The 57,671-nt window shown below is 64.8% G+C and carries 38 protein-coding genes (2 of these 38 only partly in view); 28 read left to right on the top strand and 10 right to left on the bottom strand.

The features are described from left to right. The 3 genes in view from ACCQ08_RS17215 to ACCQ08_RS17205 are tightly spaced (at most 9 nt apart) and all read right to left on the bottom strand, a layout consistent with a single transcriptional unit that may run on beyond the window. A protein-coding gene (locus tag ACCQ08_RS17215) for an acyl-CoA dehydrogenase family protein (RefSeq protein ID WP_373450490.1) crosses the window boundary here: on the bottom strand, positions 1–960 show its 5' portion. Its footprint begins 216 nt before the window's first position; 960 of the gene's 1,176 nt are visible here — the first part of the coding sequence; its start codon is at positions 958–960; its stop codon lies off the left edge, out of view. After that, positions 957–2,654 carry an AMP-binding protein gene (locus ACCQ08_RS17210; RefSeq protein ID WP_373450489.1) on the bottom strand — a complete coding sequence of 566 codons (1,698 nt, stop codon included), beginning with the start codon at positions 2,652–2,654 and terminating at the stop codon, positions 957–959. Before ACCQ08_RS17210 ends, ACCQ08_RS17215 begins: the two co-directional genes overlap by 4 nt. Before the next feature lie 9 nt (positions 2,655–2,663). Further along, a complete protein-coding gene (locus ACCQ08_RS17205) occupies positions 2,664–3,746 on the bottom strand; it encodes a cyclase family protein (RefSeq protein ID WP_373450488.1) in 1,083 nt (360 codons plus the stop codon). A gap of 136 nt (positions 3,747–3,882) precedes the next feature. Between ACCQ08_RS17205 and ACCQ08_RS17200 the strand changes: the two genes are divergently transcribed. The 6 genes from ACCQ08_RS17200 (at position 3,883) to ACCQ08_RS17175 (ending at position 22,131) form a co-directional block, all read left to right on the top strand. Further along, entirely contained in the window at positions 3,883–4,680 is a 798-nt protein-coding gene (locus ACCQ08_RS17200; RefSeq protein ID WP_373450487.1) for an IclR family transcriptional regulator, read from the top strand. A 98-nt stretch (positions 4,681–4,778) separates the two neighbouring features. Then, positions 4,779–5,864, top strand: a complete 1,086-nt coding sequence (locus tag ACCQ08_RS17195; protein WP_373450486.1) for a TerB family tellurite resistance protein — start codon at positions 4,779–4,781, stop codon at positions 5,862–5,864. A 518-nt stretch (positions 5,865–6,382) separates the two neighbouring features. After that, complete coding sequence (locus ACCQ08_RS17190; protein ID WP_373450485.1) at positions 6,383–16,114, top strand: beta strand repeat-containing protein; 9,732 nt, start codon at positions 6,383–6,385, stop codon at positions 16,112–16,114. Between the two features lie 634 nt (positions 16,115–16,748). After that, positions 16,749–20,378, top strand: coding sequence for a choice-of-anchor P family protein (locus tag ACCQ08_RS17185; protein WP_373450484.1), 3,630 nt, complete (start codon positions 16,749–16,751; stop codon positions 20,376–20,378). 485 nt (positions 20,379–20,863) lie between these two features. Further along, on the top strand, positions 20,864–21,493 hold the full coding sequence (locus ACCQ08_RS17180; protein WP_239809080.1) for a DUF6806 family protein: 630 nt from the start codon (positions 20,864–20,866) through the stop codon (positions 21,491–21,493). A gap of 89 nt (positions 21,494–21,582) precedes the next feature. Further along, positions 21,583–22,131, top strand: a complete 549-nt coding sequence (locus tag ACCQ08_RS17175; protein ID WP_373450483.1) for a YgjP-like metallopeptidase domain-containing protein — start codon at positions 21,583–21,585, stop codon at positions 22,129–22,131. Here ACCQ08_RS17175 and murI read toward each other — a convergent pair whose 3' ends face one another. Together murI and ACCQ08_RS17165 are read right to left on the bottom strand one after the other, a co-directional pair. Next, positions 22,132–22,983, bottom strand: coding sequence for a glutamate racemase (gene murI / locus ACCQ08_RS17170; protein ID WP_312835412.1), 852 nt, complete (start codon positions 22,981–22,983; stop codon positions 22,132–22,134). Between the two features lie 67 nt (positions 22,984–23,050). Next, positions 23,051–23,425: a hypothetical protein gene (locus tag ACCQ08_RS17165; RefSeq protein ID WP_373450482.1), complete on the bottom strand. Its 375-nt coding sequence runs from the start codon at positions 23,423–23,425 to the stop codon at positions 23,051–23,053. A 221-nt stretch (positions 23,426–23,646) separates the two neighbouring features. Between ACCQ08_RS17165 and ACCQ08_RS17160 the strand changes: the two genes are divergently transcribed. Both ACCQ08_RS17160 and ACCQ08_RS17155 read left to right on the top strand, forming a co-directional pair. Continuing rightward, a complete protein-coding gene (locus ACCQ08_RS17160) occupies positions 23,647–24,351 on the top strand; it encodes a YebC/PmpR family DNA-binding transcriptional regulator (RefSeq protein WP_239809076.1) in 705 nt (234 codons plus the stop codon). Between the two features lie 177 nt (positions 24,352–24,528). Continuing rightward, positions 24,529–24,807, top strand: a complete 279-nt coding sequence (locus ACCQ08_RS17155; RefSeq protein ID WP_021027750.1) for a PsiF family protein — start codon at positions 24,529–24,531, stop codon at positions 24,805–24,807. 128 nt (positions 24,808–24,935) lie between these two features. Here ACCQ08_RS17155 and ACCQ08_RS17150 read toward each other — a convergent pair whose 3' ends face one another. Then, a complete protein-coding gene (locus tag ACCQ08_RS17150) occupies positions 24,936–25,958 on the bottom strand; it encodes a porin (RefSeq protein ID WP_239809075.1) in 1,023 nt (340 codons plus the stop codon). Between the two features lie 289 nt (positions 25,959–26,247). Between ACCQ08_RS17150 and ACCQ08_RS17145 the strand changes: the two genes are divergently transcribed. From ACCQ08_RS17145 to ACCQ08_RS17100, 10 genes are all read left to right on the top strand, one after another. Next, complete coding sequence (locus tag ACCQ08_RS17145; protein WP_239809074.1) at positions 26,248–26,865, top strand: Crp/Fnr family transcriptional regulator; 618 nt, start codon at positions 26,248–26,250, stop codon at positions 26,863–26,865. Positions 26,866–27,170: 305 nt separating this feature from the next. Continuing rightward, entirely contained in the window at positions 27,171–29,237 is a 2,067-nt protein-coding gene (locus ACCQ08_RS17140) for a diguanylate cyclase domain-containing protein (RefSeq protein WP_373450481.1), read from the top strand. Between the two features lie 172 nt (positions 29,238–29,409). Next, positions 29,410–30,357, top strand: coding sequence for a LysR family transcriptional regulator (locus ACCQ08_RS17135; RefSeq protein ID WP_312413399.1), 948 nt, complete (start codon positions 29,410–29,412; stop codon positions 30,355–30,357). Positions 30,358–30,419: 62 nt separating this feature from the next. Continuing rightward, the gene (locus ACCQ08_RS17130) at positions 30,420–32,015 is read left to right on the top strand and encodes an ABC transporter ATP-binding protein (RefSeq protein WP_312461489.1); all 1,596 of its coding nucleotides are present in this window, start codon (positions 30,420–30,422) and stop codon (positions 32,013–32,015) included. Beyond that, the gene (locus tag ACCQ08_RS17125; protein ID WP_021027744.1) at positions 32,008–33,090 is read left to right on the top strand and encodes an ABC transporter permease; all 1,083 of its coding nucleotides are present in this window, start codon (positions 32,008–32,010) and stop codon (positions 33,088–33,090) included. Before ACCQ08_RS17130 ends, ACCQ08_RS17125 begins: the two co-directional genes overlap by 8 nt. Beyond that, positions 33,090–34,010 carry an ABC transporter permease gene (locus ACCQ08_RS17120; protein WP_373450480.1) on the top strand — a complete coding sequence of 307 codons (921 nt, stop codon included), beginning with the start codon at positions 33,090–33,092 and terminating at the stop codon, positions 34,008–34,010. Before ACCQ08_RS17125 ends, ACCQ08_RS17120 begins: the two co-directional genes overlap by 1 nt. 78 nt (positions 34,011–34,088) lie before the next feature. Further along, positions 34,089–35,237, top strand: a complete 1,149-nt coding sequence (locus ACCQ08_RS17115) for a BMP family ABC transporter substrate-binding protein (RefSeq protein WP_373450479.1) — start codon at positions 34,089–34,091, stop codon at positions 35,235–35,237. A 209-nt stretch (positions 35,238–35,446) separates the two neighbouring features. Beyond that, positions 35,447–36,595, top strand: coding sequence for a BMP family ABC transporter substrate-binding protein (locus ACCQ08_RS17110; protein ID WP_239809069.1), 1,149 nt, complete (start codon positions 35,447–35,449; stop codon positions 36,593–36,595). Positions 36,596–36,729: 134 nt separating this feature from the next. Then, positions 36,730–37,719 (top strand): Rieske 2Fe-2S domain-containing protein, encoded by a 990-nt coding sequence (locus ACCQ08_RS17105; protein ID WP_373450478.1) that lies wholly within the window; start codon positions 36,730–36,732, stop codon positions 37,717–37,719. 1 nt (position 37,720) lies between these two features. Then, on the top strand, positions 37,721–38,770 hold the full coding sequence (locus ACCQ08_RS17100) for an adenosine deaminase (RefSeq protein WP_312413413.1): 1,050 nt from the start codon (positions 37,721–37,723) through the stop codon (positions 38,768–38,770). A 50-nt stretch (positions 38,771–38,820) separates the two neighbouring features. On the opposite strand, the gene ACCQ08_RS17095 is transcribed toward ACCQ08_RS17100, so the two are convergent. Continuing rightward, a complete protein-coding gene (locus ACCQ08_RS17095; RefSeq protein ID WP_133857827.1) occupies positions 38,821–39,285 on the bottom strand; it encodes an HIT family protein in 465 nt (154 codons plus the stop codon). Between the two features lie 281 nt (positions 39,286–39,566). On the opposite strand from ACCQ08_RS17095, the gene guaD reads away from it, so the two are divergent. The 4 genes from guaD (at position 39,567) to ACCQ08_RS17075 (ending at position 44,274) form a co-directional block, all read left to right on the top strand. Continuing rightward, a complete protein-coding gene (gene guaD, locus ACCQ08_RS17090; RefSeq protein ID WP_373450477.1) occupies positions 39,567–40,868 on the top strand; it encodes a guanine deaminase in 1,302 nt (433 codons plus the stop codon). A 103-nt stretch (positions 40,869–40,971) separates the two neighbouring features. Then, positions 40,972–41,538: a dCTP deaminase gene (gene dcd / locus ACCQ08_RS17085; protein ID WP_239809065.1), complete on the top strand. Its 567-nt coding sequence runs from the start codon at positions 40,972–40,974 to the stop codon at positions 41,536–41,538. Positions 41,539–41,761: 223 nt separating this feature from the next. Then, positions 41,762–42,637, top strand: a complete 876-nt coding sequence (locus tag ACCQ08_RS17080; protein WP_373450476.1) for a neutral zinc metallopeptidase — start codon at positions 41,762–41,764, stop codon at positions 42,635–42,637. 185 nt (positions 42,638–42,822) lie between these two features. Then, positions 42,823–44,274 carry a DEAD/DEAH box helicase gene (locus tag ACCQ08_RS17075; RefSeq protein ID WP_373450475.1) on the top strand — a complete coding sequence of 484 codons (1,452 nt, stop codon included), beginning with the start codon at positions 42,823–42,825 and terminating at the stop codon, positions 44,272–44,274. Positions 44,275–44,439: 165 nt separating this feature from the next. Here ACCQ08_RS17075 and ACCQ08_RS17070 read toward each other — a convergent pair whose 3' ends face one another. Beyond that, a complete protein-coding gene (locus ACCQ08_RS17070; protein WP_312413426.1) occupies positions 44,440–45,282 on the bottom strand; it encodes a symmetrical bis(5'-nucleosyl)-tetraphosphatase in 843 nt (280 codons plus the stop codon). Positions 45,283–45,308: 26 nt separating this feature from the next. On the opposite strand from ACCQ08_RS17070, the gene ACCQ08_RS17065 reads away from it, so the two are divergent. The 5 genes from ACCQ08_RS17065 to ACCQ08_RS17045 all read left to right on the top strand — a co-directional run bounded on the left by ACCQ08_RS17065 (position 45,309) and on the right by ACCQ08_RS17045 (position 54,728). Then, positions 45,309–46,616: a hemolysin family protein gene (locus ACCQ08_RS17065; protein ID WP_373450474.1), complete on the top strand. Its 1,308-nt coding sequence runs from the start codon at positions 45,309–45,311 to the stop codon at positions 46,614–46,616. A 121-nt stretch (positions 46,617–46,737) separates the two neighbouring features. Then, a complete protein-coding gene (locus ACCQ08_RS17060) occupies positions 46,738–47,025 on the top strand; it encodes an H-NS histone family protein (protein WP_239809061.1) in 288 nt (95 codons plus the stop codon). Between the two features lie 465 nt (positions 47,026–47,490). Further along, a complete protein-coding gene (locus ACCQ08_RS17055) occupies positions 47,491–50,415 on the top strand; it encodes an aconitate hydratase (protein WP_373450473.1) in 2,925 nt (974 codons plus the stop codon). A gap of 118 nt (positions 50,416–50,533) precedes the next feature. Then, positions 50,534–53,431, top strand: a complete 2,898-nt coding sequence (locus ACCQ08_RS17050) for a putative bifunctional diguanylate cyclase/phosphodiesterase (protein ID WP_373450472.1) — start codon at positions 50,534–50,536, stop codon at positions 53,429–53,431. 88 nt (positions 53,432–53,519) lie between these two features. Next, positions 53,520–54,728: an FAD-dependent monooxygenase gene (locus tag ACCQ08_RS17045; RefSeq protein ID WP_373450471.1), complete on the top strand. Its 1,209-nt coding sequence runs from the start codon at positions 53,520–53,522 to the stop codon at positions 54,726–54,728. Between the two features lie 11 nt (positions 54,729–54,739). Here the strand turns inward: ACCQ08_RS17045 and ACCQ08_RS17040 are convergent, their stop codons facing one another. Next, complete coding sequence (locus tag ACCQ08_RS17040) at positions 54,740–56,011, bottom strand: MFS transporter (protein ID WP_312413440.1); 1,272 nt, start codon at positions 56,009–56,011, stop codon at positions 54,740–54,742. A 188-nt stretch (positions 56,012–56,199) separates the two neighbouring features. Next, positions 56,200–57,060: a tryptophan 2,3-dioxygenase gene (gene kynA / locus ACCQ08_RS17035; protein ID WP_239809056.1), complete on the bottom strand. Its 861-nt coding sequence runs from the start codon at positions 57,058–57,060 to the stop codon at positions 56,200–56,202. Positions 57,061–57,167: 107 nt separating this feature from the next. On the opposite strand from kynA, the gene ada reads away from it, so the two are divergent. After that, positions 57,168–57,671 carry the 5' end (the start) of a bifunctional DNA-binding transcriptional regulator/O6-methylguanine-DNA methyltransferase Ada gene (ada, locus tag ACCQ08_RS17030; RefSeq protein WP_373450470.1) on the top strand. It continues 663 nt past the right edge of the window, so the window shows 504 of its 1,167 coding nt (coding positions 1–504); the start codon lies at positions 57,168–57,170; its stop codon lies off the right edge, out of view.

Below are 57,671 nucleotides of genomic sequence, written 5' to 3'. Positions count from 1 at the left end.
GCGGCGCTGGCGCACATCGCGGCACCAGGCGGCCTTGTGCACCAGCAGGCGCGCGGCCTCCAACTGCGTGGCCATGTCGGCCAGCTTGTGCTGCACGGTCTGCATCTCGGCCATCGCCTGGCCATAGAGCTGGCGCTGGCTGACCCGTGCCAGGGTTTCATCGAGCGCACGCTGGCCCATGCCCAGCGCGGCGGCGCCGACCGAGCTGCGGAAGATATCGAGTACGCCCATCGCCACCTTGAAGCCTTCGCCGGGCTGGCCCAGCAGGCGGTTGGCGGGCACCCGGCACTGCGCGAAATGGATCTCCGCGAGCGGATGGGGCGCGATGATGTCGATGGTGCGGTGGATGCGCAGGCCCGGGGTGTCGGCATCGACGAGCAGGGCCGACAGTCCGCTGGCACCCTTGGCCTCTTCGGTGCGCGCAATGACGACGTAGAAGTCCGCGATGCCGCCGTTGGAGATATAGGACTTGGCGCCATCGAGCAGATAGTGGTCACCTTGCAGCACGGCACGGGTCTTGGTGGCCGCCACGTCCGATCCGCCATCGGGCTCGGTCAGCGCAAAGGCTGCGACTTTTTCGCCCTGGCTGCAGGCCTGCACATAGGGCTGAACCAGCCGTGCATCCCCTTTCTGCCAGAGCGCGGCGCTGCCGATGCCCTGCATGCTGAAGACAAAATCGGCCAGCGGCGCGTAGTAGCCCAGGCATTCGCGCACCAGGCAGATGGCGCGCAGGTCCACCGCCGCTGGCATGCCGTCGGCCATCGCCGGCGCGGCGTATTCCAGCAGGCCATGCTGGGCGAGGCTTTGCAGCCAGTGGCGGCATTCGGCCTGCAGGTCCTGCGGCGTTTCATCGGCCAGGCGCGCGCGGTTGTCGCTCATCCAGCGGTTGAGCCGGGCGATGACCTCTTCATGCTGCGCGTCAAAAAAGGGCGTGTCGGCCAGGGTCCATGGCTGCTTCATGCGGTGGCCTCCTGGGCGAGCAGGCGCTGGGCCAGGTCGCGCAGCTCATTGCGTTTGACCTTCTTGCCGTTGGGCCCCATCGTGTAGGGAAAGGTGTCGACCCGGAAGATGCGGATGGGTACCTTGTAGCGGGCAATCTGCTGCTGCAGCTGGGCCTTGAGCGCCTCTTCGTCCCAACGGCTGCTGGCGCTGCCGCTGGGCTCCAGCACAAAGGCCACCGGGCGCGAGCTGCCCGAGGCATTCACGGCCACCACCTGGCAGGCGCTGGCGCCGCTGAGCGCTATCACCGACTCCTCGATCTCGGCGGGGTTGACCAGAAAGCCGCCGATGCGCAGCACATCGCCCAGGCGCGAGATATGGGTAAAGCCGCCGTCGCCATTGAGGTAGCCCAGATCGCCGGAGCGCATATAGCCGTCATCGGTGAAGGCCTGCTGCGTGGCCTGTGCATCGTGCAGGTACTGTTGCATCAACGTGGGGCTGTAGAACTCCAGCTCGCCAGGCTCCTGTGCGCCGGCGAGGGCGCCGGTCTCCAGGTTGCGCACGCGCACCCGCGCCTGCGGGCAGACCGGAAAGCCGCCCGATTGCGCGCGCCGGGGCAGGGGCGCGGCCGGGTCCTGGTGGGCAAACAGCGCAAAGGTCTCGCTCATGCCAAAGCAGCCGACCATCGGGATGCCGAACTGCTGCGCAAGGGCTGGCAGCGCATCGAGCCCGGGCACAAAGTTGGCATGGCCAAAAAAGCGCAGCGCCTGCGGCTGCCAGCCTGCGGGCAGATCGGCAATGAGCTTGTCGACCATGTCATTGGTGCCAAACATGTGGGTGATGGGCTCGCTGTGCAGGCAGGCCGCAGCGCGTGCGGTATCAAACACCTCATGCAGCACCAGGCAGGCGCCTGCGGCCAGGGTGGCCATTGCGGCGGTGTAGCCAAAGGCGCCGCACAGTGGCAAGGCCAGCAGGCTGCGGCAGCTGGTGTCGATGCCAAAGCCGGGCGCCACATCCTGCGCATGCTGGGCCACGCTGGACTGGCGGTGCACGATGAGCTTGGGCTGGCTGGTGGTGCCCGACGAGGACAGGATGATGCAGGTCCGATCGCCTTGCCACGCTGTGGGGTGCCCGGGTGCGGCGCGCGCTGCCATCAGCGCCTGCCAGGGCTGGATCTGCAGCGCCGTGCCAGCCCCCGCCAGCGGGACCGCTGGTATATCGGCAGGGCCCAGGCTGGCATCGATCAGGCACTGCAGGCTACCGCCTTGCTGCGCCAGGATTTGCGCCAGGCTGTTGCCCGGCAGCAGGCTGCCCGAGCTGGCGGCAGCGCCATTCATGACCGCCAGCGCATTGGCGGTGGCGCGGTCAAAGGCCAGTGCCTTGCAACCCGAGCGGTCGATAAAGCTGCTGATTTCCTTGACGCCGAGCTTGAGGTTGAGGCTCAAGGTGGTGATGCCCAGCTCGGCGCAGGCCAGGTGCAGCAGCAGCCAGTGGGGGGTATTGGGCAGCCACAGGCCCAGCACATCGCCGGCCGCGAGGCCTTGCTGGCGCAGGCCCTGGGCACATTGCTGCACCTGGCTGCGCAGCTGCGCATAGCTGTGGGTCAGGGCGCCAAACTGCAGCGCGGGCGCGTCGCCCGCGCCCAGTGCCAACAGGCTGCGCACATCGTTGGCCCGCGCGCTGCTGGGCGCGCTGGCCATGGGTTGGGATGTCATAGGCGGCCTTCAGACGGTGGCGACCGGAGTCACGGGTGAGCCCACGGCACCGGGCAGGCGCAGTGCCGGTGCGGTGAGCATGAAGCGGTAGCGGCCATGGGCCTGCAGCCACTGCGCCAGTGGGTGCAGGTACCAGAGTTCGCCAAACGGCATGCCGAGCTTGAACAGGCACAGCTCGTGCAGCGGCAGAAAGGCGCAGCTGCCATCCACCGGCCGGCCGGGCACCGATTCGATGCCGTAGTTGTCGGCCACCAATGTGGTGATGTGGCTGTCGATGATCCACTGCTGCAGCTCGGGGTCGCGCCCATCGAGCACCGCGCCAACGGTCTCGGGCATGTCCGGCTTGGGGGGGCCATCACAGGCGAGCAGCAGTTCGCTGAAGCCGGTGTAGAGCGCCACGATGTCGCCCTGGGTCACCTCGATGCCGTCGGCCTGCAGCACCTCCTTGAGCATCTTGCCCGACACCAGGGTGTGGCCGTCGCCAAAGTGGCGGCGCAGGTTGACCAGCACGCCCCGGCCCTGGATCGCCTGCTCGGCCAGGCGCTCCACGCCCAGCGCCTTGGCGCGGGACTGGCCGCCCATGTCCGGCAGGTCGTCGGGTGCGAGGATGTCGATGCCGGCCTGGAAGCCGTTGTAGTAGACCAGCTCGTCCACGCCATCGCCATTGATGTCGAAATGGCTGCCCACATGCGACAGCGCATCCCATTGCGTTGAGTACTGCAGGTAGATCTCGGCATAGTCGTCGCTGACCACGTCGGTGTAGAGCGGGTTCGCGCGCGACAGCGCAAAGTTCAGGCCCGGGCCCAGCGGCCGGCGCGAGGGCTTGATGATCGGCGGGTGGCGGCGCGGGTTGAGCGCATTGCCGCCGGGCTTGTCCAACGGCAGGCTCAGGCAGAAGCGCTCGCCGGTCTGTATCTCCCGCGCCGCTTCCTTCACCTTGTCCGCCGTCAGGTAGTTCAGGCGGCCGAGCTGGTCGTCGGGGCCAAAATCGCCCCAGTTCGATTGCGCGGGGCGCTGGGTCCAGCGGGGCGAGCCAGCGCTGCCGACAACAGGGGCGGGGTGCGGGGCATGTACAGGGCGGTAGGCGTGCATAGGGTTTTCCAGATAACGGGGGAGACAGGCGCCGGCAGCCATCTGCATTAGCTTGTGCGGGCCTTGCGGGGTGACGACCAACTATGAAACGGGAAGCGCTGGGATGGCAAAAGCTGGCAGCACGGATGTTCACGATATGAACTCAGGTTTTCCCGGGGCGCAGAGCCCTGCGCGCCTGGTCAAGGTGCTGCGCTTGTTGACGCGCCACCATGTGCAAGGCCTGTCGATTGCCGATCTGACGGCGCTGTCGGGGCTGGACCGGTCGACCGCGCGGCGGCTGCTGATGGTGCTGGTGCAGTCCGGCTACGCGGCCAAGGATGCGGAGACGGGCCGCTACCGCCTGGGGGTGGAAGCGATGCTGACGGGGCTGGCCGCGATGGCCAAGCCGCCGATCTTCGGGGTCTGCCACCCGGTGATGGTGAGCGTGGCCAGACGCACCGGCGATACGGTGTTTCTGATCATCCGCGTCGGCGACTTTGCCCATTGCCTGCATGTGCAGCCGGGCAGCACGGTGCTGCCTGCGCACAGCCTGATGACCGGCCAGATCCGCCTGCTGGGCCAGGGAACGGCCAGCCTGGCGCTGGCCGCCAGCCTGCGCGATGCCGAGCTGGAGCAGATCTTCCAGCGCCGCCGGCTCGACTACGAGGCCGCCGGCATCAGCCATGAGCGGCTGATGGACATGGTGCGCCAGACACGCAAACGCGGCCATTCGCTCAGCGTCAACCTGCTGACCTCGGGTGCCACTGGCGTGGGGCTGGCGATCGAGTTCCAGACCGACCACAGCGCGCATATCGCCGCCATCAGCGTGGCCAACCATGATGCGCAGATGGATGCCGCACACCAGGCGCAGGCGCTGCAGGTGCTGCGCGACGAACTGGCCCAGGCCGGCATTGCGCAGGTGAGCGGCGGTGCAGGCGATCGCGTAGGACGGTAGCGCAGAGTGGCCGCTGGCAGGCCTGGGTGCGGAACCTGGGCCACGCCCTGGGCTCAAATTGCGTTCTTTTGTGCACTTTGAATGCGGAGCCCTGATCCATGACGACTGAAGAAATGCGTGCCACCTTGACCTTGTGCCTGCTGGCCTCGTTCGCCGACGGCGAAAAGCACGAGCGTGAGCGCGAGCAGATCCGCCAGGTGGCCGAGGGCCTGGCGGCCGACCAGCAGATCAACCTGCCCCACCTCTACCAGGATGTGCTGCTGCGCCGCGTGCAGCTGGGCGATGTGCTGGCGCAGCTGCAGACGGTGGAGTCGCGCCAGCTTGCCTATGAGATGGCGCTGTGCGTCTGCGAGGCCGATGGCAGCACCAGCCCCAAGGAAGCGGCCTTTTTGGCGCAGCTGCGTGAGGCCTTTGGCACGGCGCAGCCGGCACCATCCACCGCGCCGGCCGCTGCGCCAACGCCTGCGGTAGCGGCAGCCACGGGGATGGTGGCTGCTGCTGCGCTGAGCACACCCCGCGAAGCAGCGCTGGCCGGTAGCCTGGTCGATGCGCCGTTAAATGCTGCCTTGCCTGAAGCCCCGCTGGCGCTGACCGAGCCCGCTCCCCATCCGGCAGCGGCGGACCCGCTGCTGCCGGCACAGGCCGAGCGCCGGCCCTCTGCGTTGCCGGTGGAGGCCATGGACCAGAAGATCCTCAAGGCCTCGATTCTCAATGGCGCGATCGAACTGTTGCCCGAGAACCTCTCGACCTTGGCGATCATTCCGCTGCAGATGCGCCTGGTCTACCAGATTGGGCAGAACTATGGCTACGAGCTGGACAAGGGACACATCAAGGACCTGCTCGGTGCCCTGGGCGTCGGCCTGACATCGCAGTACCTGGAGCAGGCCGGGCGCAAGCTGCTCGGCGGTTTGCTGGGCAAGGCGGGCAAGGGCCTGCTCGGTGGCCTGGGCAAGCAGGCGGTCAGCAGCGGCATGAGCTTTGCGTCTACTTATGCGCTCGGCCATGTCGCCAACCAGTACTACGCCGGCGGGCGCCAGCTGTCGACCGAAATGCTGAAGAACGCCTACGCGCATGTGATGCAGGATGGGCGCCAGCTCCAAACGCGTTACCAGGCGCAGATGCAGCAGACCGCCAGCGGCTTGACCACCGCCAAGATCCTGTCGATGGTGCGCGGCGGTCAGTAGGAATATATCTGAATGTAACTGCTCCTGTAGGTCAAAACCTGGAATTTATGCAGGATGATACCGTCGATATTGTCGGACTATATTTATTTCTGTATTTGGTTTTTTGACTGATTTATGCCGAACCCGCCTGTATAGGCGGGTTTTTTTGTTTCAAAAATGCGCTGTGGCATGTCTTACAAAATCCAGCGTTTATCCCACATTTCTCCTCTGAAGGAGTATGAAAACAACCTAAAAGCGCATTGCATCGCAAGAGGTTTGCCCAGGGATTTTGGCAATTTTCTCAGCCGGTGGGACAGTCAAGCAGAGTTGGATTTGCTTATAGACCGGAACTAGTCGCGGTTATATGTTCTTTCAATAAATTAATTTACTGTTTACCAAAGATTCAAAGTACGGTTGTCCTTGTGAATAGTTGTGTTTGTATCAGCAATCAGCGGCACCTGTCCTCGACCCTCGGTGGATAAGGCCTGAGTGGAACTCAGCCTGTTCCGGCGTCTTGGCGCGGTGTACTAGGAGACGCTATGAACCCGATTGGTGCGCAGAGGACACTTCGCCGTCTGTTGTATGGGGGGCTCGCGAGCCTGGCCCTCGTCTGCAGTTTTAACGCTTTGGCGGCCTCTACAGGAGCTGGCCGGGCCTATGGCCTGCAGGTGACCGCCGATGCGGCCGGCGTGGGGCTCGGCGTTCCGATTGCCGACACGGGGCCGCGAACCGCGCCACCGGATTTCAATGCGCCCACCTCGGTCCTCAGTGCATCGGTTGCTGCAGGCCTGGGCAATTTGCTGACCGTGCGCACGGGTGTTCTCAACGCTGCCACGCAGAGCAAGCTGGCGCAAAACAGTGTCGTGTCCTCGGCGTCCGTCAATGGCCTGGCCCTCAAGCTCGCCGGGCTGGCGCTCGGGGCCGATACCCTCAGCTCGCAAGCGAAGATGTCCTGCGAAAACGGCGTCCTCAAACCAGAGGGGAGTGCGCAGATCCTGGGCGCCACGGGATCGCTGGTGGACGTCGGTGTGGGGGTCAACACCTCCAAAAATCTGACGATTGGCGTACCCAACTTCGGGACCATGGTGGGCGTGGTTCTCCACACCAATGAGCAAACACTCAGCAACCAGGGGCGGACGCTGAGCGTCAATGCGCTGCGCGTCGAGCTGGTCGCCACCGCGCTGGGCGCGCATTTGCTTGGCGCATCCGTCGTGGTCGGCAACTCCACGGCCACGATGGCCGATTGCGCGCCGACCGTCACCTTGGCTCCGTTGCCGCTGATCACCACCAGTAACCAGTCCTCGGTCGCCGTCAGCGGAAGCTGCAGCGCTGGCAGTGGCAATGTGGCCATCACGTCCACGCCCACAGGTGCCAATCAGTCGCTGCCTTGCTCGGCCACGGGCAGCTATTCCGGTTCGGTGAACACCACCGGGCTGGCCGATGGCCCCGTAACGCTGACGGCATCCCAGTCCCCCGCAGGGCCGGGCAGCGCGGCCAGCCAGTCCACCACCAAGAACACGGCCCCGGTGGTGCAGCCGCCCGTCGTGACGGTCGTCTCTGCGCCACCTATCACCTTGGCCAACCAGGCGTCGTATGGCGTCTCGGGCACCTGCTCGGCCAACGGTGCGGCGGTCGCCATCCTGGTGGGCGCAGTGCCCGCATCGGCAACGTGCAACGGCGGCCTTTGGTCGGCCACCGGCCTCAATGTCACAGCCGTGCCGAATGGACCGGTCACCGTCACGGCCTCGCAAACGGTCAGTGGTTTGCTCGGCTCGGGCAGTTTCGCCACCAGCAAGGACGTCACCGGTGTGCTGCCCGTGGTGGTCGTTACGTCGGCACCGGCCATCACCGCGGCGAACCAGGCCTCCTACACCGTATCGGGCAGCTGCTCGGTGAACGACAGCAACGTCACGGTCCTGATCGACACCGTCACTGCCACCGTGCCCTGTACCGGCAATATCTGGGCTGCCGCAGGCCTGGATGTCAGTGGGTTGCCCAATGGGCCAGTCACGGTCACGGCCTCCCAAACGGCCAACCTGCTGACGGGTTCCGGCAGTCTGGGAACGACCAAGGATTCGGCCGGCGTCATCCCGGTGGTGACCATCGGCTTGGCACCGGCCATCACGCAGGCCAACCAGACTGGCTATACGGTCTCGGGGACCTGCTCGGTCAATGGCAACAACGTGGCGGTGCTGGTGGGCGCTGTCTCTGCCTCTGCGCTGTGCACCAACGGCAGCTGGGCCACTGCAGGCCTGGATGTCAGTGCCTTGCCCAATGGTGCGGTCACGGTCATGGCTTCGCAGACCGTGGGCGCGCAAACCGGATCCGCGACCCTGGTGACGAGCAAGGACGTGACGGGCACCGTCCCTGTGGTGGCGGTGACCTCGGCTCCCTCGATCACCCCGGCGAATCAGGCGTCCTACGCCGTCTCGGGCAGCTGTTCGGCCAACAGCATCGGCGTCGCCGTTCTGATCGGCTCCCTCGCTGCCACGGCGACCTGCAATGGAGGCCTCTGGTCGTCGGCAGGCGTCGATGTCAGCAGCTTGCTGGATGGATCGGTCACGGTGACAGCCTCACAGACGGTAGGCAACCAGACAGGGTCGGGCAGCCTCTTGACCACCAAGAACACCGTGGTGGAGGCTCCCGTGGTGACCATTGTTTCGGCACCCGCCATCACCGCACTGAATGAGGCGTCCTATACCGTCTCGGGCACCTGCTCGGCCAATGGCACGCCTGTCGCAGTCCTGATCGGTTCCGTGGCGGCCTCGGCAGCCTGCACCGGCAGCATCTGGTCCAGTTCGGGCATCGATGTCAGCGGCTTGGCGGATGGACCGGTGTTGGTCACGGCCTCGCAGACCGCCGATGGCCAAACCGGATCAGGCAGCCTCGTGACCGCCAAGGACACGGCGGGTATTGCCCCCGTGGTGTCCATCAGCTCGGCGCCTGCCATCACGGCAACCAACCAATCCGCCTATACCGTCTCGGGCACCTGCTCGGTCACGGGTTCGCCCCCCGGCTCGAATGTGGCGGTACTGATTGGCTCCATCCCTGCATCGGCGGTGTGCAATGCTGGGCTTTGGACCACCTCGGCGGTGGATGTGGGGACCCTGCCGGATGGCGCGGTCACGGTGACGGCGTCGCAGACCGACAATGGCCTGACCGGATCGGGCACGCTGGTGATCAGCAAGGACACGGCCGGCGTCGCACCTACCGTTGCGGTTACCTCGGCTCCACCCATCACGATCGCCAACCAGGCGTCCTATATCGTTTCGGGCACCTGCTCGGTCAACGGCAGCACGGTGAACGTTCTGGTGGGTTCCATCGCCGCATTGCCCCTGTGCAGCGGCGGTGCCTGGGCCACTGAAGGCCTGGATGTCAGCAGCTTGCCCGATGGACCTGTCACGATCATGGCCTCCCAGACCGCCGGTACCCAGACGGGATCGGGCAGTGCGGTGACCAGCAAGAGCGCGGCGGGGATCGCCCCCGTGGTGACCATCACTTCGGCCCCTGCAATCACGGCTGCGAATGAGTTGTCCTATACCGTCTCGGGCACCTGCACGGCCAATGGCACGGGCGTTGACGTTGGCATCGGGTCCCTATCCGCCTCGGCGCAGTGCAACAGCGGCCTCTGGGTCACCGCAGGCCTCAATGTCAGTGGCTTGCCCAATGGATCCGTCTCGGTGGTTGCTTCGCAGACCTTGGGTGGGCTGACCGGCTCGGGCAGCCTGGTGATTGGCAAGGACTCGGTGGGCATTGCCCCCGTGGTCACCATTACCGCGGCCCCCGCGATCACCGCCGCGAACCAGACTGCCTACACCGTCTCCGGCACCTGCTCGGCATACGGCGCGCTGGTGACGGTGCATGTCGGTGAGGTGGCAGCCGTGCCGTTGCCGGTGTGCAATAGTGGGATCTGGTCCACCGCAGCGATGGATGTCAGCGGCTTGCCGGATGAAGCGGTCCTGGTGACGGCTTCGCAGACCGTGAACGGCCAAACGGGATCGGGCAGCCTGGTGACGGCCAAGGATACGGCCGGCATCGCTCCCGTGGTGACCGTGACCTCGGCACCCGCCATCACGGCTGCCAACCAGTCTGCCTATGTCGCAGCAGGCACCTGCTCGGTGAATGGAACCAACGTGGCCGTGCTGGTCGGCGCGGTATCGGCATCGGCGCCTTGCACCAGCAGCGCCTGGTCTACCGCTGCGCTGGATGTCAGTAGCCTGCCCGATGGGTCGGTGACCGTGACGGCCTCGCAGACAGCGGGCGGCCTGACGGGATCAGGCAGTTTGGTCACCAGCAAGGATTTGGCCGGTGCTGCACCTGCGGTGGCGATTGGCTCGGCACCCGCCATCACCGCTGCCAACCAGTCGGCCTATGTCGTATCGGGCAGCTGTTCTGCCAATGGCGCCGATGTGTCGGTTCTGGTGGGCCAGGTCGCTGCGACGGCACCATGCAGCAACGGCGCCTGGACGACCGCCGCGCTGGATGTCAGTGGCTTGCCCACTGGATCGGTGACCGTGCTGGTCTCACAAACGGTCGCCGGCCAAACGGGATCCGCCAGCCTGGTGATCAACAAGGAATCCGGAGGGACCGCACCCGTGGTGAGCATCAGCGCGGCTCCCGAGATCACCGCGGCCAACCAGTCGGCCTATACCGTCTCGGGCACCTGCTCGGTCAACGGTACGGCCGTGGTGGTCCAGGTGGGCGCCCTGTCAGCCACGGCAACGTGCGGCAGCAACGGTTGGACCACCGCCAGTCTGGATGTCAGTGGCTTGCCCGATGGCTTGGTCACCGTGACCGCGTCGCAGACGGTGGGCGGTGGTACGGGGGCGGCGAGCGTGGTGATTGGCAAGAGCACGGGCGGCGCGGCTCCCGTGGTGACCATTACCTCGGCCCCCATCATCACGCTGGCCAACCAGGCGTCCTATACCGTGGCGGGCAGCTGTTCGGCCAATGGCACGAATGTGGCCGTCCAGGTGGGCAATGTGCCTGCCACTGCGATGTGTGACGGTGGAAGCTGGTCTGCTGCCGGCCTGGATGTCAGCGGATTGGCGGATGGAGCCGTCATCGTGACGGCTACCCAAACGCTGGGTGGCCTGACCGGGTCGGGCAGCGTCGAGACCAGCAAGGCCACCGCAGTGGTGGTTCCGGTCGTGGTCATTACATCGGCACCGGCGATCACCGCCGTCAACGTGGCGGCCTACACCGTCTCTGGTACCTGCTCGGTCAATGGCCAGGCAGTGGCTGTGCTGGTCGGCTCGGTAGCTGCCACGGCGCAGTGCAATGATGGCCTGTGGGCCGCCGGTCCCGTCGATGCCGGTGGCCTGGCCGATGGTCAGATCACGGTAGAGGCGTCGCAAACTGCCGGTGGCCAGACGGGAACGGTCAGTTTGGTGATCAGCAAGGACACGGCCGGTGTTGCGCCCGCCGTGAGCGTGACGTCGGCACCGGCGATCACTGCAGCGAACCAGTCGGCCTACACCGTCTCGGGTACCTGCTCGGCCACCGGCGAGGCGGTGGCTGTCGAGATCGGCACGGTTCCCGCCTCGGCGCAGTGCAACGCCGGCCTGTGGACGAGCCTGGCTGTGGATGTCAGTGCCTTGCCCGATGGCCCGGTCACGGTGAAGGCCTCGCAGACGCTGGGCGCCCAAACCGGCACGGGCAGCCTGGTGACCACCAAGGACGCGGCCGGCAACGTACCCGTGGTGCGCGTGACGTCGGCACCTGCGATCACATTGGCGAACCAGGCCGCCTATAGCGTCTCGGGCACCTGTTCGGTGGATGGCAGCAGCGTGGCAGTCCTGGTCGGCTCGGTATCGGCATCGGCACAGTGCAATGCCGGCATCTGGTCCTCAGCGGCAGCGGATGTCACTGCGTTGCCCGAGGGAGCCGTCACCGTCATGGCCTCGCAGACTGCCAATGGCCAAACGGGATCGGGCAGCTTGGTGACGACCAAGGAAACGGCAGGCACCGCCCCGGTGGTGACCGTCAGCGCGGCACCTGCGATCACCGCAGCCAACCAGGCGTCGTATACCGTCTCGGGCACCTGCTCGGCCGACGGCACGCCGGTCGCGGTGCAGGTCGGTTCGGTGGCTGCAAGCGCCCCATGCGCGGCTAGCACCTGGTCCGCCGCAGACCTCAATGTCACGGTCCTGCCCGATGGGGCGGTCACCGTGACTGCGGCACAGACCGTCGGCAGTGTGCTGGGATCGGGGAGCCTGGTCACCTTCAAGGACACGGCTGGCGCCGTGCCGGTGGTAACCGTTACCTCGGCTCCCGCCATCACGGCAGCCAACCAGGCCTCGTATGTGGTCTCGGGCAGCTGCTCGGTCAACAGTGCGGCGGTGGCTGTACAGATCGGCTCGGTGTCGTCATCGGCGCCATGCGCCGGGAACCTCTGGACCATCCCAGCCGTGGATGTCAGTGGTCTGCCGGATGGACCGGTCACGGTGACCGCCGCGCAGACGGTTGGCGCGCTGCAGGGATCGGGCAGCCTGGTGACCAACAAGAACACAGGCGGCGTCCCACCCGTGGTGACCATTACCGTGGCTGCGGACATCACGGCGGCCAACCAGTCGGCCTATAGCGTCTCGGGCAGTTGTTCGGTCAACGGCACCAATGTGGAGGTGCTGGTCGGTTCGGTGTCCGCATCGGTGCCCTGCACCAGCGGCAGTTGGATGACCGCAGCGTTGAATGTCAGTGGCTTGCAGGACGGCACGGTCACCGTGACCGCTCAGCAGACGGTGGGCACGCTGGTGGGGTCGGCCAATGTGCAGGTCAACAAGAGCACGGGCGTAGCCACACCCGTGGTGACCATTACGTCGGCACCTGTCATCACCGCAGCCAATGCATCGGCGTACTCCGTCTCGGGCACTTGCTCGGTCAACGGCAGCAATGTGCAGGTGCAGGTCGGCTCGGTGTCTGCAACGGCACCGTGCAATGGTGGCCTCTGGGCGACCGCGGGCATGGACGTCAGCGGTCTGGCGGATGGGCCGGTTGCGGTGACGGCGACCCAAGTGGCTGGTGGCCAGACGGGCACGGGCAGCTTCGCCACCAGCAAGGACACCGCAGGCGTGGCACCGGTGGTGGCGATCACCTCGGCGCCTGTGATCACGGCAGCCAACCAGTCGGCCTATACGGTCTCGGGTACCTGCTCGGCGGATGGCGCCAATGTGGATGTGCTGATAGGCGGCCTCACCGCGTCGGCGGTGTGCAACAGCGGCATCTGGGCGACTGCGGCCATCGATGTCAGCGGCTTGGCCGATGGACCGGTCTCCGTGTCCGCGTCGCAGACGGTGGGTGGCCAGATCGGCTCCAGCGGTTGGACGACCAGCAAGGATTCGGCAGGCGTGGTGCCTGTGGTCGCCATTGGCTTGGCACCTGCGATCACGGCGGCCAACCAGTCCGCCTATAGCGTCTCGGGCACCTGCTCGGCAAATGGCGCCGCTGTCACGGTGCTGATTGGATCTGTCCCGGCATCGGCGCAGTGCAACGCCGGCATCTGGACGAGCGCGGGGGTGGATGTCAGCGGCCTGCCCGATGGCGCGGTCACCGTCATGGCCTCGCAAACCGCTGGTGGCCAAACGGGATCGGGTAGCCTGGTGATCACCAAGAACGCGGCCGGCGCCGCACCGGTGGTGGCCATTACCTCGGCGCCTGCGATCACGGCAAGCAACCAGTCGGCCTATGGCGTATCGGGCACCTGCTCGGCCGATGGTGCCAATGTGACGGTGCTGGTCGGCAGCATCTCGGCGACGGCCGTGTGCAGCGCTGGCGCCTGGTCCATCGCGGGCCTGGACGTCAGCGGCCTGCCCAACGGACCGGTGACGGTGACAGTGGCGCAGACGGCGGGAGGCCAGACGGGCACCGGCAGTATCGTGACGAGCAAGGATGCGGCTGGCGTAGTGCCTGCCGTGGCCGTGACCTCGGCGCCAGCGATCACGGCGGCCAACCAGACTGCCTATACCGTATCGGGCACCTGCTCGGTCGATGGCGCCAATGTCACCGTGCTGGTCGGCACCATCTCTGCGACGGCCCTGTGCAGCGGCGGAGCCTGGTCCACCGCAGGCATCGATGTCAGCGGCTTGCCCGATGGTGCGGTCGCGGTACAGGTGGCGCAGACAGCGGGCGGCCAGACGGGGTCGGGGGGTTTTGTGACCAGCAAGAACTCCAGTGGGGGCACGCCGGTGCTGGCCATCACTTCGGCACCAGCGATTGCCTTGTCCAACCAGGCGTCCTACACCGTCTCGGGCACTTGCGCGGCCAGCGGCAGCAATGTGACCGTCGTGGTCGGCTCCCTGTCTGTGTCGGTGCCGTGCAGCGGCGGCACCTGGTCCACGCCAGCGCTGGATGTGCGTGGCTTGCCTGATGGTGCGGTCACCGTGATGGCTTCGCAGACGGTGGCTGGTGCAGTGGTCTCTGTTTCCCAGAACCCGGTCAAGGACACCGTGGCGCCCGCAGTCGCGATCGGCACGGCGCCGAGCATCGATACCTCCAACCAGAGCGCCTACCGCCCTGCGGGCAGCTGCACCTCGGGTGACGGCCCCATGACGGTCAAGGTCGGTACCGTCCAGGCTGCAGCGGCCTGCGTCAACGGCAGCTGGACGGCACCGGGCATGGATGTCCGTGGCCTGCCGGATGGCGCGGTTGCCGTGACCGCATCGCAGACGGACCAGGCCGGCAACACGGGCAGCATCACCCGCGAAGTCTCGAAGTCGACGGGCTCTGGCGGCGAGCCGCCCGAGCCTCCGGTGGCCCGGATTGCGCCCCAGAACGGTACCTGGATCATCAGCGATGAGCTCAATGGCGAGCCAGGCCGTGGCATGGGCATCGACATCCAGGACGGCGTGCTGTTCATGCAGGTCTACAACTACCGCCAATCGGGCGAGCCGACCTTCCACACGGCGCTGGGCACCTTGCGCGACAACAAGGTGACCGCTCCGCTGTACTTCTATGAAGGCGGGCGCTTCTTTGGCAGCGAGCAACGCGATGGCCATGCGGCCGGCAGCCCCGGCAATGTGGTGATCACCTTCACCAGCCGCAGCACCGGTACGATCCAGTTCCCCGGCGAGCCGGTGAAGCCCATGCACCGCTTTGACTACGAGAGCACGCCTGCTGGTGTCTTCTCCGATCCGGCCTTTGTCGACCGCTGGGCCATGGTCGAGCTCAACAGCAGCAACCAGCCGGTGCGCAGCTGGTGGGCCGATATCGGCAGCAGCGAACAGGTCTCGATGAGCGAGGACTGGGTGGCTGCAGCGATGGGCTGGCCATACCCACCTGCCGTGGCAACGGCGGTCCATGGCTTTGGCGGCACCTTGTCGGGCCATGTGGTGGCGCAATGCAGCTATGGCGGCCGGGGTCTGGTGTTCAACTGCGCGGGCAACCGTGCGGGGGCTAACGGTGCGCCGGCGATCGCGATGACGATGAAGCGTGGTGTGGACCAGCTCAGCGGCACCGTGAAGGAGGGCGGTGGCGAGACTCGGCGCCTGGTGGGCTTCCGCGTGGCGCGCGCTGCCTACGCCTGGCAGGACAACCAGCGCGTGCGCACCAGCTACTATGCGCCGGGCTACCTGCCCGAGTCGGGGACCTGGGTCGTCAGCAGCGAGTTGCGGGGCCTGCCTGGCCGCGGTATCTCCATCGAGCTGCAAAAGCCGCTGCACCAGGAAGACCATCTGTTGTTCATGTCGGTGTACGACTACCAGAGCGACGGCAAGGCCACGTTCCACAGTGTGCTTGGCGCGCATGATCCATCGACCACGCCCGAGCCCCACACCCCCGATCTGCCAACCGTGCAGTACCAGGGTGGGCGCTACTTTGGTGGCCCGGCAGCGATCGCAGGCTTCAAGGCGGATGCGGGATTGACCCAGTCGATCCACTTCAGCGCGCCGTCGGTGGGAACGCTGGCCTTCCCGGGTGAAGAGCCGGTGCAGATCGAGCGCTTCTACTACGGCCTGAACAAGGGATCGGCCCAGTCGCTGCGCGGGTCCTGGTCGGTGATGTCTGCGACCGACGCGATGCCAAGCCGTATCTTCCGCTTCCAGAAGCGCGATGAGCACTCGGTGATCGATACCGACTCGGGCTATGTCTGTGTCGCAGAAGTGCTGCGCCAGTACAACTTCCACTGCACGGGTCCGTCGGGATCACCCGCCTTCCGCTTTGTCGCCGGCTTCTACGGCGCCAGTACCGGGATCGTAGGTGACGACGAAGATGCCCCCGCCATCACGGTGGTGCGGGTGACCGACACCAATGGTGAGATGGTGCAGGCGGGCGACTGAGCGCAGAGGCCACCGCTGGCCTGGCAAGGCGCAGCGGTGGCTTCCGAGCCGGGTGGCGGTCGCGGTAATGGCGATGGTGTGCGGGGGCGACTGGCTGACGCGATGTTGCAAAATCGGCATTGAATCTATGCCAGTATGTAACCGCTGCTGTAAGCCGGCGCCTTGATTTGACGGTGGAAGGCGCTGTCAGACATGTCAGGCGCTGCAGGCTGGAGACGGCTCCAGCGCCTGTTTTCCCTCTCCCCGTACCGCGTGCCCACCGTGATGGTGGGCTTTTTGCTGGCTGCGATTGCATTACAAAAAGCAGCATTTATGCGGGATTTCTCCTCTGAAAACAGCGTTGGAATAGCGGGGAGTGCGACTGAAGCGGGCAGCCTGTACAGGCCAGTCCCCTCTGCCGTGCGGCCCGTACAGCGCCAAGACTGCGGTAACCGGCTCTGGGCCGCAGTACCCGCCTGCTTATAAGCGACTTAAATAAAATAATTTGCCGTTTACCAAAGATTCGCTGTACCTTTGCGCTTGTGAGTAGTTGTGTTTGTATGAGCAATCAGCAGCACCTGTCCTCGGCCGTCGTTTGGTGGGGTCTGAGTGGATCACACCCATCTGGCGTTCTGGCGGTGCAGAAGGAGACGCTATGAACCCGATTGGTGCACAGAGAACGATCCGACGTCTGCTGTACGGGGGGCTTGCGAGCCTGGCCCTCGTCTGCAGCACTTCCGCCCTGGCGGCATCCTCAGGATCCGGGCGGGCCTATGGCCTGCAGGTCACCGCCGATGTGCTTGGCGGGGGACTCGGTATTCCGTTTGCCGATACCGGCCAGAAGAGTGCACCACCGGATTTCAACACCCCCATTTCCGTAGCGAATGTGAGCGTGACCGCAGGGGTCAACCTTTTGAGTGTGGGGACGGGCGTCATCAACTCCTCCACCCAAAGCAATCTGGCGCAGAACAGCGTGGTGTCCAACAGCTCCGTGGACGGCTTGAACCTGACGCTGGCGGGACTGTCTCTGGGCGCCAACACCATCAGCTCGCAGGCGCGCATGGCCTGCGTCAACGGCGTGCCGCAAGGCTCGGGCGATGCCCAGATCCTCGGCGGAACCGGTGCGCTCAGCGGCGTCAGCGCCGCCGTCAATGGCCTGGTGAATCTGACAGTCGGGGTGCCAACCATTGGCACGGAGGTCGGCGTCAAGCTCTACACCAATGAGCAAAGCCAAAGCGGCACCTCCATGAGCGTGACCGCGCTGCGCATAGAGTTGGTGGCCAAGGCCTTGACCCTGCCTTTGCTCAACGCGTCGGTGATCGTCGGCAACTCCACCGCGTCGATGCCCGATTGCAAGCCCACGGTGACCTTGAATCCGCTGCCGCCGATCAATGCGGGCAACCAGACTTCCGTGCCCATCAGTGGCAGCTGCAGCGCTGGCAGCGGCAATGTGGCCATCAGCTCCAATCCTGCGGGCGTCAGCCAGTCGCTGCCCTGTTCAGCGGGCGGCACGTACGCTGGCTCGGTGAATGCACAAGGCCTGCCCGATGGCACGGTGACGATCACGGCGACGCAGACGGTCGCCGGACAGCCCCCTGGTACCGCGAGCCAGTCGACCACCAAATCCACGGGTTCGGTGCCACCGCTGCCGGTGGTGTCCGTCGTCGCGGCTCCGCAGATCACCGCGTCCAACCAGGCTTCGTACACCGTCTCGGGCACCTGCTCTGCCAATGGTGAAGCCGTGGCGGTAACGGTCGGTTCGGTGCCGGCCACTGCCGTGTGCGGCGCAGGCGTATGGTCGGCCTCAGGCATCAATGTCAGCGGCCTGCCCGATGGCGTCGTCACGGTGACGGCCTCGCAGACCGTCGGCGGCCAGACCGGATCGGGTACGTTGGTGACGGGCAAGGACGCGACCGCACCGGCGGTGGCCATCACTTCGGCTCCGGTGATCAATGCCGCCAACCAATCGGCCTATGGCGTGGCCGGCAGTTGCTCTGAAAACGGCGTAGCGGTGACCGTGCGTGTGGGCAGCGTGGCCGCTGTGCCGCAGCCCGTTTGCAACAGCGGTATCTGGTCCGCCTCGGGCATGGATGTCAGTGGTCTGCCTGCGGGCTCTGTCACCGTGACTGCGATGCAAACCGATGCTGCAGGCAATACCGGCAGTGCCAGCCGCGCGACCAGCAAGGAGAGCACGGCCGCTGTAGTGACCGTGGTGGTCGCGCCCCGCATCAACAGTGGCAACCAGGCCAGTTATGGCGGTGTCTCCGGTGCCTGCAGCGCCTCTGGCGGTGCGGTGACCGTGGCGATCGGCAGTGTCAACAGCACGGCTGCCTGCAACGCCGGCACCTGGGTGACGAGCGGTGTGGACGTGCGCAGCCTGCCAGAGGGCACGGTGGTCGTGAAAGCCTCGCAGACCGTCGCTGGCACCGTCATCTCCGGCTCGCTCAACACGGTCAAGGACACGACGGCACCGGCGGTCTCGATCAGCACCGCGCCGACCATCGACACCTCGAACCAGAACGCTTACAGCCCTTCGGGTACCTGCACCACCGGTGATGGCCTGGTTACCGTGAGTGTCGGGGTTATCAGGGTGACCGTGGCCTGTGTCAACGGGACATGGACGGCACCGGGCATGCAGGTGGGTGCGTTGCCCAAGGGGTCTGTCACGGTCACCGCTTCGCAGACTGATGATGCTGGCAATACCGGTAGCAGCACGCGCGAAGTGAACAAGACCTCGGACCCCAGCGGCGAGTTGCCCACCACGCTGATTGCGGCGCAGAGTGGCACCTGGATCATCAGTGATGAACTCAATGGCGAGCCCGGGCGTGGCATGGGCATCGACATCCAGGATGGCGTGCTGTTCATGCAGGTCTACAACTACCGCCAATCAGGTGCGCCGACCTTCCATACCGCACTGGGCACCTTGCACGACAACACGGTGACCGCGCCGCTGTACTTCTATGAAGGCGGGCGCTTCTTTGGCAGCGAGCAACGCGATGGCCATGAAGCGGGCAGCCCGGGTAATGTGGTGATCACGTTCACCAGCCGCAGCAGGGGCACGATCCAGTTCCCCGGCGAGCCTGTTAAGGCCATGCAGCGCTACGACTATGAGGGCACGCCAGCTGGCGTCTTCTCCGACCCGGCCTTTGTCGATCGCTGGGCCATGGTCGAGTTCAACAGCAACAACCAGCCAGTGCGCAGCTGGTGGGCTGACATTGGCAGCAGCGAGCAGGTCGCGATGAGCGAAGCGCTGACCACTGCCGCGATCACCTGGCCCTATCCGCCAACCGCCGCAACCACCGTGCACGGCTTTGGCGGGACCTTGAGCGGCCATGTGCTGGCACAGTGCAGCTATGGTGGCTCGGGGCTGGTCTTCAACTGCGCAGGCAATCGCGCAGGAGGCGCAGGCAGTGGTGGCACCGTGGCGCTGACCTTGCAGCGTGGTGTCGACCAGCTGAGCGGCACCGTGCGCGAAGGTGGCGACGAGGCGCGGCGCCTGGTGGGTTTCCGTGTGGCGCGCGCCGCCTACACCCGGCAGAACAACCAGAATGTGCGCACCAGCTACTACGCGCCGGGCTATGCCCCAGAATCGGGCACCTGGGTCGTCAGCAGCGAGTTGCGCGGTCTGCCTGGGCGCGGTATTTCGATCGAGCTGCAAAAGCCCACGAACGCTGAGGACCATATGCTGTTCATGTCGGTGTACAACTACGAGAGCGATGGTCAGGCGACCTTCCACAGCCTGCTGGGCGCGCACGATGCCTCCACCACACCGGAGCCCAACACGCCTGATCTGCCGACCGTGCAGTACCAGGGCGGGCGCTACTTTGGCGGCCCGGCAGCGGTGGCGCGCTTCAAGGCGGATGCGGGACTGACCAAGTCGATCCATTTCAGCGCGCCATCGTTGGGCACCGTGGCCTTCCCCGGTGAGCAACCTGTGCAGATCGAGCGCTTCTACTACGGTGTCAACAAGGGCTCGGCCCAGTCGCTGCGCGGCTCGTGGGTGCTGCTGTCGGCCAGTACGGCGATACCCAGCCGCATCTTCCGCTTCCAGACCCGTGACGCCAACTCGGTGATCGATACGGCCTCGGGCTATGTCTGTGTCGCCGAAGTGCTGCGCCAGTACAACTTCCGCTGCACTGGCCCTGCGGGCGCACCGGCCTTCCGCTTTGTGGCCGGCTTCTACGGCGCCAGCACCGGCATTGTGGGAGACGCGGAGGATGCACCGGTTATCACCGTGGTGCGGGTGACCGACACGAACGGCGAGATGGTGCAGGCGGGCGACTGAGGCCGAGGCCGCCACCGCTGGCCTGGCAAGGCACAGCGGTGGCTTCCGACCCTGCAGCACCTGGCCCCAGGCCGGAACTGGTAAAATGCCTGAGCGCAAGGCGCCACAGAGCAACGGTTTCGCAGAAATATCCTGCAAACCGTTGTTTTTTATTGCCTATGCCCCAGACGCTGGCCTGGCAATGCGAAGCATGTCGGCAGCGAAGGAGACCGTTTCGCATCCCCCGCTTTTGGTGGCGCGGGGATCGGGCGCCAGCCAGCAGGCATCCTGCTGGCTTTTTCTTCGTCTGAGATCGACAAACCGGGCACAATGTCCGATATTGTGGATATTGCGCCGCTCGGGTGGGTGGCGCATGGAGAGTTGCCAGCCCGGCCCGCTGCAGGTGGGGTGCTGGCGGCTTGTGCAGAGCGATGCGGCGTGCCGTGTCATCAGGCGTGGGGTTGGCCAGCGCAAGCGGACAGCCCCCATTTAGGAAGGTACAGAACATGCCCAGTTACAACCCACCCTTTGAGATCCATGTCCACGGACAAGTGCTGCTGCGTGCCGATGTCGGCTTTGACCAGCTGCAAGAGGCCTTGAAACCGCTGTGGGGCTACGCGGGCGCCAAGTCGCTGGTCGATGGCGCGGAGAGCGCTTACGAGGAAGAGCCCGGCATTCTGTTCGAGCCCAAGGACCATGTGCTGCAGATGTGCTGGACCGTGCGTGGCGACGATGATTTCCGCCAGTCGCTGGACGACATGTGCATGAACCTCAACGAACTGGCCGACCAGGGCGCAGCGATCGAGGTCACCTTCTACGACGCCGAGTTCGATGACGAGGAGCAGGACCGCAGCGCCGAGTCGCGCGATGACTTCATGATGCTGTTTGTCGGTCCGACACCGGCGGCCATCATGCAGGTGCAGCGCGACATGCTGGTGCAGGATGTGGTCAGCACGATGGAGCGCCACTTCGATGCCGGCGAGCTCGTCGGTGTGGTGGGCGAGATCGACAAGCTGTTCAGCCAGCGCTTTGATGCGCTGGTCGATTCGCTGGAGATCGGCAAGCCACCCCGTGGCACCGGTGGCCCCGGCGGCGGCCATGGCGGCGGCGGACGCCGCCCGCGCCACCTGCACTGACCATCGGCTGCGCTGCCCACAGCGCAGCGCTTTCCGTGTTTCACCCCAAGGCAGCCGCTGTGCTGCCTTTGTTATTGGCCTTGCCCCTCATGTCCAGCGCTGTCCTGCTTCCCTATCTGCAGTCCTACCCCGCCAGCTTGCAGCAGCAGGCAGGCAGCCTGGTGCAATCGGGCAAGCTGGGCCAGTGGCTGCTGCAGCGCCATCCGCAGCCGCACCAGATGCGCTCGGACAAGGCCTTGCATGCCTATGTAATGGGCCTCAAGGGCGAACACATGCGCAACAGCGCGGCGCTGGCCAAGGTGGTGTATGACAGCAAGCTGCAACTGGTCTACCAGGCGCTGGGCATCCATGTGCGTACTGGCAAAAACCATGGCGGCAAGACCCAGTCGCGCCATGAGATCCGCATTGGCAGCCTGTTCAAGCATGCGCCCGAGGCCTTTTTGCGGATGATCGCCGTGCATGAGCTTGCGCACCTGCGCGAGTCCGACCACAACAAGGCCTTCTACCAGCTATGCGAGTACATGGAGCCGTCCTACCACCAGCTGGAACTGGAGGTGCGGCTGTACCTGACCTGGCTGGACCAGGGCGGCCACCGGCTGTGGCAAGTGGCGGCTGATGCGGCGGACGGTGCCCGCTGATCAGTCAGCGGCCCGGCACACCTGAGGGGGCAGACCCAGCCACTGGGCGGCGGCATACTGCAAGGCGGCCAGCTCTCCGGTGGTCACCAGGCTGAAGGCCTCATCGGCACCAGGTGCCTGCGCCGGCTTGCGCAGCATGCCGGTGGCATGCAGCAGGCTATAGGTGCGGCGGGCCACCGGCGTGGCCGTGTCCATCAGCTGCACCTGGTCGCCCACCAGCGCGCGCAGGGTATCGGCAGCAAATAGGTAGTGGGTGCAGCCCAGCACCAGGGTGTCGATCTGGCCAGGCTGGGTGCCAAAGGCGCCCATGGCGGCCAGGTAGGTCTGGCACAGGCTCTGGATATGCGCGGCATCGGCCGCCGCATCGCGCCCGGGCCGGGTGCTGTCTTCAATCGCGCGCGCCAGTCCGTTGCAGGCCTGCACCACAAAGCGGGTTTGCGTGGCATGCGCAGCCTGCAGGGTGGCAAAGCGGCTGCTGGTGACGGTGCCCTGGGTGGCGATTACGCCCACCACATGGGTCTGGCTGTACTGGGCGGCGGGTTTGAGGGCGGGCTCCACACCGATGATTGGCAGGCCAGGGTGCTGCTCGCGCAGGCCCTCGATGGCCGCTGCGGTCGCCGTGTTGCAGGCAATCACCAGCGCCTTGATGCCATGGCGCTCGCGCATCTGCTGCGTGATGTGGGCGCAGCGCTGCTGCACAAAGGCGTCACCTCGCTCGCCGTAAGGGGCATTGCCACTGTCGGCCACATAGACGAACTGCTCATCGGGCAGCACGTCGCGCAGCGCACGCAGCACGCTCAGGCCGCCGATACCGCTGTCAAAAACACCAATGGGGGAGAGGGGGCTGGGCATGGAGGCGTGCACGGTGAGGGCTATGGAAAAAGAAGCGGGCGCCGTGATTGTAGGCAGGCTGCAGCTTTTATGCACCGGCCGCCGCCAGCAGCATCATGCAGGTGCAGACAATACTGGTGAGCCAGACGCCCAAGGCCACGCCCAGCACATGGGGCCAGCGCGGCAGGCCCGGCCGCCAGCGCTGCAGCAGGCAATGCGCGGGCGTGATCAGCAAGGCCTGCAAAAATCCCGCCGAGATGAGGATGGGCCAGAGGCTGTCGCCCTGGATGGCATCGAGCAGTGCGCCATCGCCGGCCCAGACAAAGAGCTGCTCGGCAGGCGCATAGCTGGCAAAGCCCGGCAGCCCCAGCGTGGCAAAGGACAGCACAAGGCCGCCCAGGCTCCACAGCAGGGGCGTGCGCTGGGCCTGGGTCCATCGCCAAAAAAGCTGCAAATAAGACATCTCGGTATTGTGCCCATGAACGGTTGCCGCAGCTTGACAGCCCGCGCCCTGGCGTCGTTTGACCGCATCGATGCCCCAGGTTTTTTGGCAGGAATTTCTCCTTATGGCCAGCACAGCCTTGGGCGGCGGTGTATAAATTTGCCCTGTCAATCTGGGCTTTGCCCGGCATTGTTGCCAGCAGCGACCGCTGCTGCCCAACCAACAACTAGGAAAACGCAGCCATGGGCGCGCAATGGAAAGCAAAGGGCAAGGCGCTGGTCGCTGATGCCAAGGGAAAACTCTTTGGCAAACTGGTCAAGGAAATCACGGTCGCGGCGCGTTTGGGCGGGGGTGACCCGGCCAGCAATTCACGTCTGCGCATGGCTGTGGAAGCAGCCCGCAAGGCGTCGATGCCCAAGGACACGTTGGAGCGTGCGATCAAGAAGGGTTCGGGCGCTGGCGCCGATGCGGTCAACTACTCGACCGTGTTGTTCGAGGGCTATGCGCCGCACCGCGTGCCGGTGATGGTCGAGTGCCTGACCGACAACCCCAACCGCACGGCACCCAATATGCGCGTGTGCTTCCGCAAAGGCCAACTGACCGCCGTGGCCTGGGACTTCGACCATGTGGGCATGGTGGAAGGCGAAGCTGAGAATGGCGCCGATGTGGAACTGGCTGCCATTGAAGCGGGTGCGCAGGATTTCGAGCCGGCCGAAGAAGAGGGTGTGACTCTGTTCATCACCGAGCCCTCGGACCTGGACACCGTCAGCAAGGCCTTGCCCGAGCAGGGCATCAAGGTGCTGTCGGCCAAGCTGGGCTACAAGGCCAAGAACCCCGTCAGCATGGGCAGCCTGCCCGCCGAAGCGCAGGAAGAGGTGCAAGCCTTCCTGGCCGGCCTGGAAAATGACGACGATGTGCAGAACATCTACGTGGGCCTGGTGGACTGATCACAGTCTGTGCCAACGCTCCTGGAACGGCCGCGCAGGCCGTTTTTTTATGGGCGCTTGTGAGACGGTCGTAGGCAGTTTGCGCTTCTTCATCATCTGCCCATTGACACGCCGGGCCAGATATGCCGAAATTCGCTTGCGCTGGTCGTCGGCGCAGTTTAGATAAGAGCCCATACCATGAAAAAACTCATCGTCCTCGCCAGCATCGCGCTGGCATCCCAGTTTGCGCTGGCAGCCGACAAGACCCCCACGGCCCAGCAGCAGCTGATGGGCACCTGCAACACCGAGGCCAAGACCAAGGAGCTCAAGGGCGATCAACGCAAGGCGTTCATGTCCAGCTGCCTGTCTGACGGCCGCAAGCGCCAGCAGGAACGCATGAAGACCTGCAATGTGGACGCTACCGGCAAGAAGGGCGATGAGCGCAAGGCCTTCATGAGCGAGTGCCTGAAGAAGTAAGCCATTGTCCGCTCCGGCGCTGATGCGCGGGGTCTGCCCAAGCGGCAAGAAAAAACGCCAAGCATGCACAGATGCTTGGCGTTTTGCGTTGTGGGCCGCAAGGCACCACGGCTCGCTACACGAGCCGCTTAGAAGCGGTGGCGAATGCCGACGCCAAAGCTGGTGCCGTTGCCAAAGTCCTTGACCTTGTCGTACATCACGATGGCGTAGCCGTCGGTGCGCTTGGAGAAGTCGTAGTTGTAGCCGACGGAGACGGTGTCACGCTTGGCATTGCTGTCTTGCAGCTTGCTGTGCGCCCAACCGGCGAGGATGCGGCTGGTGGCGCCCAGCGGTACGGTGGCACCCAGGCTGGCGGTCTTGATCTTGAAGTCGGTGTCCTTGCCGGTCGTCTGGCCATAGGTCGCATAGGCCTTCACAAAACCGGCGTCATAGCTGCTGCCCAGCATCCAGTTGCGGTGGTTCTCGGCCAGCACGGCGGGCACGGGGTTGCTCATGTCCACGTCTTCATAGAAGCCGGTGATGGCAAAAGGACCGTTGGCATAGGTGGCATTCACACCAATGTTGTTTTTGCCGCCCTGGCCGGCCTGTTCACCAAACTGGTAGTGCAGGTTGCCGCTGAAGCCGCCGACCTTGGGCGTGCTGTAGATCACCTGGTTGCTCCAGCCGGTGTCCGAGGGGTTGCTGCTCTGCCAGCCGCTCTTGTTGAACAGCGACACGTTTTGGTGCAGCACCAGCGGCGAGAAGGTGAAGGAATCACCAAAGGGGTTCATCGAGATCGATGGCACGAAGTTGGGCGCCACGGTGCGGCCCAGGGTCACGGCACCAAAATCGCCGGACAGCGACACCAGCGCATCGCGCGACCAGAAGACGTCGCCATTGAAGCGGCCGGGCGTGCCGGTGTCGGCGCGCATGAAGCTGGTCAGCAGGAAGCTGGCCTTGAGGCCGCCGCCCAGGTCTTCGGTGCCTTTGAAGCCGAACCAGGAGGTGGTCATGCCACCGCTGCCCAAGGTAGAGGTGCGGCCGTCATCGCCGGGAGCTTTCATCGAGCCGATATACATATCGACCAGGCCGGTGGCGGTTACCGACGATTGGGCCTGCGCCGCGGAGGCGCAGACGGCCATCACGGCCAGGGCGAGCAGTTTGTTGTTCATGGCAGTCCTTTGTTACAAGCGTGTGAATTTGTGATAGCGGTGAATTGTGAAGTCAGTGCCGACCTCCCTGAGCAATATGTGTGCCAAAGGCGGAAAAAAGCGCTGGTAAAGACCCGAGGTGTGGCGTGCACGCCGCATATCGGGCCTATATGGTTTTCGAATAGGTAGTGCCGCCGGTCGTTGGCTAGTGCGATGGCGAGCGGCGGAGGGCGGGTTTTTCTGGACTGCGTGGGAAGAGCATTGATGTAGCTCAATGTGCGGCTGCGCCATTCGCGGCAAAGTGCGGGCCATGCCTGACTTACTCTGCCTGGATGAATTTGCCCCGATCAGCGCCGGCGCGGGTGCCTTGCTGCGTCAGCGCCACCAGCAATTGGTGGATGTGCTGTACCTGGAGCAAGGCTCGGTCGCCTTTGGTGTGCAGGAAGAGGGGCGCATGCGCCACCTGCTGGGCGTGATGGAGGGCCCCTGCTGGCTGGACGCCGCCCCTGCATTGGCGGGCCAGCCCTGCGCGGTGGACATGGTGGCGCAGACCGCCGTGCAATGGCGGGCGGTGCCGGTGACACAACTGCGCGGCTCCCTGCTGCAATGGCCGGCAGAGGCCCAGGGCCTGGTGGCCAGCATGGCCCAGGGCTACTGCCAGCAGGCGGCGCTGGCGGTCAGCCGGGTGGCGCAGGATGCGGTGGCGCGCTGCGCCGAGTGGCTGCTGCTGCATGCCGAGCCCGCCGACAAGGGCTTGCGGGTGCAACTGGGGCAGTCCAAGCGCCAGATCGCTGCACACCTGGGCATTGCGCCCGAGACGCTCTCGCGCGTGTTGCGCCAGCTGCGCGACCAGGGCCTGCTCGACGGCCTGGGCAAGAATCTGTGGCTGCCGCAGCCCGAGTCGCTGCGCCAGCTGGCCAAGGCCTAGTTCAAGCCATCTCCCCAACGCTGCCACCGCATTGGCAGGCCGGCCGCGCCCAGCCTTGTCGCAGGCGTGAGCTGCCTGGGGTGCCCCGTCTCCACCGCTAGCCTCGCCGGGTCCGGCTGCGGCAGCGGGGCTTCACCCGCTCCCTGTGTAACCCGGGTTTCCTCCGTCCGGTCTTTTCCCGATACCGGCGCTGGAGCTAAACAGCGAACATGTGCGCAGCTGAAAGGAGGCGCCACATGCCAGAGTCTGTTATTTGCCATTGCCGGGTTCTGGTTTCCGCCATCGTGGTGGCCAGGTAGCGCGGCATGGATGGCCGGCAGGTGCATTGGCAGCCCGATCCTCCCCCTGCGGCAGAAGGCCTGCGCGAGACGGCCGGACCCTGGCTGTGGCGGCTCTGGGTAGTGGTGCCGTTGATGGTGCTGCTGGGCACGGCGCTGGTGCAGTGGCTGGCGATCCACGCGAGCCAGCAGACCGTCATTACCCAGCTCTCGGCCCAGCAGGCCGATGAGACCGAGATGCTCGCCAGGCTGATGGGCAGCAAGCTCGAGCAAAGCCAGAAGGTGCTCGGCACCCTCGCCGAAGCTGCCGCACCCTGGGTGCAGGGTCCGGCGTCCCAGCCGCCGCCGCTGCTGGACCAGGGCGGCACGGCCACCCGCTACTTCGACAGTCTGGTGTTTGCGCGCGGCGCCGAAGTGGTCAGGCGCCAGGTGCGCGACGCGGGCCAGGGCGACGAGGCTGTGGAGCCTGCAGAGCGTGACGTGCTGCGCCGGGTCATCGTCGATGGCAAACCCCTCGTGTCCGAGCCCTTCAGAAGTGCCTCCGGCGGGCCCAGCATTGCGCTGGGCATTCCGCTGCGCGACAAGCAGGGCGCCGTGCAGGGGGCGATGGCCGGCGTGCTGCGCCTGCAGTCTCAAAGCCTGCTGCCGGTGTCGCTGGCGATCACACCGCCCGACAGCGGACAGCTGGTGCTGATGACGGCCAGCGGTGTGCTCATCTCCCACCCGGACCCGACCCGCGTACTGGGCCCGGCCGACAGCGACAGTATGCTGGCGCAAGCGCTACAGCTGTGGCGCGAGCGCACGGCCAACGGGGGCGCACTGACCGCCCATTCCTGGTGGCTGGCGCCGCATGTCGTCAGTGTGGCGCAGATGCCTGCGGCCCGCTGGCTGGTGGTGCGCGTGATGCCGCATGACCAGAGTCTGCAAAGCTGGGGGCGGCAGTGGCGCAGCTGGTGGTGGTTGCTGCTGCTGCCGGTGGCGCTGGCGGCACTGACCTGGCTGTGGCTGTGGGGACATAGCCGGCGCTTCAAGCAGCTGGTCGCCCAGACGCCGCTGCCCGTGGCGCCTGCGCCGGTACCGGCGCTCGCCTCCGGGCCCGTGGATGCCTCGGACTCGGCAAGCGGTCCGCTGCCGGACGAGATTGACCGCATGGGCATGCACCTGCATGAGCTGGGCCAGCAGCGCGACTCGCTGTCCGAGCAGTTGCGCCAGCAGCAGCAACTGGCCGAGAGTGTGCTCGCACATGCGCGATTTTCCTTTTTGCTGCTGCAGGGAGACCAGATCCAGCAGGTGTCGCAGGCGCTGGCCCATCTGCTGGGCTACAGCCGCCAGGATCTGCAAGGCCAGCCGGTGCGCATGCTGGCGATGGCCGACCAGGACTTTGACCTGGCCTGGGAGCAGCTCGCGCCGGATCTGGAGCGTCTGGGCAGTGCCGAGACCAGCGTGGTGCTGCGCCACCAGTCAGGGGCGCCGGTCATGGTCAGCCTGCATCTGGTGAACATTGCCGAGGCAGGACCGGAATTGCGCTGGTGTTTTGTGCGCGCCGGCCAGGCCCGGGTGGCCGCGCAGTCGCCCAGCCGCATGGACAAGCTGACCCTGCTGCCCAACTACGATGCCTTGCTGCTGCACCTGACGGCCCTGCTGCAGGCGCGGCGCCAGGGACTCGATGAGTCGTCGCCGAGCGCGCCGGTGCTGTTCTATGTGAATGTCGACAACATGTCGGCCATCAATACCCTGGCCGGCCATGCCCAGGGCGACCTGGTGCTCCAGCATGTGGCACGCCAGCTGCAGCTGCTGCAACCCTTCCAGGGCTATGCGGCACGCGTGGCAGGTGACAAGTTCGCACTGGTGCTGCGCCAGTGCAGCCGCGAAAAGGCGCATGAGCTGGCTGCCCAGCTGTGCGACACCTTGCAGAACTGGGAGCCCCAGCTGCGCAGCAAGCACTTTGTCGTCACCGTCAGCATCGGGCTGCTGCAGATCGATGCCTCGTTTGCCGATGCGCTGCAGGCGGTGCGCGCGGCCGACATGGCCAGCTACAGCGCCAAACGCCAGGGCGGCAACCGCGCCTGCTGGCGCGAGGCCAAGGCAGCCTGAAGGGAAGGGCTGCGTGGGCGGGACACTGAGGGGCTGTCGCCACAGCTTGGGGTAACAACCGGGATGGCTGGCCGGCCTCGGCTGATAAGCTTGAATGTCCACATTTCGAGAATGTATCGAAGATCTCGCCACACGGCTGTGTAGAGATCCTGCACACGTTCCCCACACCCGCATGCGCGACCAAGCCCTGTTTGACAAGATTGACCTGCACCTGATACGGGTGCTGCACACGGTGCTGACCGAGCGCAGCGTCTCGCGGGCAGCCTTGCGGCTGGGCATGTACCAGCCGGCGGTGTCTGCCGCGCTCAAGCGGCTGCGCGATCTGGCCGGCGATCCGTTGCTGGTGCGCTCGGGTGCGGCGATGATGCCCACCGACAAGGGCCAGCGCATGGTCGAGCCCGCTGCTGCGATCCTGCGCGCGGCCGAAGGCCTGTTCAGTGATGCACGTGATTTTGACCCGCAGACGGCGACCCGCACTTTTCGCATTGCAGCGAGTGATTACTTCGATCCGCTGTTTCTGCCGGCGCTGGTGGCGCGCATCAAGGCAGAAGCGCCGCTGTGCGTGGTCGAGATCTACCCGCTGTCGCCCGAGACGCACTACCACGCCCAGCTCGCCAATGGCGACATCGACGTGGTGGTGGGCAACTGGTTGCAGCCTACCGGAGACCTGCACATGACCAGCCTGATGAGCGACGAGGTGGTGAGCCTCGTGAGCCGCCGCCATCCAGCAGTGCGGCGCGGCTGGGATGTGCAGGCCTGGCTGCAGGCCGAGCACATTGCACCGACGGCGACCCACCCCGGCGCTCGCGGCATCATCGACGCCCGGCTTGATGCGCTGGGCGTGGAGCGGCGCATCATGGCGCGCTGCGCCCATTTCAGTGCGATACCGGCGATGGTGGCATCGAGCTTGCTTGTGCTGACCACGGGACGCCAGTTCTGCGAGCGCTTTGCCGACAAGCATGCGCTGGCGATCCTGGAATGCCCACTGGCGCTGCCGCCGCTCGACTACTACCTGCTCTGGCATGCGCGCAGCCATGCCTCCGAGGCGGCCATCTGGCTGCGCAGCTGCCTGAAAAAAACCGCTCTGGCGCTGCGAAGCCCGGTGGCCTATTCGCCGTGAGTAAGTGCATCTTCGCGTTTTATCCCGCGCTCGGGTAACAATTTGAGGGACAATTGCCGCCCATGACAGAACAGACCCCGACACCGACAACCGATGGTGCGGCCGCACCCCGGTTACAGCTGATCGGCATCACCAAGCGCTACCCAGCGGTTGTAGCCAATAACAAAGTATCGTTGAAAGTACGGGCCGGGGAAATCCACGCCGTGCTGGGCGAGAACGGCGCTGGCAAGTCCACGTTGATGAAGATCATCTACGGCTCGGTCAAGCCCGACGAGGGCCAGATCCTGGTCGATGGCCAGCCGGTACTGGTCCGCAACCCGCAGGAGGCGCGCCAGCTGGGCATCAGCATGGTGTTCCAGCATTTCAGCCTGTTCGATACCTTGACCGTCGCCGAGAATGTCTGGCTGGGCCAGGACAAGCGCATGTCGCTGGCAGAAGTGACTGCTCGCATCACCGAGGTGGCCAGTGAATATGGCCTGGACATCGACCCTGTGCGCCCGGTGCACAGCCTGTCGGTGGGCGAGATGCAGCGGGTGGAGATCATCCGGGGCCTGCTGACCCGGCCCCGGCTGCTGATCCTTGACGAGCCGACCTCGGTGCTCACGCCGCAGGCGGTCGAGAAGCTGTTCATCGTGCTGCGCAAGCTGGCCGCCGAGGGCTGCAGCATTCTCTATATCAGCCACAAGCTCCATGAAATCCGCGCGCTGTGCACCGCCTGTACGGTGATGCGCGGCGGCGAGGTGACCGGCGAATGTGACCCACGCGCGCAAAGCAATGCCTCACTGTCGCGGCTGATGATTGGCGCCGAGCCGCCGATGCTGGAGCTGCGCCCCAGCCAGGCGGGCGCAACCGTGTTGGCGGTGCAGCAGCTGCGCCTGGCCCGGCAGGACCCCTTTGGCGTGGATCTCGACGGCATTTCGCTGCAGGTGCGCGCCGGCGAGGTGGTCGGGATTGCCGGCGTCTCCGGCAATGGCCAGAAGGAGCTGATGTATGCGCTCTCGGGCGAAGACATGCGCGCCGAACCCCAGGCCGTGTTGATGGATACCACGCCAATGGGGCGCATGGGCCCGGGCCAGCGCCGTGCACTGGGCCTGCATTTTGTGCCCGAAGAACGCCTGGGGCGGGGCGCCGTGCCCAGCATGAGCCTGGCGCACAACCTGGTGCTGACGCGCAACGAAATGCTGGGGGCCGGCGGCTGGCTGCGCATGGGCCAGCTCGACCAGATGGCACGCGGCATCATTGCGCGCTTTGGCGTCAAGGCCGGTGGGCCGCATGCAAGTGCGCAGTCGCTCTCGGGCGGCAACCTGCAAAAGTTCATCGTGGGCCGGGAGATCGATGCCAAGCCCCGCCTGCTGATCGTCTCCCAGCCTACCTGGGGGGTCGATGTGGGCGCGGCCGCGCAGATCCGGGGCGAAATCCTGGCGCTGCGCGATGCAGGCTGCGCCGTGCTGGTGCTCAGTGAGGAGTTGGAAGAATTGTTTGAAATCAGTGACCGCCTGCATGTGATCGCCAAGGGCCGCCTGTCGCCATCGGTGGCGCGGGCCGATGCCTCGGTGCAGCTGATCGGCGAATGGATGAGTGGACTCTGGGATGGCCGCAGTGCTGCCCCGGCTGCCGCTGCTGCGGTTGCTGCCGAGGAGGGCCGCCACCATGCTTAAGCTGGAGCAACGCCCGCAGGCCTCGCGCTTCTGGACCTTTGGCTCACCGGTGCTGGCCTTGCTGATCACGGTGCTGATCGGTGTGGGCCTGTTCGTGCTGCTGGGCAAAGACCCCGTCAAGGGCCTGCAGGCCTTTTTCTGGGAACCGATCAAGTCCGGCTATGCGCTGGGCGAATTGACGATGAAGGCCACGCCGCTGCTGCTGATTGCGCTGGGCCTGGCCGTCTGCTTCCGCTCCAATGTGTGGAACATTGGCGCCGAAGGCCAGTTCGTCATCGGCGCCGTGGCTGCGGGTGGCATGGCCTTGCTGGCCGACAAGAACACCGGCCCCTGGATCGTGCCCGTCATCCTGCTGGCCGGCATGCTCGGCGGCATGGTCTGGGCCGGCATCGTTGCCTGGCTGCGCGACCGCTTCAATGCCAACGAGATTCTGGTCAGCCTGATGCTGGTCTATGTCGCGACCCTGGTGCTGGGCTACCTGGTCTACGGGCCCTGGAAGGACCCGATGGGCTACAACTTCCCGCAGACCAAGAGCTTCGAGAAGATCACCCAAATCCCCAAACTGGTGCAAGGCATGCGCATGAACATCGGCGTGCTGATCGCGTTGGCCGGTGCGGCGCTGCTGTGGGTCTACCTGTTCCGCACCCGTGCCGGGCTGGCGCAGCAGGTGGGGGGCCTGGCACCATCGGCGGCCCGCTATGCCGGCTTCTCGTCGCGCAAGGCCCTGTGGACGGCGCTGATGATCTCGGGCGCCACCGCTGGTCTGGCTGGCGCGCTGGAAGTGGCCGGCCCGTTGGGCCAGCTCACCCCCTATGTGCCCGCTGGCTACGGCTTTGCCGCCATCATCGTCGCCTTTGTCGGTCGCCTGCACCCGGTGGGCATGGTTTTCTCCGCGATTCTTATGAGCATGTTCTATATCGGCGGCGAGCTGGCGCAGTCGCGCCTGGGTCTGCCCAAGGCCCTGACCGGCGTTTTCCAGGGGCTGCTGCTGTTCACGTTACTGGCCTGTGACACCCTGGTCGTCTACCGCCTGCGTTGGGTGGCATCGCGCGCCGCAGTGAAGGGAGGCCTGTGATGGAATCCTATGCACTGCTTTTGGGCGCCACCTTGAGTGCCGGCACCGTGTTGGCGCTGGCCGCGCTGGGCCTGCTGATCAATGAGAAGGCTGGCATCGTCAACCTGGGTGCCGAGGGCATGATGCTGTGCGCGGCCATCGCCGGTTTTGCCACCGTGGTCCACACCGGCAGCACCTGGCTGGGCTTTGGCGCGGGCATGCTCGCGGGCGCTGTGCTGGCCGCCATCTTTGGCGTGCTGGTGATCTGGCTCAACACCAACCAGTACGCCACCGGTCTGGCACTGTCGTTGTTTGGCGCGGGCTTCTCGGCCTTTGTGGGCCTGTCCTACGTGCAGGCCAAGCTGCCCAGCCTGCCCAAGTACGCGATCCCTGGCCTGGCCGATATCCCGCTGCTGGGCCCGGCGCTGTTCACGCTGCATCCGCTGGTGTATGGCGCGATGGCGCTGGTGCTGGTGATGATGTGGTTCCTCTACCGCACCCGCGCCGGTCTGGTGCTGCGTGCCGTCGGTGAATCGCCCACATCCGCCCATGCGCTGGGCTACCCGGTGCGCCGCATCCGCCTGATGGCGGTGGTGTTCGGCGGCGCGATGTGTGGTCTGGCTGGTGCCTACATCTCGACGGTCTACACCCCCCTGTGGGTCGAAGGCATGGTCTCGGGCCGGGGCTGGATTGCGCTGGCGCTGACCACCTTTGCCACCTGGCGCCCCGCACGGGTGCTGCTGGGCGCCTACCTGTTCGGTGGTGTGACCATGCTGCAGTTCCACCTGCAGGCCAGCGGCGTGCAACTGGCCAGCCAGCTGCTGTCGATGCTGCCTTACCTGGCCACCATCGTGGTGCTGGTGATGATCTCGCGCAATCCGACCTGGATTCGCGCCAATATGCCTGCCTCTTTGGGCAAGCCTTTCTACCCGGGTTCATAAGCGCATGTCACCACGCGCCCATAACGATAACAACGGCCCGGCTTTCGTTCATTTTTCATAAAAACCAAGGATTCATCCATGCAAACCGTGCGCAAGCGCTCCGTGATCAAGCTGATCGGCCTGTCGGCCCTCTCTCTGGCAGCGCTGACTGCCTGTGGCAAGAAGGAAGAGCCAGCGGCCCCTGCGGCGCCCGCGCCGGCGGCCGCCGCTCCCGCCGACGACAAGCTCAAGGTCAGCTTCATGTATGTGAGCCCGATTGGCGACGGCGGCTGGACCTTCCAGCACGAGTTGGCGCGCAAGGCGATTGCGCAGAAGTTCGGCGACAAGATCGAGACCTCGATGGTCGAGAGCGTGCCCGAGTCAGCCGATGCCGAGCGGGTGCTGCGCGACATGGCGGGCCAGGGCAACAAGCTTGTGTTTGCGACCAGCTTTGGCTACCAGGAGTTTGTGCAAAAGGCCGCCGCCGATCTGCCCGGTGTGAAGTTTGAGCATGCCACCGGCTACAAGCAGGCGGACAACGTCGCGGTCTATGACAGCAAGACCTTCGAAGGCGCCTATCTGGCCGGTATCGTGGCCGGCTCGATGACCAAGACCAAGACCGTCGGTGTGGTCGCCTCGGTGCCGATTCCGGAAGTGGTGCGCAACATCAACAGTTTTGTGCTGGGCGCGCAGAGCGTGGACCCCAGCATCCAGGCCAAGGTGGTCTGGGTGAACGAATGGTTCGCACCGCCCAAGGAGTCGGAAGCGGCCACCAGCCTGATCAACGGCGGCGTGGACGTGATGTACCAGAACACCAACTCGCCGGCCGTCCTCAAGACCGCCGAAGAGCGCGGCGTCTACGCTTTTGGCAAGGACGGCGACATGAGCGCCTTTGCACCCAAGGCCCACCTGGGCTCGGCCGTGATCGACTGGACGCCTTACTACAGCAAGGTGGTCGAGGACACCCTGGCTGGCAAATGGCAGTCCGGCAACTTCTGGTGGGGCGTGAAGGAAGGCGCGATGGACCTGGTCAAGATCGCTGACCAGGTGCCGCAGGAAGCCAAGGACAAGGTCGAGAAGGCCAAGCAAGGCCTGAAGGACGGCAGCTTCGCTGTCTGGACCGGCCCAATCGTGGACAACAAGGGCCAGGAAGTGCTGGCCAGTGGCGTGGTGGGCGATGATGCGTTCCTGCGCGGCATCAACTTCTATGTCAAGGGCATCGAAGGGGCCGTGCCTGGCGCCAAGTAAGCGGGGCTGCGGTGCCCGGTCACGCCAGCATGGGCTGGCGTGCTGCGCCGGGCCTGCTGGCCAACCAACAACAGTGCAGCGCGGCGGGTGGCTGCTGCTGGAACCTGGCCCGATTTATGCATATATTGGCCGGGCGATGTTCTACCCGCTGCAGGCCGGCCCGGTGGCCTGTACAGCTCGACATTCCAACAACATTCGAGGACACACAGATGACTGATTTCCGTAAGCGTTCGCTGATCAAGGTCGCCGCGCTCTCCGCGCTGGCCGCTGCCGCCGTGGTGGGTTGCAGCAAGAAGGAGGAGGCGCCCGCGCCGGCGCCTGCTGCTGCCCCAGCGGCCGCTGCGCCTGCTGCCGAGCCCTTGAAGATTTCCTTTGCCTACGTCGGCCCGGTGGGCGACGGCGGCTGGACCTATGCGCATGACCAGGCGCGCAAGGCGCTGGAGAAGGAGTTTGGCGACAAGATCCAGACCAGCTTTGTCGAAAGTGTGCCCGAAGGTGCGGACGCCGAGCGAGTGTTGCGCGACATGGCCAGCCAGGGCAACAAGCTGGTGTTCGGCACCACCTTTGGCTACATGGATGTGATCCAGAAGCTGGCCCCCGAGTTTGCCGATGTGAAATGGGAGCATGCCACCGGCTACAAGGTGGCCGGCAATGTCAGCACCTATGACAGCCGCACCTACGAAGGTGCCTACCTGGCGGGCATCATCGCCGGCTCGATGACCAAGAGCAACACCCTGGGCGTGGTGGGCTCGGTGCCGATCCCCGAGGTGATCCGCAACATCAACAGCTTCACGCTGGGTGCGCAAAGCGTCAACCCCAAGATCAGCACCAAGGTGGTCTGGGTCAATGAATGGTTCAGCCCTCCGAAGGAAACCGAAGCGGCCACCAGCCTGATCAATGGTGGCGCGGACATTCTGTTCCAGAACACCGACTCGCCGGCCGTACTCAAGACTGCCGAAGAAAAGGGCAAGCGCGCCTTCGGCTGGGATTCGGACATGACGGCCTACGGCCCCAAGGCCCACCTGGGCTCGTCCATCATCAACTGGACGCCTTACTACATCGACACCACCCGCAGCGCCCTTGAAGGCAAGTGGACCAGCCGCCAGACCTGGTGGGGTGTGAAGGAAGGCACGATCGACCTGGTGTCCATCGCCGAAGACGTGCCCGCCGAAGCCAAGGCCAAGGTCGAAGAGGTCAAGAAGGGTCTGAAGGACGGTACGTTCAGCATCTGGAAGGGCCCCATCCTGGGCCAGGATGGCAAGGAAATCCTGGCTGCCGACAAGGTTGCCGATGACGAATTCCTCAAGGGCATCAGCTTCTACATCAAGGGTGTGGAAGGCCAGGTTCCTGGCAAGTGATGCGCGGGCACTGCGCCCGACGTTCGACGCCCGATCTAAACGCGAGTGGCACAGGTGTTTTTTATGCCAGTGCTAACATCGTGACCCAAGGCTGCCCCAGGGCAGCCTTGTCATTTATACAAAGAGATTCCCCGATGATCGAAGCCCAACAATGGCACCCCGTTGCCCTGTCTGATGCGGTGGTGAGCGCACCGCTGCCTGTGCGCCTGCTGGACCAGGAGCTGGTGCTGTGGCGCGATGCGCAAGGCCAGGTGCAGGCCTTTGTTGACCGCTGCCCGCACCGTGGCGCCCGCCTGTCGCTGGGCCGCGTGCAGGATGGCCAGCTGGAGTGTCCCTACCATGGCTGGCAATTTACGAGCGGCGGCCAGTGCGTGAAGGTGCCGGCAGTGCCCGCCTTTGTGCCACCCGCCAAGCACTGCGTCGCCTCTTATGGCGTGCAAGAGGCCCATGGCCTGGTGTGGGTGCAACTGGCGCCCGATGCGGACGGCCAGCCCGCGACGCCGTTGCCGGTGTTCGAGACCGAGGCCGATGACCGCCTGCGCAAGCTCAACTGCGGGCCCTACGATGTGGAGGCCAGCGCGCCCCGCATCATCGAGAACTTTCTGGACATGTCGCACTTCGGCTTTGTGCATGAGGGCTGGCTGGGCAGCCGCGATGCGACCGAGATGTCGCACTACGAGGTGGAAGCCACGGAGCGGGGCGTCAAGGCCACCGGCTGCAAGGCGATCCAGCCCCAGTCGAACCTGCATTCGACCAAGCCCGCCGAAGTGGACTACACCTACGAGGTGACCGCACCCTATACGGCGTTGCTGACCAAGGTGCCCGAGAGCGGATCGAGCAAGCAGGGCTGGCGCGAGGCGATTGGCCTGTTTGTCTGCCCGGTCACGCCGGAGCGCAGCCGCGTCTGGTTCCGCCTGGCGGTGGCTGATTTCGACAGCACCGATGCACAGCTGCAGCAGTTTCAGCATACGATCTTTACCCAGGACCAGCCTGTGCTGGAGTCCCAGATGCCCAAGCCGCTGCCACTCGATGCCAAGGCCGAGCTGAACTCACCGGCCGACCGCATGTCGGTGGCCTACCGCCGCTACCTCAAGGCCAGTGGCGTCACTTTTGGAGTGTGTTGAGATGTACACCGTCCCACAAATCGAGGCCGCGCGCCTGCCTGGCCTGTTGCGCGCCATGCCCAAGGCAGAACTGCACATGCATATCGAAGGCTCGCTCGAGCCTGAGCTGATTTTTGCGCTGGCCCAGCGCAATGGCGTGGCCTTGCCGTATGCCGATGTCGAAAGCCTGCGCGCAGCGTACGCCTTCACCAACCTGCAGAGCTTTCTCGACATCTACTACGCGGGCGCCAGTGTCTTGCTGACCGAGCAGGACTTCTACGACATGGCCATGGCCTACCTGGAGCGCGCGGTAGCCGACAATGTCGTGCACACCGAGATCTTCTTTGACCCGCAGACGCACACCGCCCGTGGCGTGGCGATGGCCGATGTGATCCAGGGCCTGCACAGGGCCTGCGTGGATGCGGAAAAACGCTGGGGCATCAGCTCGCAGCTGATCCTGAACTTTCTGCGCCACCTGAGCGAAGAAGAAGCGCTGCAAACGCTGGAAGAGGCGCTGCCTTACCGCGCCCACTTCAGCGGTGTGGGTCTGGACAGCAGCGAGGTCGGCAACCCGCCCGAGAAGTTTGCCCGCGTGTTCACCCGCTGCAAGGACCTGGGCCTGCGCCGCGTGGCCCATGCCGGTGAGGAGGGGCCACCTGCCTACATCTGGGGTGCGCTGGACCTGCTGCATGCCGAGCGGGTGGACCATGGCGTGCAAGCGGTGCACGATGCCGCACTGATGCAGCGCCTGCGCGACGCACGCATTCCGCTGACCGTCTGCCCGCTGTCCAACCAGAAGCTGCAGGTCTTCCCCGACCTGGCCGACCACAATATGCCGCAGCTGCTGGCTGCCGGCCTGGTGGCTACGGTCAATTCAGACGACCCCGCCTATTTTGGCGGCTATATCAACGAGAACTTCGTGCAGCTGTTTGCCGCTACCGGCATGGGTTCGGACGAGGCCTACCAGCTGGCCGCCAACAGCTTTGAGGCCAGCTTTGTGCCAGCCACCCGCAAGCAGGCCTGGCTGGGCCAGCTGCAGATGGCCTTTGCCGAGGCCGCCCGCCAGCGCTAAATGCAGCAAGGGCGCCATGAGGCGCCCTTGTTCTTGGGTGGGTGGTGGCTTTAAGCTGCCACGGGCACCGATTCCGACAGCATCGCATTGCGCAGCTGCAGCGCATAGCCTTCCAGCACCGCGCCACCGGGCTCCTTGCGCGGCCAGCTGAAGCTCACGCCATCGTCGGCATGGCGGGGTACCACATGCAGGTGGAAGTGTGCAACGGTCTGGCCGCCTTCCACACCGTTGGCCTGCAGCAACGTGAGGCCTGCGGGCTCGAAAGCAATCTTGGCAGCCAGCGCCACCTTGCGCGCGGTCTGCATCACAGCGGCCGATTCCTCGTCGGTGATCTCGAAGATATTGGCCGCATGGCGCTTGGTGGCCACCAGCACATGGCCGGGGTTGACCTGGCCCAGGTCCATGAAGGCAATCGTCAAGGCGTCTTCATACACCTTGGCCGAGGGAATTTCTCCTTGCACGATTCGGCAGAAAATGCAGACACCGGCAGGGGACGGATCAACAAAATGCGGCATGGGACGGGCTTCCTCCTTGCAATGGTGCAGCGGGCGCTGTCTTGGCAGCGCCGCAGACTGTTTTAACCAACAGGTAAAACAAACACTATAGACCGCAGGGATGACCTGCGCATGCGTCTGAGACTGGGGTTTTCCCTGGTTAACGATATGCGTACTGTCAGCGCAATGCCCGTGTTGCACGCCGCCCGAAGCTGGCGCGGCCAACAGCCCTGTATCTGCGCATAGAAACTATTGCTGAGCTTATATAACGGCAAGCCTTGGCAGCCGCTAAGCTTGGCGCCATGCATATTTACCGATCCGCCCTGTTGCGCTTTGCCGATGATGGCCAGGCGCTGTATGAAGAAGATGGCCTGCTGGCCGTGGCGCCGGGCGCCGATGGCCGCGAGCGCGTGCTGGCCGCAGGCAGCTGGCAGGCGCTGTCTGCCCCGCTGCTGGCCCAGGCCGGTGCCGAGGCCGTGGTGGAGCAGCTGCCGGGCCGCATCATCGCGCCGGGTTTTGTGGACATGCATATCCACTACCCGCAGACCGATGTGATCGGCTCGCCCGCCAGCGGCCTGCTGCCTTGGCTGAACGACTACACCTTTCCGCATGAGTCGCGCTTTGTCGATGCCGGTTATGCGGGCGAAGTCGCGCATTTCTTTGTCGATGAGCTGCTGCGCAACGGCGTGACCACCGCGCTGACCTTTGCCACCTCGCACCCGGCATCGGCCGATGCACTGTTTGCCGAAGCGCAAAAGCGCCAGATGCGTCTGATCACCGGCAAGGTGTTGCAGGACCGCCATTCGCCCGACGGCGTGCGCGATGAGACCGCGCAAAGCCTGATCGACACCGAGGCGCTGATCCGCCGCTGGCATGGCGTGGACCGCCTGGGTTATGCGATCACGCCGCGCTTTGCACCCACGAGCACCGATGCCCAGTTGCGCGGTGCCGGGGAGCTGGCTGCGCGCTATGGCGATGTCTGGATCCAGTCCCATGTGGCGGAGAACCTCGATGAGATGGCCTGGGTGCGCGAGCTCTTCCCCGACAGCCGCAGCTACCTGCAGGTCTATGCGGACCGGGGCCTGATGCGCGAGCGCGCCGTCTATGCGCATTGCATCCACCTCGACGACCGCGACCGCGCGCTGATGCACGAGACCGGCACAGCCGCTGCGGTCAGCCCGACCAGCAACCTGTTTCTGGCCAGCGGCTTTTTTGACTATGCCAAGGCCGACGCGGCGCAGATGCTGTACGGGCTGGCCAGCGATGTCGGCGGCGGCACGAGCTTCAGCCCCTTCCGCACCATGCTGGCTGCCTATTTTGTCGGCCGCGAGGGGCGCGACAAGCAGGGCCTGTCGCTGGCGCCCAGCCATCTGTGGTGGCAGCACACGGCCGGTGCTGCCAAGGCGCTGGGCCTGCCGGGCGTGGTCGGCAACCTGCAGCCCGGCTGCGAGGCAGACTTTGTCGTGCTCAACCCGCAGGCCACGCCGTTGATTGCCCGCAAGACGGCGCAAGCCGGCAACCTGGAGGAGCTGCTGTTCAGCCTGATCGTGCTGGGCGACGACCGCCTGATCGAGCGCAGCCATATTGCGCAGAAAGCCGGCTGATCCTGGTGCCGCATTGGTGGAGGGACAGGCCCCAGGGTGGCTGCACATGCCGCCCGCTGGGGCCATGCCTTTCGCTACAATGCCGCCTAGGAGTTATTCAGACATGAGCATTCAAAGCGACAAGTGGATTCGCCGCATGGCGGAACAGCACGGCATGATCGAGCCGTTCGAGCCGGGCCAGGTGCGCCAGGTCGATGGCAAGAAGATCATCAGCTATGGCACCTCCAGCTACGGCTACGACATCCGCTGCGCCCGAGAGTTCAAGGTCTTCACGAACATCCACAGCACCGTGGTCGACCCGAAGAACTTCGATGAAAAGAGCTTTGTCGATTTTGAAGGCGACCACTGCATCATCCCGCCCAACAGCTTTGCGCTGGCCCGGACCGTCGAGTACTTCCGCATTCCACGCGATGTGCTGACCGTCTGCCTGGGCAAGAGCACCTATGCGCGCTGCGGCATCATCGTCAATGTGACGCCCTTCGAGCCCGAGTGGGAAGGTTATGTGACCTTGGAGTTCTCCAACACCACGCCGCTGCCGGCCAAGATCTATGCGGGAGAGGGCTGCGCGCAGGTGTTGTTCCTGCGAGGGGACGAGCCTTGCGAGGTGAGCTATAAGGACCGCAATGGCAAGTACCAGGGCCAGCACGGCGTCACCCTTCCCAGGGCCTGATGACGCGCGCCCATGCCCAGAAGCCACTCCCCATCCGGAGTGGCTTTTTTACGCGGGCGCTGCAGTGCGGGCCAGGGCTTTGCAAATTTTCTTCAATGGCAGTGCCGGTCCGGGATTTTCTGCCAGATTGGGGGCCGGTCTTACGGACGGCACCCCGCCAAATGCGCTACTGTAGGCGGATCAATAACAGAGTCAGTGCCAGGGCACTGCGAGGAGAGCGACCATGAAATGGGAAGGCAACCGCGAATCGACCAATGTGGAAGACCAGCGCGGCAGTGGCGGTGGGGGCGGAGGTTTTGGCCTGGGCGGGCGCAGCATTGGTATCGGCACCGTCGTGCTGGCGCTGATCGGCTGGGGCGTGTTCGGCATCAACCCGCTCACCACCATTGGCGTGCTCTCCGGTGGCGGCTCGCCCGCGCCGACGCAGCAAGGCCCGGCCAAGGCACCACCTGCCAATGACCAGGGTGCCAAGTTCGTCTCCACAGTGCTCGCCTCGACCGAAGATGTCTGGAGCGACATCTTCACCAAGGGGGGCGCCCAGTACCGTGCGCCCCGTCTGGTGTTATTTACCGGCGTCACGCGCACCGCCTGCGGCACCGGCCAATCGGCGATGGGGCCGTTCTACTGCCCCGGCGACCAGAAGGTCTACCTGGACATGGATTTCTTCAACACCATGAGCCGCCAGCTGGGCGCGCCCGGTGAGTTTGCGCGCGCCTATGTGGTGGCCCATGAGGTCGGCCACCATGTGCAGAACCTGCTCGGCATCTCGGGCAAGGTCGATGCGATGCGCGGGCGCGTCAGCGAGCGTGAGCAGAACGCGCTGTCGGTGCGCCTGGAGCTGCAGGCTGACTGCTATGCCGGCATCTGGGCCAACCGTTCGCAGCAGGCCAAGAGCTGGCTGGAACAGGGCGATATCGAGTCGGCGGTGAATGCTGCGCAGCAAATCGGTGACGACAAGCTGCAGCGCGAGGCCACCGGCACCGTGCGCCCTGACAGCTTCACCCACGGCTCCAGCGCCCAGCGTGTGCGCTGGTTCACCCAGGGCTACAAGACCGGCAGCGTCCAGTCCTGCGATACCTTCCAGGCCGGTAGCCTCTGATGCGCCGGGCCCAGCCCGCAAAAACCGGGCTCGGCCCTTGCACCGCGATACCCGGAAATGCCTTGCCTGGCGCCCGCACTTACGCTGGTCTGCCAGGCTTTGCACTGCGGCTGAGCGAATCCGTAAGCCATGACAGGGTTAAACCAAGCGCCGATTTGTCTGCAGTGCGACAATAGGGGGCTTACATGACAAATTCTTTCTCCAACCTTCATCTGGCCGAGCCCCTGGCCAAAGCCATCTCCGAGATGGGCTACGCATCCATGACGCCCATTCAGGCACAGGCCATCCCTGTGGTCCTGACCGGCAAAGACGTCATGGGTGCCGCGCAAACTGGCACGGGCAAGACAGCTGCTTTCTCCCTGCCGCTGCTGCAGCGGATGATGGTGCACGAAAACAGCTCGGCATCGCCCGCGCGCCACCCGGTGCGTGCGCTGGTGCTGCTGCCCACGCGTGAGCTGGCCGACCAGGTCGCCCAGCAGATTGCCCAGTTCGCCAAGCACACCAAGCTGCGCAGCACCGTGGTGTTCGGTGGCATGGACATGAAGCCCCAGACGCTGGAGCTGAAAAAGGGCGTCGAAATCCTGGTGGCAACGCCCGGGCGTCTTCTGGACCATATCGAGGCCAAGAACGCGGTGCTCAACCAGGTCGAATATGTGGTGCTGGACGAAGCCGACCGCATGCTCGACATCGGTTTTCTGCCCGATCTGCAGCGCATCCTGTCCTACCTGCCCAAGAAACGCACCACCTTGCTGTTCTCGGCCACGTTCTCGCCCGAGATCAAGCGCCTGGCCAGCAGCTACCTGCAAGACCCGATCACGATCGAGGTGGCGCGCCCCAACGAAACCGCCTCTACCGTCGAGCAGCGTTTCTACGCCGCCTCCGATGACGACAAGCGCCGCGTGCTGACCAAGGTGCTGCGCGATCGCCAGATCCGCCAGGCCTTTGTGTTCGTCAACAGCAAGCTGGGCTGCTCGCGCCTGGCCCGCACCTTGGAGCGTGAAGGTCTGCGGGCGGCTGCGCTGCACGGCGACAAGAGCCAGGACGAGCGCCTCAAGGCCCTGGAGGCCTTCAAGCAGGGTGAAGTGGATCTGCTGGTCTGTACCGATGTGGCCGCGCGGGGTCTGGACATCAAGGATGTGCCTGCCGTCTTCAACTTTGATGTGCCCTTCAATGCGGAAGACTATGTGCACCGGATTGGCCGTACCGGCCGTGCGGGCGCATCGGGTCTGGCCGTCACCTTGGTCTCCCATGCGGATGCCCGGCATGTGTCGGACATCGAAAAGCTGATCAAGAAGAAGATCGACGTGGAGAACTTCGCGCTGGGCGAGCAGCCTCAGCGCGAGCGTTTCAACGATGGCAACCGCGAGCGCCGTGAGCGCGAAGCAGGCCGGGAGCGCGACAGCTCCCGCAGCCGCGACCGCCGTGCGCCCCGTGAGGACGAAGGCCAGGACCGCCGAGAGCGCTACCGCCCGGCACCGGTCTCGCGCGACCCCTTCTTTGACAAGCCTTACGAGCCCAAGGCGGCCGAACCTGCGGCCTGGGATGCGAATGCCAAGCCGGCACCGGCACGCGGCCCCGGCATCAAGCCGCGCCGCAAGGTGGCTGCGCTGTTCAAGCCCTCGCCTGCTTCTGAATAATCGCGATAACGTCGATGGACCAAGGCCTCAGCTGACCGCTGAGGCTTTTTTTTGAACCTTGTTGGCCATCGCTGCGCAGACGCGTCGGAGTGCGCAGCGGGGCGCCCCCTCGCATCCCATCGCGCAAAGACACTGTCGCGGCGCGAGGAGTCCGGCTTCAGGTTCTCAGCCCGGTTGCTGGGCCTGCTCGCAATCCACGTGGATCAGCTCGCGCTCAGCCAGGGTGTTGCCAAAGCGCACTGCGCTCAGGCAGCCCCCCCAGACGCAGCCGGTATCGAGCGCCAGCAGGTGGGGACGCTGCAGATCACCCAAGGTGGACCAGTGGCCAAAGGCGATGGTGGTGCCGGCGGTTGCGCGGCCGGGCAGGTCAAACCAGGCGGTCAGGCCCTCGGGTGCTTCTGCCAGGCTTTCGGTGCTGTCGAAGTCCAGGCTGCCATCGGCGTGGCAAAAGCGCATGCGGGTGAGCACGTTGGTAATCATCCGCAGGCGCTCCATGCCGCTCAGTTGCGGATCCCATTGCGCCGGGGTGTTGCCGTACATGGCTTGCAAAAAAAGGCTCAAGCCGTCGCTGCGCAGCACCGCTTCGACCTCGGCGGCATGGCGCAGGGTGGCGTCCAGATCCCAATGCTGGTGAACGCCGGCATGCACCATCAGCAGCCGTTCGCCGCCCAGCGTATGCGTGCGGGCCAACGGCTGCTGGCGCACCCATTCCAACAACTGCGCAGCATCCGGCGCCTGCAGCACGTCCAGCAAGGTATCGCGCCGGGAGAACTTGCGCCGGCCATCGGCAGCCGCCAGCAGGTGCAGGTCATGGTTGCCGAGAATGGCCTGGATGCTACCGTCCGCCGCGATGCAGCGCCGCAGCGTCTGGGCCGATTCCGGGCCCCGGTTGACCAGGTCGCCCAGCAGATACACGGTATCGCGGCTGGGAGAGAAATCGATTTTGGTCAGCAGACGGCCCAAAGCGCTATCGCAGCCTTGGATATCGCCGATACAGTAAAGTGACATGCTTGTTGAACTACCTGTGAACTATTTTGTTAGACGTACTCTTGATCGCGCTTTTGACCTTGTTGAATGGGGTCTTCGCCATGTCCGAGCTCGCGCTCGCCAGCAGCCGCAAGTCCCGTTTGCTGGCCATGGCCGAAAGTGGCGACAAGGGCGCCAAGGCGGCGCTGGATCTGCTCAGCAATCCTACCCAATTTCTTTCCTCGATTCAGGTCGGCATCACGTCGATCGGCATGCTCAACGGTATTTTTGGTGAGGCGGCCTTCAGCGACGGGCTGGCACAGTCGTTGATCACCTGGGGCATGCCGGCCTCGGTGGCATCGGTGGTGGCCACGACCACGGTGATCATCGTCATCACCTTCATGACCATTGTTTTTGGCGAACTGGTGCCCAAGCGCATTGGCCAGATGTACCCTGAGGCATCGTCGCGCATCATCGCGCTGCCGCTCACCTGGGTGTCGAAAATTGCCAAGCCCTTTGTGTGGCTGCTGGCCATCTCTGCGCAAGGCGTGCTCAAGCTGCTGCGCATCAAGGATGAGTCGGACCGTGCCGTGACCGAAGAGGAAATCGTCGCCAGTCTCGACGAGGGACGGGACGCCGGCGTGATCGAACGCCATGAGCACCAGATGGTGCAGAACGTGTTCCACCTCGATGACCGTCCGCTGATTTCGATGATGGTGCCCAGGGGCGATGTCGAATGGCTCGATGCCAATCTGACCGTGACCCAGGCCTTGCACGAGGTGCGCGCCTCCAGTGGCAAGGGCGCGCACTCGTGGTATCCGGTGTGCCGTGAGTCGCTGGACAACGTGGTCGGTCTGGTCAGCGTGGCACATCTGCTGGACGTCGCCGCCCCCCAGAACACCTTGATCGCCAAGGTGGCAGTTGCAGCCAGCTATGTGCCTGAAACCCTGAGCGGCTTTGAGCTGCTGGAGCAATTCCGCGCGCGCGCCGGCCGCATGATTTTCGTGGTCGACGAATACGGTGTCGTGCAGGGCATCATCACGCCGCGCGACCTGCTCGAAGCGATTACTGGCGAGCTCAAGCCGGGCGCTGCCAGCGAGGCCTGGGCGGTGCAGAACGACGATGGTTCCTGGTACCTGGATGGGCTGATGCCGGTGTCGGAATTGAAGGCGCGTCTGGAAATCAAGGAGCTGCCCGATGAGGACAAGGGCCGCTATAACACCCTGGCCGGGATGCTGATGGCGGAATCGGGCCATCTGCCGCCACTGGGCGAAAAGATTTATTGCGCTGGCTGGGTATTCGAAGTGCTGGCTCTGGAGGGCAAACGGGTCGACAAGGTAATCGCCCGGCCGGATCTCACGAGCATTGATTACTAGTCGTTACAAGTTTTTGGCACTAGGTTTACCATTCCTTTAAATAGAAAAATGTCGAGGCGCACTCGGTTATTGCGTTTTTAGGTATACTGCAAACGTTAACTGAATTGAATGGATATTAAACATGCCTACTTTGAAGGAAATCGATGCCCAACTGGCAGCCCTGCAACAACAGCGTGAAGAAGTTCGTCGCAACGAACTGAAGACCGCCGTCGACCAGGTGCGCAAGCTGGTGTCTGATTATGGCCTGACCGAACAGGATGTATTCCCTCCTGCCCGTGGCCGTTCGGCTTCCGCTGGCTCCAAAGTCGCTCCCAAGTACCGCGATCCTGCGACCGGTGCAACCTGGACGGGCCGCGGCAAGGCGCCCAAGTGGATTGAAGGCCAAGACCGTGATAAGTTCGCGATCTGAGCCGGGCGTCCTTCAAAGAAAACCTGCTTCGGCAGGTTTTTTTCGTTGCGGGGTCGACTAGTCAATCCGGTTTATAGAAATTCCTACATATCTTCTTAATTTCTCCTATTTTTGTGGAGAAGGATTGTCATCGACTATCTGTTAAGCTGCCGGTAAGTCTGGTGCGCTGCTAAATGTAATCAGTTGCCAATAGTGCCTTGCTATAATTGTATTTGTTAATCTATAGGCTTATAAATTTTCCGAACGATTTTGTAGATTCCGTGTGCAGCCTTGGCAGCGAATTGGCAGCTGCCGGTTCCCATGCATCGGTCCGCATGCGGCGCGGAGATTAATGGGAAACGGCCGTGCAACCCGGATCGCACACACGATCGCAGGGCTTAGCGATTGGATGACATATGTAGGACCTGACCCAGGAGTAGACTGTTCGCAGCGTTCAGTCTAATACCCCGCCAATCAGGAGCCACGATGAAATCAGGTGTTCATGAGCCAGCGCAGCATGCGTTCGCCTCGACCTTCAAATCCTTCTCGATCGCCTCGTCCAAGAAGTCCGGCAAGCCCAGCAAGGCCAAGTTCTATTCGCTGCCGGAGCTGAGCAAACAGTTCCCCAATGTCCAGCGCCTGCCGATGTCCCTGCGTATCGTGCTGGAGTCGGTTCTGCGCAATTGCGATGGCCAGCGCGTCCTGCCCGAGCATGTCGAGCAACTGGCCAACTGGAAACCCCAGTCGGAGCGCACCGAAGAGATTCCCTTTGTCGTCGCGCGCGTGGTGCTGCAGGACTTCACTGGCGTACCGCTGCTGGCCGACCTGGCAGCGATGCGCAGCACGGCCGAGCGCATGGGCAAGAATGCCAGCGCCATCGAGCCGCTGGTGCCCGTCGACCTGGTGGTGGACCACTCGATCATGGTCGACTATTACGGCAGCAAGAATGCGCTGGACCTGAACATGAAGCTGGAGTTCGAGCGCAACAACGAGCGCTACCAGTTCATGAAATGGGGCATGCAGGCTTTTGACACCTTTGGCGTGGTGCCACCCGGCTTTGGCATCGTCCACCAGGTCAACCTGGAATACCTGGCGCGGGGCGTCCACAAGGACCAGCGCGATGTTTACTACCCCGATTCACTGGTCGGCACCGACAGCCACACGACGATGATCAATGGCGTCGGCGTGGTCGCCTGGGGTGTTGGCGGTATCGAGGCCGAAGCGGCGATGCTGGGCCAGCCTGTGTACTTTCTGACGCCCGATGTCGTCGGTTTCGAGCTCTCTGGGACGCTGCGTGAAGGCGTGACCGCGACCGACCTGGTCCTCACGGTCACCGAGATGCTGCGCCGCGAGAAGGTGGTGGGCAAGTTTGTCGAGTTCTTTGGCGAAGGCACCCGCAGCCTCTCGGTTCCGGACCGCGCCACGATCGGCAATATGGCCCCGGAGTATGGCGCGACGATGGGTTTTTTCCCCGTCGACGACAAGACCATCGACTACTTCCAGGGAACGGGCCGCAGCAAGGCAGAGATTGCCGCGTTCGAGGCTTACTTCAAGGCCCAGGGCCTGTTTGGCGTTCCCCGGGCCGGTGACATCGACTATTCCCAGGTCGTGCGGCTGGACCTGGGCAGCGTCGCGCCCAGCCTGGCAGGGCCCAAGCGGCCCCAGGACCGTATCGAGATTGGCCATGTGGCCAGCACCTTCGATGCGCTGTTCAGCGCGCCGGTCACCCAGAACGGTTTCAACCTGCCGGCCCAGCAGCTCGACAGACCGGTGAAGGTGCATATCAACGGCACCGGCGAGACCGCTGCGCCCGCGACACAGCCCTTGCCCGCAGGCTCGCCACGGCATGCGCTGGAGATGGTGGAGAACAAGCCGGCAGTCGTCGACGAAGAGGCGCGCGTGCAGACCGCCGATGCCCATGCCGAGCGCATCGAGGGCCGCGATGTCGATCTGCACAATGGGGATGTGCTGATCGCCGCCATCACCAGCTGCACCAATACCTCCAACCCCAGCGTGATGCTGGCCGCAGGCCTGCTGGCCAAGAAAGCGGTCAAGGCAGGCCTGCGCGTGCAGTCGCATATCAAGACCTCGCTGGCCCCGGGATCGCGCCTGGTCACGCTGTATCTGACGGAATCTGGCCTGCTGCCGTACCTGGAGCAATTGGGCTTCAGCATTGCCGGTTATGGCTGCACCACCTGCATCGGCAACGCCGGAGATCTGCTGCCGGAATTCAACAGCGCCATCCAGCGCGAGGACCTGGTCTGTGCGGCCGTGCTGTCCGGTAACCGCAATTTCGAGGCGCGCATCCATCCCAATATCCGCGCCAACTTCCTGGCCAGCCCGCCGCTGGTCGTTGCCTATGCCATTGCCGGCAATGTGCGCAAGGATCTGATGACCGAGCCCGTCGGCCAGGGCAAGAACGGCCGCGATGTCTATCTGGGCGATATCTGGCCGTCGACAGACGAGGTGCAGGCCCTGATGAAGTTCGCGATGAACGGCAAGGCGTTCCGAGCCAACTACGAGAAGGTCAGCAGCGAGCCGGGCAAGCTCTGGGAGAAGATCCAGGGGGTAACCGGTGCGACCTATACCTGGCCGGAAAGTACGTATATCGCCGAGCCACCGTTCTTCAAGGATTTCTCCCTCGCCGCCCCTGAGCCAGGTGCGGAGCTGCGGGACAACGCGGTCCGCAAGGCAAGAGTGATGGCCTTATTTGGCGATTCGATCACCACGGACCATATCTCGCCGGCCGGGTCGATCAAGGAAACCTCGCCAGCGGGCCAGTGGCTGCTGGCCCATGGCGTCAAGAAGAGCGACTTCAACAGCTATGGCTCGCGCCGTGGCAACCATGAGGTGATGATGCGGGGCACGTTTGCGAACGTCCGCATCAAGAACCTGATGCTGGCCGCAAAGCCGGATGGCTCCCGGGAAGAGGGCGGCCTGACGCTGTACCAGAACCCGGGCGAGGAGCAAGGCACCCAGCTGTCGATTTACGATGCCGCCATGCGTTACATGGCAGCGGGTACACCGACCGTGGTGTTCGCCGGCGAAGAATATGGAACCGGCTCCAGCCGCGACTGGGCGGCTAAAGGCACCCAGTTGCTGGGCATCAAGGCCGTCGTGGCCCGCAGTTTTGAGCGTATCCACCGCGCCAACCTGGTGGGCATGGGGGTGCTGCCGCTGCAGTTCAAGCAGGGCGAAAGCTGGGAGACATTGAAGCTGCGCGGCGATGAGTTGATCGACATCGTGCCGCATCCGTCGCTGGCACCGCGCAGCAAGGCCAAGCTGGTGATCCAGCGTGCCGATGGAAGCGTTACCGAGGCAGAACTGGTGTTGCGTATTGACACGCCTATCGAGGTCGCTTACTACAGGGATGGCGGTATACTGCCCTTCGTTTTGCGCCAGCTTCTGTAAGAGTTGACCTACATGCGACCGAAACGGGCCTTGTTGATACGAGGCCCGTTTGCATTTGTTGACCGTTACTGGTCAAATAGATGGACGTTGGTTTACTTTTAATTACATTTAGCCCCATATGGCCCTCCCTTACACACCGTTGTCGCTTGGCCGGCGCATCCATGAGATCCACACCCGGATCGTCTGGTGCCTGCTGGCAGGTGGCGTGGTGTTGGCCGGATTGGTGGCCACGGATGCGCAGGGGGTGGGCTTTGTCCAGGCGCTGCAGACCTGGGTGCAGGTGCTGCTGCTGCTGGCAGCACTTGCCACATTGGGCTGGGGCGGGCGCCTGCTGCTGCAGGGCTCGGCCGCCAGTGCCTTCCTGGGCTGCCCGCTGTGGGTATGCAGTGCCGTGGTGCTGGGCGGCTTTGCGGTGGTGCTGGCGCTGCCGCTGCGCTGGTCGGAACCTGGCAGCCTCCCAGCCCTGTGGCTGGAGCTGGCAGTCAATATTCTTCTATCAATAAGCCTATTGATAGTCTCCATAGAACTGTCTTCATCTTCGCGGCGCCACCGTCCTGGCACGGCGCTAGGCGCCAGCCCTTGGCTGCGACTGCAAAGCCATCGCGCCGTGCTGACGGCGCTGGCGGCACTGGCGCTTGGAGCGGCCGTGGTGGCGCAGGGGCTGGTCGACCTCGAAGGCGTGCGCCGCTTCCTCGTTCCGCTGGCCATGCTGGTCTGCTGTGCCTGGGTTGCGATGCAGAGCCGCCATTTTGCGGGGCAGTCCGGCCGCTGGACGGTGCTGAGAATATCCGCAGCGCTGGCTGTGGGCGCGATGGCCATGCTGCTGGGCGCCGGCACCCGCTGGGCGCTGCTGGTGGAGCAGGCGGCCTGGAGCTATGCGCTGTCCGTGCTGGCGCTGGTGCTGATCATGGCGTCGTTGCGCCATAGCCTGGTCGACTGGGCCTCCAGCCATCCCGCACGCCTGCAGGGCGAAGAATGGCTGGAGCAGGCCCCCATTGGGGTGGTGCGGGTCGATGGCACAGGCGCCATCGTGCATGCCAACCGCACCCAGCTGGACTGGCTGGGCGTGCCCAGCCTGGTGGACCAGCCCTGGACCGAGGCACTGGCACCCAGCCTGCGCGGCCAGGCGCCTGACTGGCTTGCGCGCCTGCGCGCAGGCCAATCGCTCGCATTCGAGCAAAGCATTGAAACGCCCCAGGGTCTGCGCCACTTCCAGACCGATATTCTGGTCGCCCCGCAAGGCCGCGATGCCCATGCCTTCATGCTGCTGTCGCACGATGTGTCGATGCAAAAGCTGATGGTGGGCCGCGTGCAGGAGCAGCAGTCGCAGCTGGTGTCACTGGTCAGTGCCATCCCCGACCTGGTCGTGCTCAAGGGGGCGGATGGGCGCTTTCTGCACTGCAACCAGGCTTTCGAGCGCCTGGTGGGGCTGACCCATGCGCAAATCATTGGCCGCACCACGTCCGATCTGGGGCTGCAGGCGCGCATGCCATCGGACTGGGAGACGGACCTGCGCGCGCGCAATGCGAACACCCCGGTGGTCTATGAGGAAACCCTGCAGTTTGCCGACAATGGCTACCAGGGCCGTTTCGAAATCACCAAATCCGCCATCCGGGCAGCCAATGGCGAGGTCACCGGCCTGCTGTGCATTTCGCGCGATCTGGCCGAACGCAGCCGCGCCCGCAAGGAAATCGAGCGCCTTGAGTTCTTCGACGTGCTCACGGGTCTGCCCAACCGCCGTATGCTGATGGACCGGCTGGAATGGTCCATCATTGCCTGCCAGCAGCGCGGCACCTATGCAGCGCTGCTGTTCATCGATCTGGACAATTTCAAGGACCTCAACGATTCGCTGGGCCACCAAAAGGGTGACCGGCTGCTGTGCGAGGTGGGCAAGCGCCTGATTGCCAGCGTGCGCAGCGGCGATGTGGTCGCGCGCTTTGGTGGCGACGAGTTCGTGGTGCTGGTCGAGAACCTGGGCGCCGAGCGCGCGCAGGCCGAGGCCCATGTGCGCGCTGTGGTCGAACATGTGATCACCCGCTTCAAACAGCCGTTTGCGCTGGATGGCCAGTCCCACCACAGCACGCCCAGCATTGGCGTGACCGTGTTTGGCGACCATGAATCGCTGACGGTGCAGGAATTGCTCAAGCGCGCCGACCTGGCCATGTACGAGGCCAAGTCGGCCGGCCGCAACACCCAGCGTTTCTTTGACCCGCAGATGCAGGCCATTGTCAATGCGCGTGCCAATCTGGAAAATGACCTGCGCCAGGCCATCCATGACGGCGAACTGCAGGTGTACTACCAACCAGTGATGAACGGCAGCGGCAGCCTGGTGGGCGCCGAAGCCCTTGTGCGCTGGCGCCACCCGGCGCGTGGTCTGGTCATGCCGATCGAGTTCATCGACCTGGCCGAGCAGACCGGCCTGATCGTCGAGCTCGGCAACTTCGTGATGCGCACCGCCTGCCAGCAACTGGCGCTGTGGGCCGCGAGTGCCTCCACGCAGGGGCTGACGATGTCGGTCAATGTGAGTCCCCGGCAGTTCCACAACCAGGGTTTTGTCGACGAGGTGCTGGGCATCGTGGCGCAGACGGGGGCCAACGCCCGGCGGCTGAAGCTGGAGCTGACCGAGAACCTGCTGCTCGGCGACGTCAATGAAACGGTGAACCGCATGCGCCAGCTCAAGGAGCACGGCGTGGGCTTCTCGCTCGATGACTTTGGCGTGGGTTACTCATCTTTGGCCTACCTCAAGCGCCTGCCGCTGGACCAGCTGAAGATCGACCGCAGCTTTGTCAGCGATGTGCTGAGCGATGTCAGCGACGCGGTGATCGTGCGTACCATTCTGGCGCTGGCCCAGAGCCTGGAGCTCGAAGTGGTGGCCGAAGGCGTCGAGAACTCCGAGCAGGTGGATTTCCTCGTCAGCAATGGCTGCAAGCGCTTCCAGGGCTTTCACTTTGGCCGCCCGGTGCCGATTGGCGAGTTCGAGCGCCTGCACAGCTTCCCCAGCTGCCGTCCGGCTTGAGCCACACCATCGCCGGGTGCTGCAGCCAGGCACTGGGCTGTTGCGCTAGCGCACAAGCCGGCCCCTGCAATCTGGGCACAATGGCGGTATGCATGAACAGATTTTGATCGCCGGCGGCGGCATTGGCGGCATGGCCGCTGCGCTGGCCGCTGTCCGCGCGGGCACCGAGGTGCGGATGTTTGAGCGCGCTGCGCAGTTCAGCGAAGTGGGTGCCGGCGTGCAGCTGGGTCCCAATGTGGTGCGGCGCCTGCAGGCCTGGGGCCTGCAACGGCCCCTGCAAGCGGTGGCGGCGTTTCCGCAGGCCTTGGTCTCGCGCAATGCGATCAGTGGGCAGGAGCTGGCCCGGCTGGATCTGGGCGCGCAGGCAGTGGCGCGCTATGGCGCAGCCTATGCCACCGTTCACCGGGCTGATCTGCACCAGCTGCTGCTCGATGCGGTGCAGCCCCATGCAGATCTGCACCTCAACCTGGACCATGCGGTGGACTACCATGAGGACAATGGCCGGGTCGTCACCATCACCACCAAGCAGGGCAAGCAGATCGAAGGCGATGCGCTGGTGGGTGCCGACGGCATCTGGAGCCGCACGCGGCTGCGCCTGCTCCATGATGCGCCACCGCGCGTGACCGGCCACCTGGCTTACCGGGCACTGGTGCGCCAGGCAGACCTGCCGGCGGCCTTGCGCACCGAGGTAGTCACTGCCTGGATGGGGCCGCGCTTCCATGCGGTGCAGTACCCCGTGCGCGGTGGCGAGCTGCAGAACCTGGTCTTCATTGTCGAAGGCCCGGCACCCGATGACCTGGAGCACTGGGACCATGCCGCCAATGGCGCCGATCTGCAGCGCTGTCTGGCCGGTGCCCACCGCCAGCTGCTCAATCTGGTGGAGGCCGTGCATGCCGCAGGCGCTGCCTGGCGGCTATGGCCGCTGGCTGACCGGGCACCGGTCACCGGCCCCCATGAGATGGCGCAGGGCCTGGTCGCATTGCTGGGCGACGCCGCCCACCCGATGCGGCCCTACCTGGCCCAGGGTGCCGGCATGGCGATTGAAGATGCCGCCGAGCTGCAGCGCGCGTTGACCATGCACGACCTGGAGATGCCGCTGCGCCTGCGGCGCTATGCGCTCAACCGCTGGCAGCGCAATGCCCGGGTGCAGGCCCGTGCGATCCGCAATGGCGAGATTTTCCATGCGCGGGGCCTTGTCGCATTGGGGCGCGATACCGCATTGCGCGCGCTGGGCGCCAAGCTGATGGATGTGCCCTGGCTGTACCGGGGCGATGGGTCCTCGGCTTCGGTGCTGTAACCATTGGCTGGTTAAGGGCTGGCGGGGCTCTTTGGGGCCAGCAGCGGCGACTGGGGCAGAAAACGGAAGGCCAGGCAGCCGATCAGCAGCATGCCCGCGACAAACAGCATCACATACTGGTAGATCTCGCCGCCATGCCGCTGCGCATAAGACGCGACGATGCCCGAGAGCCACTGCATCAGCGCGACGCCCAGGAACATCGCCATCGTGTAGACCGATAGCGCGCGGCCCGTGGTTTCCCGGGGGTAGGAGGAGCGCACATCGGCATACTGCAGCACCGAGTAGCCCGAGGCCAGCCCCATGAACATGATCAGCGCGACGGTGGCTGCGGGATGGTGGACAAAGGCCAGCGCGCAGAAAGTACTGGCCATCACTGCGGCACCGGCGATGATGCGGCGCCGGCGGCGGGCCGGGCCCGGATCGAGCCGGCCAAAGACCGACGGCGTGAACAGCGAGATCATCGAGACGACCAGGGCCACATTGCCGGTCGCCACCAGCGAGAAGCCATAGCGGTCGATCAGCATCGGGCTGAGCCAGAGGCCCCGCACCGTCAGAAATGAGGCGTAGCCGACCATGCCCATGATGGCGATGGCCCAGGTGTGCGGCACCAGCAGCAGGCCGCCAAACCCCTTGACGGCTGTGAGCCAGCTGGGCTTGGGCAGGTCATCGCTGGGCAGGTGCGGCTCATGCACGCGCACAAAGATGGCGATCCAGGACAGCGCGCAAAGCACCGCCAGCAGGCCAAAGCCCCAGCGCCAGCCATAGTGCTGTACCAGCCAGGCCAGCGGCGTGCCGGTAAAGAGCAGGCCCAGACCGCCGACGCCCATGCCGACGCCGGACATGAAGGCAAAGCGGTCGCTGGGGAAATGGCGCGCGATGAACATGGTGCAGGCCAGAAAGGCTGGCGAACAGCCGATGCCGATCAGCAACTGGCCCAGCATCAGGCCGTGGTAACTGGGGGCCAACGCCGAGATCAGCGAGCCGGCAATCGCCAGCGGAAAGGCCGTCAGCACGGTCTTGCGCAGCCCATACAGGTCCATGCCCACGCCCATGAACAGCTGCGTCACCCCGAAGGACAAACCAAACAGCCCGGCAAACGCGCCCAGCGACTCGGCAGACAGCCCGAAATCGGTGCGCAGCCCGTCGGCAATGATGGAGGTGACGGTGCGGAAGGCCTGGCTCAGCGAGAAGGCCGACAGCAAGGTCAGCAGCATGGCCCAGAGCAACGTGGACGAGGACGCCGCAGGGCGCCCGGTGGGGGAGGGTGTAGGTGGGACCGGCATGGCTGAGAGTGCGGGCAACAAGCCGGGGCCAGAGGGGGCCGGCCCATGGTGTATGCGCGATCGGCCAGCAGGGGCGGGCGCGGCTTGTTACATGCGCTTGCCACTATAGAGGACTCTGGCCCCCTCTGCACGGCGCGCTGTCACTTGGAGCAACCCCTTGGCGGGTTGCTGTGGCTTGGAACAGGTGCTTAGAGGTTGGTGCGCAGGGTCCAGATCTCGGGGAAGAGCACCACATCGAGCATTTTCTTGAGGTAGCTGACGCCACCGGTGCCGCCGGTGCCGCGCTTGAAGCCGATCACGCGCTCGACGGTGGTCAGGTGGCGGAAGCGCCAGAGGCGGAAGGCATCCTCGATGTCGGCCAGCTTCTCGCCGAGCTGGTACAGGTCCCAGTACTGGTGCGGATCGCGGTAGACGGTGATCCAGGCCTGTTTGACGCCTTCGCTCTCCACATAAGGCTGGGTCCAGTCGCGCTGCAGCGCCTCGGCCGGCACGGCAATGCCTTCGCGCGCCAGCAGCTGCAACGCAATGTCGTACAGCGACGGCGATTCGTAAGCCGCCTGCACCTGGGCCAGCAGGTCGGCCCGGTGCGCATGGGGCTTGAGCATGGCGGCATTCTTGTTGCCCAGCGAGAACTCGATGCAGCGGTACTGCGCGCTCTGAAAGCCGCTGGAGTTGGCCAGGTAGGGCCGCATCGCCGAGTACTCGGGCGGCGTCATCGTCGACAGCACGGTCCAGGCATTGACCAGCTGCTCCATGATGCGCGAGACGCGCGCGAGCATCTTGAAGGCCTCGGGCTTGGTGTTGGCCTCGGGGTTGGCAATGGCCTGCATGGCCGCGCGCAGCTCGTGCAGCATCAGCTTCATCCACAGCTCGCTGGTCTGGTGCTGCACGATGAACAGCATCTCGTCGTGCGCGGGCGACAGCGGGTGCTGGGCGTTCAGGATCTCGTCCAGGTGCAGGTAGTCGCCATAGCTCATGTCTTTGCTGAAGTCGAGCTGGGCGCGCTCTTCATGCACAATGGATTCGGGCTTGCTGTTGGTGTCTCGCATGGTATGTGGGGCAGTGGAAGCGGCTTCAATTGCAGCGCAAGAATGGCACTGCGCAACAGGGCCGCAAGGCCTAAAGTGGCTGCATCGATTGTACTGAGGTGATCCGCATGAAACAGTCTGCCCCATCCACACCACGCTCCACGTCGGCTGCCCGCACGTCCAACGCCGCCACACTGGCTGCCCGTGCGCAGCAAACCCTGGCCGATCCGCGCTGGGCCGATGTGCAGGGCCGCCACGCTGCGGCCGACGGCCGCTTTGTCTATGCGGTGCGCAGCACCGGCATTTTTTGCCGGCCGTCCTGCAGCTCGCGGCTGGCCAAGCCCGAGAACGTCCGCTTTTTTGACACCGCCGCGCAGGCCCAGGCCGCTGGCTACCGCGCTTGCAAGCGCTGCCAGCCCGATAACCCCGCCAAGCCCAGCCATGCCGCGCTGGTGGCCCAGCTGTGCGGCTGGATCGCCACCGCCGAAGAAGAGCCCAGCCTGGCCGAGCTGGCCGAGCGCGCCGGCATGAGCCCCTTCCATCTGCAGCGTGTCTTCAAGGCGGCGGTCGGCGTATCGCCCAAGGCCTATGCCAAGGCACAGCGCCGGCAGCGCCTGCAGACCGCGCTGGGC

Origin of the sequence: Comamonas sp. SY3, from assembly GCF_041730275.1 — a bacterium.
GTDB classification, from domain to species: Bacteria; Pseudomonadota; Gammaproteobacteria; order Burkholderiales; family Burkholderiaceae_C; genus Comamonas; species Comamonas sediminis.
The sequence above is the reverse complement of the archived record's forward strand: the minus strand, read 5'-3'. Positions and strand labels throughout refer to the sequence as shown.

Bases quoted from the DNA above. Each gene is read 5' to 3' on its own strand.
- ACCQ08_RS17120 (WP_373450480.1), top strand. From the start codon at position 33,090: ATGGAATCCTATGCACTGCTTTTGGGCGCCACCTTGAGTGCCGGCACC.
- ACCQ08_RS17175 (WP_373450483.1), top strand. From the start codon at position 21,583: ATGTCCAGCGCTGTCCTGCTTCCCTATCTGCAGTCCTACCCCGCCAGC.
- ACCQ08_RS17185 (WP_373450484.1), top strand. From the start codon at position 16,749: ATGAACCCGATTGGTGCACAGAGAACGATCCGACGTCTGCTGTACGGG.
- ACCQ08_RS17155 (WP_021027750.1), top strand. From the start codon at position 24,529: ATGAAAAAACTCATCGTCCTCGCCAGCATCGCGCTGGCATCCCAGTTT.
- ACCQ08_RS17180 (WP_239809080.1), top strand. From the start codon at position 20,864: ATGCCCAGTTACAACCCACCCTTTGAGATCCATGTCCACGGACAAGTG.
- ACCQ08_RS17055 (WP_373450473.1), top strand. From the start codon at position 47,491: ATGAAATCAGGTGTTCATGAGCCAGCGCAGCATGCGTTCGCCTCGACC.
- ACCQ08_RS17210 (WP_373450489.1), bottom strand. From the start codon at position 2,654: ATGACATCCCAACCCATGGCCAGCGCGCCCAGCAGCGCGCGGGCCAAC.
- ACCQ08_RS17125 (WP_021027744.1), top strand. From the start codon at position 32,008: ATGCTTAAGCTGGAGCAACGCCCGCAGGCCTCGCGCTTCTGGACCTTT.
- ACCQ08_RS17140 (WP_373450481.1), top strand. From the start codon at position 27,171: ATGGATGGCCGGCAGGTGCATTGGCAGCCCGATCCTCCCCCTGCGGCA.
- dcd (WP_239809065.1), top strand. From the start codon at position 40,972: ATGAGCATTCAAAGCGACAAGTGGATTCGCCGCATGGCGGAACAGCAC.
- ACCQ08_RS17110 (WP_239809069.1), top strand. From the start codon at position 35,447: ATGACTGATTTCCGTAAGCGTTCGCTGATCAAGGTCGCCGCGCTCTCC.
- guaD (WP_373450477.1), top strand. From the start codon at position 39,567: ATGCATATTTACCGATCCGCCCTGTTGCGCTTTGCCGATGATGGCCAG.
- ACCQ08_RS17205 (WP_373450488.1), bottom strand. From the start codon at position 3,746: ATGCACGCCTACCGCCCTGTACATGCCCCGCACCCCGCCCCTGTTGTC.
- ACCQ08_RS17135 (WP_312413399.1), top strand. From the start codon at position 29,410: ATGCGCGACCAAGCCCTGTTTGACAAGATTGACCTGCACCTGATACGG.
- murI (WP_312835412.1), bottom strand. From the start codon at position 22,983: ATGCCCAGCCCCCTCTCCCCCATTGGTGTTTTTGACAGCGGTATCGGC.
- ACCQ08_RS17165 (WP_373450482.1), bottom strand. From the start codon at position 23,425: ATGTCTTATTTGCAGCTTTTTTGGCGATGGACCCAGGCCCAGCGCACG.
- ACCQ08_RS17150 (WP_239809075.1), bottom strand. From the start codon at position 25,958: ATGAACAACAAACTGCTCGCCCTGGCCGTGATGGCCGTCTGCGCCTCC.
- ACCQ08_RS17100 (WP_312413413.1), top strand. From the start codon at position 37,721: ATGTACACCGTCCCACAAATCGAGGCCGCGCGCCTGCCTGGCCTGTTG.
- ACCQ08_RS17080 (WP_373450476.1), top strand. From the start codon at position 41,762: ATGAAATGGGAAGGCAACCGCGAATCGACCAATGTGGAAGACCAGCGC.
- ACCQ08_RS17200 (WP_373450487.1), top strand. From the start codon at position 3,883: ATGAACTCAGGTTTTCCCGGGGCGCAGAGCCCTGCGCGCCTGGTCAAG.
- ACCQ08_RS17160 (WP_239809076.1), top strand. From the start codon at position 23,647: ATGGGCGCGCAATGGAAAGCAAAGGGCAAGGCGCTGGTCGCTGATGCC.
- ACCQ08_RS17070 (WP_312413426.1), bottom strand. From the start codon at position 45,282: ATGTCACTTTACTGTATCGGCGATATCCAAGGCTGCGATAGCGCTTTG.
- ACCQ08_RS17145 (WP_239809074.1), top strand. From the start codon at position 26,248: ATGCCTGACTTACTCTGCCTGGATGAATTTGCCCCGATCAGCGCCGGC.
- ACCQ08_RS17040 (WP_312413440.1), bottom strand. From the start codon at position 56,011: ATGCCGGTCCCACCTACACCCTCCCCCACCGGGCGCCCTGCGGCGTCC.
- ACCQ08_RS17050 (WP_373450472.1), top strand. From the start codon at position 50,534: ATGGCCCTCCCTTACACACCGTTGTCGCTTGGCCGGCGCATCCATGAG.
- ACCQ08_RS17045 (WP_373450471.1), top strand. From the start codon at position 53,520: ATGCATGAACAGATTTTGATCGCCGGCGGCGGCATTGGCGGCATGGCC.
- kynA (WP_239809056.1), bottom strand. From the start codon at position 57,060: ATGCGAGACACCAACAGCAAGCCCGAATCCATTGTGCATGAAGAGCGC.
- ACCQ08_RS17105 (WP_373450478.1), top strand. From the start codon at position 36,730: ATGATCGAAGCCCAACAATGGCACCCCGTTGCCCTGTCTGATGCGGTG.
- ACCQ08_RS17075 (WP_373450475.1), top strand. From the start codon at position 42,823: ATGACAAATTCTTTCTCCAACCTTCATCTGGCCGAGCCCCTGGCCAAA.
- ACCQ08_RS17130 (WP_312461489.1), top strand. From the start codon at position 30,420: ATGACAGAACAGACCCCGACACCGACAACCGATGGTGCGGCCGCACCC.
- ACCQ08_RS17195 (WP_373450486.1), top strand. From the start codon at position 4,779: ATGACGACTGAAGAAATGCGTGCCACCTTGACCTTGTGCCTGCTGGCC.
- ACCQ08_RS17115 (WP_373450479.1), top strand. From the start codon at position 34,089: ATGCAAACCGTGCGCAAGCGCTCCGTGATCAAGCTGATCGGCCTGTCG.
- ACCQ08_RS17095 (WP_133857827.1), bottom strand. From the start codon at position 39,285: ATGCCGCATTTTGTTGATCCGTCCCCTGCCGGTGTCTGCATTTTCTGC.
- ACCQ08_RS17060 (WP_239809061.1), top strand. From the start codon at position 46,738: ATGCCTACTTTGAAGGAAATCGATGCCCAACTGGCAGCCCTGCAACAA.
- ACCQ08_RS17190 (WP_373450485.1), top strand. From the start codon at position 6,383: ATGAACCCGATTGGTGCGCAGAGGACACTTCGCCGTCTGTTGTATGGG.